The sequence below is a fragment of the Neoalteromonas facilis genome (assembly GCF_002807665.1).
GTDB lineage: Bacteria > Pseudomonadota > Gammaproteobacteria > Enterobacterales > Alteromonadaceae > Alteromonas_E > Alteromonas_E facilis.
In genome coordinates, this window is sequence record NZ_PEAY01000002.1 from 1 (window position 1) to 57,671 (window position 57,671).

A 57,671-nucleotide genomic window follows, 5' to 3' on the forward strand; every position below is an offset into this window, starting at 1 on the left:
GTTAAAACCAGTTTATGTCTGGCGACAATAGCGACGTGGCACCACCTGAATCCATTCCGAACTCAGAAGTGAAACACGTTAGCGGCGATGGTAGTGTGGGGTTTCCCCATGTGAGAGTAGCACATCGCCAGACTCCCAATCTAAGAAACCCAGCTCACGCTGGGTTTTTTGCTTTTGGCAGGTGATTTTTTGCTATCCAATCTAGTTGCCTTTAGGTTTTCGCTTTTTCCAAGGCTCTATCCCTCCTTCAATAGGGCCATCAATCTCATTATCTAATTTGCTAGATAGAGTCCCCCCATATATTCGTTCTAAATCTGCTTCTTTTAGCTCATAGAGTTCAGCGTCTACATTTTTTACTACTCGATTTGTATTTCCCATTGCTTTTCCATTTGGTTAAAAAGTGTGCAATTATGTATATCTGAGTATTTACTCTTAGCATATAAAATTCTGGACGGAAGTTATTAAACATGGGACGTTTATTCATTTTTCTTTTCTTTTTTTCTAATGCTGTCTCATCAGCAATGCTGAATAAGAATCCTATCCAAGCGATAGATGGGGGAAAAAATAATGCTTTCGGTATTGTGTACGACATTTTTATAGACGGCAGTGTGATTTATATAGGGGCCGACAACGGACTATTTCTAAAGCAAGGAGATTCTCTAAAAAAGGTAGATTGGCTCAATAAAGTTACAACAGCGCCTATAACTTCAATAAACCTTGTAGGTGGAGCACTATGGATAGGTACTTACGGTGATGGGGTTTTTATCTTAGATTTACACAGCGAAACTGTATTAGATGGTATCTATTACGGCGATGATTTGGATAACTTTGTTCTAAGAATCGAAAAAATAAATGATGAGCATGTTTTACTAATAACCGAGATAGGGATAAAGCTCGTATCGTTTGATGATCTTAATTCCGTAGGGATCATAAATGAAGAGCTTGCTATTGGTTTGGTTGTGGAAAGTGAAGAAAGTTTTATTTTTTCTACGAAGCAGGGCGTATTTAGGTACACACTTAAGACTCAAAATATTGAAAAGCTCTTTGGTTATGTTGAAGGTAGCACGGTCAATGAAACTCAAATAAATTTAACTGATAAATTGCTGTATGTAATAACTGCTGATGTAATTTACAAATATGATTTGAAATCGAAAAGTCTGTCCACCGTTTTAAATAGCCTAGATATTAGTTTTGGAACGAACGACATATTACATATCAATGACACCGAGCTTTTAATAGCTGGTGATTCTCTTCAATATGTAAGTGATAAAGAGAGTTCTAATAGCCTGCTCAGTCCGATATTAGAATCCAATTATGTAAACGTAGTTTATGATATTGAAAGAACAGTATCGGGTAACATATTGATTGGTGGGCCCAGGTTTGGTGTCGCTGTTCTACCAAGGAGCTATCAAGATTTAAAGTTTCTAAGTAATAAAGGGTTACTACAAACAGGGAGGTTTCAAGGGTTTTGGACTAATGGCCAAACATCAATAGTTGGTTTTAACAGTAAGATTTATAAATTAAATAGTGATACCGGTGAATTAATTGAATTACTGAGCGATTCGAAATGGGAAATGGTGCTTTCATTTGGTAATCATCTAATCGCTAGTGACATCACTGATGGAGCATGGGTGTTGGGCTTGGACGAAATCAATACCAGAGTTAATTTACTGAATAAATTAGATATTCCTGGCAAGTTAGTTGACCTTGAGATTTTAGGTGATAGTGGATTTATTTTAAACGAGAATGGAGAGATCTATAGTCTATCCCAAGATCTTGAATTAAATAAAATACCTATAGACTTTTCTCCAGATATTTTATTTAGTGTGGGTGACGCATTAATCGCCCAAGATTATTTCAACGGAATCTACTACTCCCATAATGGAAGCAACTGGTTCCAAATCGAACATACCGAATTTCAAAACAATGTCCAACTTGAATGCGCAAGTAAATCTCTTAGCGGTACCATTTTGTTTTGTTCAAGTGGAAATGGAGTTTTAAAGCTAGAATCAGAAAATCTTACTTTGTCTCGTTCGGTAATAAATAGTCACTTAAAAAGTCAAAATGTTCGTGGAATAAATATTGATGAGATTGGGCATACTTGGGTATCAACTAGTGATGGCTTATATCGTGTGGACGAATCCAAAGGGTGGGTGCAAAAGGTTGGTATTCAATATGGCATAGTTGATGTAGATTTTGAGTATGAAGGAATCATTTCGATTGATAATGGAAAAAAGCTCTTAGTTATCGGTGACTATTTGTCTTATACCTTAGAGCCACAATTCTTTGGCAAATCTTTAAACCGTGATTTACAGAGAAAAAGTATATTAGATATTTATGAAATTAGAAGTTTTTCAGGTACTGGGCAAGATGCTGGATATGTAGACTACGATCTAAGGCAAGAACGCTCACTCTATACAGAAATTAAAAACGACGTTTATTTAACAGAAATACACTTCGCTGCTCGGGATCCAATAGACCACGATTATCTGTATTTTGAATATAGATTGTTGGGGCTGTCCAACGAATGGAAAGCAGCAACAAAGGGAAATGCATATGTTAGTTACTCATCACTACCATTCGGTGAATATGAGTTTCAGGTACGGGCGATTGATAAGCAGTCAATTGCTGAACAGCCCATTGCGAGCAGGAAGATAATCGTATTACCACCTATTTGGTTTACGTTAGAAGCCTTTTTCTTATACTTTATTCTCGTAATCCTATTAATTTTCTTAGTCAAACTACTGACAAGAAAAAGCAAGGCGAGTCACATTGCTTTTGCAAAATCTTATACTGAAGGGCAAACATCAAAGCTAGCTAAAAAAGTTTCAGCCTTATCCTCCGCTCTTCAAAAAGAAAAGATGATGTTTAGAAGCCTCTCTAGAGAAATTCGAAACCCATTAACTCAAGTATCATGTTGGTTGGATTCAGCAAATGACCACCGTAGGAGGGAAGATTTGAATGAAAGTATAACTTCCTCTTTAAGCACAATTTCGCGAGTTAATACTTTGTTAGATCAAATGCATGAGTTAGAAGCATTGGTGGGTGATAAGCAGGATAGCGGGGTTACACTGGATGTTATTGATAGCTTGTCTGCCCTTATAGAGTGCTACGAAGAGTTTGCACGACAGAAAAAGGTAAGATTGACTTTAAAAGGAAAAAAGAAGATATACATTCGGGTGAATAAGAACTCGTTTGAAAGAATATTTTCAAATTTGCTAGCAAATGCAATCAAGTACTCTGATTCAAATGATGAAATCCTCATTCGCCCCAAAATACAAGGAGAGTATGTAGATATTGAAGTTATTGATAAAGGCTGTGGTATCGCTAAAGACGATGTTGATCGAATTTATGAGCGATTTACTAAGCTAGATAACAATGAAAATGTAGAAGGTAGTGGTTTAGGTTTAGCGGTAGTTAACGAACTCGTGCGGGCAAACGATGGCAGCATTATTGTTGAAAGTGAGTTAGGGGTCGGAACTAAGTTCACGGTCCGATTTGAAATTCAGCAACAGCTAAATGAACCTGTAGTAAAAATTGACCCCAAAAAGATTGTTCCCCTTGATTCAATGTGCGTAGAAGAAAATGGAGACGGGGATATTATTAACAGCAAACATCACACTCTAGCAGATAAAGAAGTAATCTTAGTTGCCGATTCATCTATCCATATTAGAAGTTCAATATCAAAAATGTTTGAGCCTAAATTCAGGTGTATTCGAGCTGGAAATGGTAATGAAGCACTGGAGATCGCTCGATCAATAGTTCCAGATTGTGTGATATTGGACTCTGATTTACCACTTAAGAATGCGATTACCATATGTAAACAGCTTAGGTCAGAAAATAATACCTCTCACATGCCAATAATAATCATATCTGCAAATCCTGATAAGGGGTTGAGGCTGGAAGCGTTGCACGCCAAAGCAAATGACTATTTTATAAAGCCTTTTGACCAAATGGAGTTAAAGCTTAAGGTAGAGCGAATAATTGAAGCTCAAATTTATCAAGTAAATGTAGAAGACACGAAGCAATTGGAAACGCTAGATTTAGAAGATATTGTAATGCCAGTGTTCGAAGATGAAAAGGATCAACGGTTTTATATGAATTTAGTTGTCTTACTGCAGCAACACTATACTGATCCATCATTTAATCGAGAATTCGCAGCATCAGCATTGAGTTGTACTGATCGCCAGTTAAATCGAAAGTTGAACGAATTTCTAGATTTAAGTTTTACTGGATTCGTGAAGCAATACCGCCTTAAAAAGGCGGCAAAAAGATTACTTGTTTCCGACAACATTTCAGATGTTGCATACGATTTAGGTTTTGGATCACCATCGTATTTCGGAATGTGCTTCAAAGAGTACTTTAATATGACTCCGACCCAGTACATTCAAACCAATAGGAAGCCGAAGCCCATTGAACACCTATCAAAAGAAAGCATGTGCGCGGGAAAATAAATTGGGAATCCAAAAGCTTTCTGCGGAGACGTGTAGCCTAGCATCTACCTTTTTTAAGATTGATTAATACTTAACCTTATTGACTTTTAGGCATCAAAACAAAGCTTTAGTGTATTCATTAATCTATACCACTAGACTCGTTTATAACTTTTAGTAAACTATTTACTCAATATTCTGGATTTGCTCACGCATTTGCTCTATCAACACTTTAAGTTCAACCGCTGATTGGGTGATCTCTGCGTTTATTGATTTACTGCCTAGGGTATTCGATTCGCGGTTAAATTCCTGCATCATAAAATCAAGGCGTCGGCCTACAGCGCCGCCTTTTTCTAAGATTTTTTTAGTTTCACCCACATGAGAATGCAAACGGTCAAGCTCTTCGGCTACATCTATGCGCTGGGCTAACATCACCATTTCTTGCTCAACTCGGGTTGGGTCTAGCTCTACTTTGGCTTCTTCAAAACGGGTTTTAATGCGATCGCGTTGCCAGTCGATAATATTTGGCATTTGCGTAGCGACTTTGTCTACTTCCAAAGTAATGGCATCTAAACGCTGTTCAATCATTGAACGGAGGTTTTGCCCCTCGGTCGCGCGTGAATCTTTAAATTCATTTAATGTTTGATCAAAGCCTTTGAGCACTTCTGCTTGAATGGTATCCATGTCGGCTTCTTCTGCCGCTACTACGCCCGGCCAACGTAAAATATCAACAGGGTTTACACCGGTAGATTGTCCGTGTGATTGCACCCAGTCAGCCGCATGTAAGAGTTGTTTTGCCAGCTCTTCGTTTAAGCTTAACTGACCAACGGCGCCTTCATTAGCGGTGTAACGTAAATTACATTCTACTTTGCCGCGTTGTAGCGCTTTACGAAAACGTTCGCGTAGCACAGGCTCTAATGCTCTGAGTTGTTCAGGGAGTCTAAAGTAGGTTTCTAAAAAACGTTGATTCACAGAACGAATTTCCCATACCGCAGTACCCCAGTCGCCTTTGACTTCGTGGCGGGCAAATCCTGTCATGCTGTAAATCATTATAAACTCCCATCTTGTATACACTTTAGTTTGAAAGGGCATTCTACCCTAAATGCGCTGCAGTGCAGAATGAGATTTTACCTGAATTCGGTTAAACCTTTTTCCCCAGCCGCGCAGTACGCTATACTTCGCCCGTTAATTTTTATCTACCCAGTTTAGGAGAGCCGCATGCGCCCAAGCGGAAGAACCGCCAGCCAGATCCGCCCTGTTACTATTACCCGTAACTTCACCTGTCACGCAGAGGGCTCAGTGTTAATTGAGTTCGGTAACACAAAAGTTATCTGTAATGCCTCAGTTGTTGAAGGGGTGCCTCGGTTTATGAAGGGCCAGGGAAAAGGTTGGATCACCGCGGAATACAGCATGTTACCGCGTGCAACGCATACACGCTCAGATCGTGAAGCCGCACGTGGCAAGCAAGGCGGTAGAACGCTTGAAATTCAGCGTTTGATTGCGCGCTCATTACGCGCCGCGGTTGATTTATCTATCTTGGGTGAAAACACCATTACGGTAGACTGCGACGTTATTCAGGCCGACGGTGGCACTCGTACAGCCTCTATTACAGGCGCTTGTGTGGCCTTAGTTGATGCATTAACCCATATGCGTAGCAAAGGTATTATCAAAGCGAATCCGCTTAAGCACATGATTGCTGCGTTGTCTGTTGGTATCTATAACGGCAGTGCTGTGGCTGACTTGGAATATGTTGAAGACTCTGCCGCAGAAACGGACATGAACATTGTTATGACAGACACCGGTAAATTGATTGAGGTGCAAGGCACCGCTGAAGGCGAACCGTTTAGCTTTGAAGAGTTAGATGAATTGCTAACCATTGCCAAGGCAGGTTTAAAAGAGTTGTTCGATTCACAAAAATTAGCACTTAGCTGAGGGTGGCCATGCGCGATTATCAACGAGAGTTTATTGAATTCGCGATTGCTCGCGGTGTACTAAAGTTTGGTGAATTTACCTTAAAGTCAGGGCGAACCAGTCCGTACTTTTTTAATGCGGGCTTGTTTAATACCGGTGGTGACTTAGCTAAGCTTGGGCGTTTTTATGCCAGTGCTTTGGTAAACGCCAATGTGTCGTTTGATTTGCTGTTTGGCCCTGCCTATAAAGGGATTCCTATTGCAACCACAACGGCTGTTGCACTGGCCAATGATCATCAGCGTGACGTACCTTATTGCTTTAACCGTAAAGAAGCCAAAACTCACGGTGAGGGCGGTAATTTGGTCGGCAGTGCACTGACTGGCGATGTTATGTTGGTTGATGATGTGATCACAGCAGGTACAGCGATCCGTGAGTCTATGCAACTGATTGAAGCGCATAATGCTAATCTGGCCGGCGTCTTAATTGCGCTGGATAGACAAGAGCGCGGCCAAGGCGAGTTATCGGCTATTCAGGAAGTCGAACGTGATTTTAATACCCAAGTTATTGCCATCGTGACATTAAGTGATGTGGTTGAGTATTTAACTGAGCAAGGTGAGCAAGACGCCGTCGCTAAAATCAATCAATACCGCGAGCAGTATGGCATCTGAATTTGATGTGCAGTTTAACGAAGCTGATGTAGCGCTTGATGCTATGGGGCTTCGTTGTCCTGAGCCGGTGATGATGATCAGGCTGCAAATACGCAAAATGACAGACGGTCAGACCTTGAGCGTGTTAGCGGATGATCCTGCGACGGTGCGCGATATCCCCAGCTTTTGCCGTTTCATGGATCACACACTTATTGCCAGTGAGATAGAAAAAACCCCTTTTCGATATATCATCCAAAAGGGGCTTTGAATTACTTCGGTTTCGCTTGGCCTTACGGTTTAACGAACTTTAAGGTAAAGCGGTCGGTATTGCCGCTCACGCTACGCGCGCCCACTTCATATTCCAGTTCATCGTCTTCACGGTAATGAAGGTCGGTAAAGTCGACAAACTTAAAGCCTGCATCTTGGATTTCTTTAATGGCTTGTACCGGATCAAAGCGGCGCCCATTAGAACGATTTTTAGGCTCCATATGGCGAGCAGTGTGATCGACAACAGCGTATACACCGCCAGACTTCAATGCATCAAACGCGGCCTTGTTCATAGCGGCACGTCCTTCGTCACTGAAGTTGTGATAATTACGGAAGGTCAACACCATATCGGCATCTGTAACTCCAAGCGAGTCTAACGAAAGTGAATAGAAGTCAGCCCCCTCTTCACGCCACACTTTGGCATCTTCCGCTACGATGTTCATTTTTTCAAAGCCCGGCTGATCGGCCAAGCGGTTTTTAATGGTGCCAGTGCCAATTGCCGCATTGTATTCGCCTTTCTCAGCGACTACTGGGACCAATAACTTGGTATACCAACCGCCACCGGGTAACAGTTCAACGATTTTCATGTCTTCTTTCAGGCCAAAAAACGCCAAGGTTTCTACTGGGCGACGATTACGATCTCGCTCTTTTTCTGCATCGCTTCGAATTTCAGACTGCATAGCCGCTTTGACTTTGTCTTCCACGCTATGATGGTCAGCCATGGCTGCTGTACTGCTGAGACCTAATACTAGTGCCGAGGCAAGTAGGCTGGCGGTAAATTTCTTCATGTCGTTGTCCTTATTATTGTGAAGCTTAATGGTTATCAATCAGGATAAACTTTAAACGCATCAGATGAAAAAACGTATCTTTATGCGATAGAGATCAGTTTTTTCCGATAGATGCAGATAGTACTAGACATATGACACGCGATTTGGTTTCAACACATTACCCCAATATGAAGCAAAGCGTTCTATTTAGAAGGATAGGGATAAAAGAGGGGTTACCACAGCCTTAAATCGCTTCCATGGTTGAAAAGATGGATACGATGCGTGCCGCCCGTTTTACGTTTTCCAAGTCTTCATCTGTCCATTCAACCTGTCGACCGACGCTCTCGCAACAAATGATGCCAAAGGGCACGAATTCATGGCTAAAAATATAATCTAGCAAGGAATAGATGTCTTTCTCAAAAAAGTAGCTTTCATTAAAACAAGCGGTATCCGGGTGATTGCGTGCATCAGATGCTGAGATAGATTCGCGTTTCAAAATGGCGGCAAAGTAGGGCGGAAAGTCTTCTCTTGTAAGAACTAGACCTTTCGGCTCTGAAAAGTCTTTATCATCCAATAGGGCGAGACAAGAGATAGCGGATTTATCTTGGTTAAATTGCCACAAGCTGATCCTGTTGGCATTCGGCACAATATCACTGATAGCACAGCACGTGAGTCGAAGCTGCTCTGTGCGAGATTTTGGCTTCGATAACGACATACTTAATTGTGTGAGTGGGTCAATATCCATTTATCAACATTAGTCAGCGTGCTCGCGTTGAATATAGCACAAGAAAGCAATTATTGGTTGGATAGCACATTGATAGGGCGTTGTTTGCGCACACCATTGCGTCTATTTTAGGTTTCAGATTTTATATGTCAGGCATTGCTTAGCGTGAAAGCCACCAAATAATTACAAGTGAAACCGTCAGCATGATAGTGGCTTTATAACGATGCCGCTTTATCACGCGCTCTGCGTGATCCCCGGCCAATTTTACAACCAGTGCCAAACCAAAATAGCGTAGACTGCGAGAAAGTCCTGTTGCTAATAAGTACAACGCGAGTGAAAATTGGGTGGCACCGGCCGCTATCATGGCGATTTGAAAGGGGATTGGAATGATACCCAGCGACAACACAAACCAAAAACCGTCTTGGTCCATGCGTTCTTTAACGACTTGCCATTGCTCAGGAGAGGAAAACAAGCTGATCAGCCAGTCGCCCAGTAAATCAAACAGAAAATAACCCAGCGCATAGCCAAACAATGCGCCCATAATACAACCCACAGTCGCCATAAACGCTATCCACCAGATCTGGTCGCGACGGGCTTGCATTAAGGGAACTAAAATAGCTTCTAGTGGGACAGGTACTATGGTGGATTCAAGGAACGAGGCAATAGTCACACCCTTAAGCATATGCTTGGATGTGACCATTCGCCGCACGCGGCGCTTTATACGTTTACGCATTTATTGCTTGTAAACGTTCCCATCTTTCATCACAAACTCAATGGCTTGTAGACGTGTAATGTCACTGAGTGGGTCGCCGGATACCGCAACGATGTCTGCCTTCTTACCCACGCTGAGTGTGCCTAACTCATCACTCACTTTCAGTAAATCTGCGGCATTGCGCGTTGCGCTGATGATCGCATCCATGGGTGACATACCCGCTTCGACCATTAACGCGAATTCACGAGCGTTATCACCGTGAGGTGATACACCGGAGTCAGTCCCAAAGGCAATCTTCACACCTGCTTTGTGTGCGCGCTTGAAGGTTTCTTGAATAAGCGGGCCGATAGCCGCTGCCTTGGGGCGAACGATATCAGGGAAGTAACCATCAATTTTAGCTTTTTCGGCTACGAACACGCCTGCCAAAATGGTGGGTACGTAGTAGGTGCTATGCTTTTTCATCAGTTTGATGGTGTCTTTGTCCATATAGGTGCCGTGTTCAATGGAATCAACGCCAGCTTTGATTGCGCGTTTCATACCTTCGGTACCATGGGCATGTACGGCGACGGTCATGTCGTAATCTTTTGCCGTTGCAACTATCGCCTCTAATTCATCATTCATAAACTGAGGATTTTGGCCACTCTTGGCGAGGCTTAGTACGCCGCCAGTAGCGGTGATTTTAATCATATCAGCACCGTCTTTATAGCGCTGACGAACGGCTTTTCGAGCATCGGCAATACCGTTGATTACACCCTCTTTAGGGCCAGGATTTCCGGCTAAACGTGCACTGTGTCCATTGGTTGGGTCGGCATGGCCGCCTGTCGTTGCAATGGATTTAGCCGCGGTAAAAATACGCGGGCCCGTATGCATGCCTTGGTTGATGGCATTACGAAGTGCGACGGTTTCATTGTAACCATCGCCCAAATTTCTCACTGTGGTAAAACCCGCCATCAGTGTCTTTTCTGCATAGTGAGCAGCTGTCAATGCAGCATCTGCTTCATTCGCCGTGAAGCGCTTCAAGTAGGTTGCTGGACCACCATGCTGTTGGGATAAATGCACGTGCATATCCATAAAACCTGGCATTACCGTACTGTCACGTAAATCAACAACAGTGACACCAGCGGCGTCAGGTTCGATGTATCCAGATTCAATCGCCACAATTGTATTGCCATCAACTACAATGGTTTGTTCAGACAGAACTTTATCGTTCTCTGCGGTGATTAACTTGCCCGCATGAATTAAGGTTTTTGCTTCTGTGCCGAAAATAAACAATATACTCAAGGCAAATATTATTTTTCGCATTATCCGGTTCCTCTATTTTGAGATGAGCCACATTAGTGTAAGTTGTTGTTTTACGCAACATTGACACTTTTTTGAAAAGTAACATCAATTGGCTAGACTTAATATGCATTTAGGTTGGTAGGTAAAAATATGCGGCGAAACCAAACAATACGAGATAACGAAGTTACATTCCCTGAAAGCGAAGAACTGGTATCTACGACTGATCGTCGCGGCATCATTACCTATGCGAATGATGTCTTTTGCCGTGTTGCTGGCTACGAGCCGGATGAGCTGGTTGGCAAGAACCACAACATTGTGCGTCATCCGGACATGCCCAAGGCTGCATTTAAAGACATGTGGGATCACTTGGAAAAGGGTCATGCGTGGCGAGGGATTGTCAAAAACCTGTGTAAAGACGGCAGTTACTATTGGGTGGATGCATTTGTAACGCCTATTTTTCATGACGGTAAACTACAGGGTTATCAATCAGTACGCGTAAAACCAACGTCTGAACGTGTTTCGCGCGCTACGCGTTTATATCGTGACATCAATCAAGGCAAACTATCGAGCATTAAAGAAATTACCTTTGCTGTGCGTTTATATGCGTTTTTAGCTGTATTCGTTGCGCTGGCTTTGGTGCTTGGGATCATGTTCAGCTGGACGGCTGCGATTGTGCTTATCGCTATGCAAACGGTCGGTTTTTACTTGTTCAAAAGTGAGCTGGTGGACTTTCCACAACGTGCGGCAGAATTGCGTGCTGACTATGACAGTGTCAGCCGGTTTGTGCTGCACGGCCGTGGTGCGTTGAGCGTGTTTGATTTTCACATTGGGCTGCAAAAAGGTATGCAGCGCACTGTGCTTGGTCGCACTATGGATGCGGCGGTGCATTTAGACGAAATTGCGCAGCAGTCTAAACACGATGTTGAGCAAACAACGCAAAGCATTGCGAGGCAGAAACAGGAAGTCCATGGTATATCAGTTGCAATGCAACAAATGACGCACTCAAGCCGTGAAGTGTTAGCCAGTGTGGGGCAAACCAGTGAAAACATTGCCAAGACCAATGAGCAATGCGCACACGCGAAAACCCTTATTTTGTCTGGCCGTGACAGTGTCAGTGAGCTATCGACTTTCGTTAAGCAAGCCGCCAGTACCGCGGATGACCTCAAATCTGCCGCAGACAAAGTTTCGGCGACCATGGGTGAAATTGAAGCCATTGCCGAACAGACGAATTTGCTCGCGCTAAATGCTGCCATTGAGGCTGCTCGCGCCGGTGAAAGTGGTCGCGGTTTTGCGGTTGTTGCCGATGAGGTAAGAGCGTTATCCACGCGCACCCAACAATCAGCAGGTAATATCGTCGATAGCCTATCTTTGATGCGCAGTACGCTGGATCAATGGGTTAGCGCTATGCAAAGCTCCAGTGAAAGCGCAGAAGGTAGCGTAGAGCAAGCTAACCGCTCAGCCGATATCATCGGTGAGATATACACCATGATTGATGATATCAGCAAGCATTCACAGAGCATTGCAATGGCGGTTAGAGACCAAGAGCAAGCATGCAGTAGCATTGAATCAAATGTGAATGAAATCGAAGCTGCAGCCTCACACAATGACCAGCTTGCACAATCGATGTCGAATTCGATGAGTAGTTTGGCCAATAGCATTAGTCAAATAGCGGGGTTGAGCGATACCTTTAAACGTTAAGGTTACACTTGGCCAATAGAAAACTCGTAATCGCCACTCATTAATAACGCCTCGGTAGAGCCATCATCTTGCTCTTCGAGGCGTGCTATTTCTGCCCACTGATAAAAAATATTCTGATGTATCCGAGCCCACAGGTTGCGCCGCACGTTTACATAGGGAATATGAGTTTGACTCGCTTCGTCATAGCGTAATTCAACAGGGTGCTGCTCGCCCACGACAACAACGTCGTCGGTTTGAGTTTTCACCACTAGCTTTTCGTCTTGCTGTTCCCACTCAGTGATAACAAAGGGTACGTCTTCCACCGTGATGCGAACCTTTTCGACTGGCGTGACCAAAAAGTACTCATCGTCTTCACGCTTTATGATTGTGGAAAACAGGCGAACCAGCGCTTTGCGGCCAATAGGGGATTTCATGTAAAACCATTGGCCATTGCGCGCAATGTTAATATCAATGTCACCACAGAACGCTGGGTTCCAGCGCTCTACGGGAGGTAACGATTGTTCGGCTGCGTTGTCGCCTAACGACTTTTGAAGCTGGTTAAGATCCATTTTCCAATTGGCTCTTTAGATCGCGTAGTTTGGCTTTTACGCGGCGCATGTTGTCCGGCCCTAAGCGCAGCAGTTGCTTTTGCGGCAAGCTAAGCGATTCAATACGTTCATCTTTGTATTTGTACATCACGCTGTCACGATACACTTCCACGGGCGTTGGAATTTCGGGCGTGTCGAGAAGCACGTCAATGGCTTCTGCAAACACTTCTTCAAAAGATTCTCCTGGCTCTGCAATCTCAGCAAACGTTTCTTTGATGTCGTCTTCATAGCGTTTGTAGAGCGAGACGAGCTTTTCGTTATCAAGTGTCTCAAGTGCGTCTACGTATGGGGTATAACGCTTGTAGCTGGCGGCATCAATCCACTCACGATCCGCTTGGCGGTATACCTTGAAAGCTTGCTCTGGCGGCTCCAACAGCTGGTGGTTACGGGCAATATCTTCGTTGGCAAGATTGTTAACGGTTACTACAAAACGCTGTAATAAGCTGTCATCTACGATAAAATGGCCAATTACCGGTGTGTCGGCAATTTCTAACAACGCGCTAGTGATGGCCGCATCAGATGTATCAATGATGATGTCTGGCTCTATCTCTTGGGTGGGTAATGGCTCTGGCGACTCACTAGGCTCAATCACAACTTCTTGAATGTCAGGCGTCGTCAGCGGCGTATCATCCACCATCGGCTCAGGTTCTTGCTGAGGCTGCTCCACAACGGGCGGTGGCGTTATGGCTACCGGCTGCTGAGACACCTCAGACTCACTGGCAGGCCAAAGTAACACAACTGCTATAACGGCCAATAAACCGCCAGCAATGATGATATGCGGCTTGAGTGATTTCGCTTGACTCTCTTCAGTCGTCATTCAACTTACCTACCTTAATTAAGTCGCTGTATTTAGTTTAGAAATAGTATCCATGCATACTATTTCAAGAGTTCGTAAATAAACTTTAGTTCAGTTTAATGTATCGGTGATGACACACATATCGGTGTGAATACTTTATTTTACTGTGTGCATTGGTTTAGGATATCCGATGTCTTTGCACACACAGAGTTTTTATGACCGTTATCTTATATGCTATTCCTGGCTTCTTTCTGTTGATGGCGATTGAGCTCGCTGTCGATCATTACCGCCAGACAGGTTACTACCGCTTAAATGATGCGATAGCCAGCTTGAGTATTGGCATGCTCAGTCGTGTTGCAACGATTATCAAAACGCTTATTCCGTTGAGCCTTTATGCATTATTTGCCGCTGACTTTGCCTTGTTTCAGTGGGCAGATTCATGGGTTTATTGGCTAATGGCCTTTGTTATTTATGATTTCTTTTACTATTGGAATCACCGGCTCGGGCATGAAATGAGTGTGCTTTGGGCTGCTCATGTGGTTCATCATTCCAGCGAAGAATACAATCTCACGACGGCATTGCGCCAAACCAGCGGTTCGATTTTGAATTGGTTGTTTTTCATTCCTATGGCGTTTTTAGGTGTGCCGATAGAAATGATGGCAACCGTTGCGGCGCTTAATCTGGTTTATCAGTTCTGGGTTCACACTCGTCACGTCGGTGAACTGGGTGAGCTAGACAGGATCTTAGTCACGCCTTCCAATCATCGTGTGCATCATGCGCAGAATGACCGTTACATTGATAAAAACTACGGTGGTGTATTTATCATTTGGGACCGCATGTTTGGTACCTTCCAACCGGAGTTGAAAGAAGATCCACCGATATACGGCATTCGTTCACAATTGAACAGTTGGAACCCGTTGTTTGCTAATTGGCATCATTATCGACAGTTGATCCATGACAGCGTCCAAACCAAACGCTGGAAAGATAAATTTCGCGTATGGTTTGGCAGAACCGGTTGGCGACCCGATGATGTGTTAGCTAAATTGCCACCGAAAGCCCGCTTCAACCCAGACACCTTCCAGAAGTTTGAAATTGTGCTGAGCAATCATGCGAAAGTCTATGCTTTGATCCAGTTGCTATTGAGCTTGGTCCTTACCGTGGCTATCTTGTTAACCATCAACACGTTTAACATGACTGAGCAATTGGTTGCCTGCACCGTATTGGTATTGGTGCTTGTTGCGCAAGGGGCATTACTGGAAGGCAAATCCTGGTTTGTGTTTGCAGAAAGCCTAAAGTGGTTGGCGTTAGGCGCAATGGTCGTATTTATGCCGGTTGCCTTGTGGCTAAGCTGGACAATGATTGGTCTGGCAATTATTAGTGCCGCCTGGGCCTTGCTGCATCGTTCCGATCCGGTTTTATCAAACTAGCGTATTAATAGCTTCACTGAAAGAGGTGTTAGCTATATGAAATTTCCGTTCAGCGCGTTATCTCCTGATCAAGCCATTGATTTGTTGGAAGTGCACTCTTTTGAAATGAATGTGTACTTAGTGCAACTGACCATTGGGTCCCATACCGGTATGGTTTATGACGATAATGATCGCCCCCAACGTTTCCATAGTGCACAACAAATCAGAGAAATCTTTGCCGAGTTTGAAGTGCTGAAGGCGGTCATGGTACACGACACACCTTATGATGAAATGATTGGCAATCCGCCTAAGGCCAGTGAAAGAATGGCACTGCCTTTTTCAATGTCTCAACCTTATTAGTGAGCACTTACTGCGCAGTGACGTATTGACTGGCAATCGCCCGAACGTTAACTCTAGCTTTTAAGTTACAGGCAAGTAGGAAGACACCACCCAATTTTCGATGTAAGAATACAGAATCTGCGGGTGGCACATGCCAAAATGCTTCGTTTCCACTCAAACTCATGCCCTTGTCGTGCAAACGTTTACCTAAGTCAGTGGTGCCAAAGTCATATTCACCGTCATGAGTTAGTGGTTCACAGGCATCGAAACACATGCTGACTATAAAATCTTGTAACTCATTTGCCAGGCTTTTGCTCATCAGGCCAATTGACAATGTGGCCTGTCGAACGCGCTCGGGTTGATTGAAGTAGACGCCTGACATTAACTCACGATACAGCTCAATAAACTCTGCTGAGTAGGCACGCGTCGCACCAAAATCCAGCAATACAATTTGCTTGCTCTCTGGGTCGTAGCGGTAATTCGCAAAATTAGGATCGGTTTGGATCAGGTTAAACGAAAAGGTCTCTTTGAAGAACAATTCAAACAGGGCACTCGCGAGCGCATCACGCGTATCTTGATCAGCCTGTTGCAGAGACTCTATTGGCTCGCTCTTCATAAAGCTCATGGCCAATATGTTATCGCCACTAAACTCAGGATAAACCGCGGGTATGGCAAAGCGCGGGTCGTCATTCACGATGTCTCGATAGGCTGCCAACATGTCGGCTTCGAAAGTGTAGTCGGCTTCGCTGTGCAGTTGCCTCTTCGCTTCCGCAAGTAAAGGTGAAAAGTCGACCCCTTTAGGTAATAGGCCAGTCATAGACAACAAGGTAGCAACGTTGTCTACATCACTGTCGATGCTCTGCTTTACGCCAGGATATTGCACCTTTAACGCCAGCATATCGCCATTTGGCAGGATGGCCTTATGTACTTGGCCAATAGAGGCTGCCGCAATCGGGGCGTAGCTAAAGTATAAAAACTGGTCGGCCCATTTCGGCCCCATCGCGTTACTCATCACCTTGGCTAACTGTTCTTTGGGCATTGGGTCTGCGTCACTTCTAAGCCGCGCGAGAATATCGGCTAAAGGCTCTGGAATGATATCACCGGCATCCATTGAAATGAGCTGCCCCACCTTCATCGCGGCGCCGCGCATGCTAGCCAGCTGGTCTGCAATTCTGCCTACATTTTGTGGTGTGAGTAGCAAATCCTTAATCGCAGGGCGTTCTCCTTTTAGCAGTTGCCCAGCACCTTGCGTAAGCATATTGCCGGCCACGCGTGTGGCAAGCGAACCGAGCATCCCAAAGCGAGTTAAGCGCCCGCTAGGTACCGACCGCTCCTTTTTGCTCATTTAGAGGATACTCGCCAATATATTGAGTAATACACCGCACCCACTGCCTACCGCGAATCCCATCCAGCCGCTCTTGTTGAGGTAACGCGCGAGGGCTGCGCCGAATATACCCACCCAAAGCATGGCACTGTATACCGATGTCATGGAACCATGGGCGACGATGCCAGGCATGAATTGCGAGCCAATAACCGTGATGGCCATACCCGCCGCTAAAATGACCCAAAGAATATTTTTCGTATTGGCAAATGATTGAGTGACAACGTCAGCCTTTGTCTCAGAGGTGTTTTCACTGGACTCGGCAGCGGCTTCTTCTGCTTTTGCCTTTTTAAGGGCTTTCTCTTTTGCTCGTTGTTCGCGCATAGTATTCTGCTTTTAAAATCAATTGCCCCCATGATTGCGATTTCTTAATCTTAGGTCAACTTCGCCAGCTATCAACATACAAGACTTTAGTCGCATCAATGACCCAATATTATTGTCTGTCCCGCGATATACCCGATTTAGTCAATGCAGCACTGCGCTAGGTTTTAACAATAGTAACAAAGCTTGTGTTACCGGTTTGATATAAGCGATAGCAAAATAACTTAACGCAAACAGTGGCTTTGCTCTTGTGTATTCATTGAATTCTCGTATTCTCAGGGTTTTCAACGATGGGGGAGTCGCAGCGTGAGCGCGTTTCAATGGCAAAGGGCAGTGATCAAGGTCGGTAGTGCTTTGGTAGCACCAGATGGTGAGCATTGCAGTGCTCAATATTTGCTGCCGCTAGCGCGATTTGTCAGTGCCAGTCGAGACGCAGGCAAACAAGTCATCATTGTTTCATCCGGCAGCGTGGCTGCAGGACGTAAATCAGTACCGGTCACTCACTCCCCCAGTATCGCCGAGAAGCAGGCGATGGCTGCTATCGGACAAACGCAAATGATGGCGAATTGGGCGCGTTTCTTTGATGTACCCTGTGCGCAAATATTGCTGACAGCAGACGACTTAAGTGACCGCGCTCGTTTTGTGAATGTGCAAAATACACTGCGAGAGCTATTGAAGCATGATGCGCTGCCAATCGTGAATGAAAACGACTCGGTTGCAACCAATGAGATTAAAGTTGGCGATAATGATAATTTGGCAGCTTACACCGCGTTAGTCGCGCAAGCCGATACCCTGATCATGTGTTCTGATATCGATGGATTATTTACCGCAGATCCGCGAAAAGATGCAGCAGCCAAGCTCATTCCTCGGGTGACGTCGATAGATGACGATATTCGCCAATTAGCGGGTGGTGCGGGTACTCGATTAGGTACCGGCGGTATGAAAACCAAAATAGAAGCGGCAGAGAAGTGCACACAAGCCGGCATTCAAACATTGATCGTCAATGGCCGTGTTGGCAGCGTATTTGATGCCTTATTGAATGGCGAGTGTCCGGGTACTCTATTTGAACCTGTGCAATCTGCTACTCGAGCGCGTACCCAATGGTTAAAACATTCATTGAAGGTAAAAGGTAAAGTGTTGATTGATGAAGGGGCAAGCAATGCCCTTACGCAACGTAACGCATCATTGTTACCCAGCGGCATCAAGCGGGTGGAGGGACACTTTAGCAATGGAGACCTGATTGAAATTGTGGCTGGCGATGGCACACACACCCTAGCTAAAGGGCTGACGTTGTATTCCAGCCATGATCTTAATTTGATCAAAGGGCTGCAAAGCCGACAAATTGAATCAGTTCTGGGCTACACCTATGGCAATGCTGCCGTACACAAAGACGATCTGGTTTTAATCGAAAAAACTGCAGACTAGGAGATAGCATGACGACCGCCACTGAATTCTCAATTGAAGCTGCAGCCAAAGACGCTAAACGTGCGGCACCAGAAGTTTCAGAGCTGTCACACAAGCAAAAGCAGGCCGTGCTGCTTTCAGTCGCTCAGCAGTTGCGCGCACAAACAACAGAAATCGTAACAGCCAATGCAGTGGATATGCACAACGCCAAAACGAATGGTTTGAGTGAGGCGATGTGTGACCGTTTGATGCTAGATGAGGCGCGCATTCAAGCATTGGCTGAAGCCGTTGAGACTATCGCGGCTCAGCCGGACCCTGTCGGGCGGATGAGCGCCAGCCAAACCATGCCGAGCGGTATTCAGGTAGCTAAGATGCGTATCCCATTGGGCGTGATTGCGATGATTTATGAATCTCGCCCCAACGTGACTATTGATGCCGCGGCTTTGTGTTTTAAAGCGGGCAACAGCGTGATATTGCGTGGTGGCAAAGAAGCGTTGCAATCCAACTTGGCGCTTGCAAAGTGCTTTCACTCAGCTCTTGAGTCACACCAACTCAACACCGCGGCGGTAACGGTTATACCTGATCCTGATCGCGCCATTATGAACACATTGCTGACCCTAAACGAAGATATCGATTTGGTCATTCCACGTGGCGGTGAAGGGCTTATACGCTTTGTTTCTGAGCATAGTCGCATTCCGGTTATCCAGCATTTTAATGGTGTTTGCCACTTATTCGTAGATGAGGCGGCTGATCTAGAGAAAGCGTTGCGTATTCTGGAAAACGGCAAGACTCAGCGTGTGGGTGTGTGCAACGCACTTGAAACCTTGCTGGTCGACCGTGCAATTGCAGATGAGTTTCTGCCACAAGTCGCAAAAATGCTCCAGGCACATGGCGTTAAGGTTCACGCTTGTGAGGCCTCGATAGGGTATTTCAGTGATGCGTTGGCGGCGACAGAAGATGATTGGTTTGCTGAATATTTAGCGTTAGAAATCGCCGTGCGGGTGGTTGATGGAATGGATGCTGCCATTCAACACATACGCCGCTATGGCTCAGGGCACACAGAAGTGATTGTGACCGAGCACTTTACTCGTGCACAACAGTTTGTGCGTAAGATTGATTCGGCAGTGGTGATGGTCAATGCTTCATCACGTTTTTCCGATGGCGGTGAGCTTGGGTTAGGTGCTGAGATTGGTATATCGACCAGCAAGTTGCATGCATACGGGCCAATGGGCGCAGATAGCCTAACCACTGAAAAATTTGTCGTAATAGGTGACGGCAGTGTGCGTGAGTAGAGTGTTCCATGGTAAATAAACCTATGCGGGGAGTGATTCTCGATATGGACTCACTGGATCCTGCCTCTTTGGATATTTCGGCATTAGCTGACATGACGAATATTGACTGGCACGTGCACGCGGCAACAGCGCCAGAACATACCGCACAACGAATAGTAGATGCCCATATTGTGTTGACCAACAAAGTTGTTCTCGACGCCCAGCATATTGCCAATGCGAGTGCGTTGGAATACATCGGTGTGTTGGCGACGGGTATGAATAACGTAGATCATGACGCTTGCCGTCAGCGGGGTATCACCCTGACCAATGTCAGTGGTTATGGTACTCCCAGTGTGGCTCAACACACCTTGTTGTTGATGTTGATGCTGGCAACCTCTGTACGCGATTATCAGCGTGATGTGAGTTTAGGTGCATGGTCTCGTTCACCGCAGTTTTGTTTGATGGATTACCCTATCAGCGAACTCGCCGGTAAAACCCTACTGCTTGTTGGGTATGGCACCTTAGGTAAAGCTGTTGCAAAACTGGCGCATGCATTTGATATGAATGTCATGCTAGCAAGGCGACCTGGCGTTCATGCGAGTGAGTACAATGAGAGCCGTGTCCCCTTAGATGAGGGGCTGGCGCAGGCTGATTTTGTCAGTTTGCACTGCGCTTTGTCAGCAGAGACGGAGAAGCTAATTGATAAAACTCGACTTGCACTGATGAGACCCTCAGCCTTCCTTATCAATACCGCTCGCGGTGGCTTAATAGATGAACCGGCTCTTGTCGAAGCGCTAAAGCGAGGCGCGTTAGCTGGGGCTGCGGTGGATGTGCTCAGCCAAGAACCGCCCGATAGCACACATATAATGTTGCAAGAAGCGCTACCAAACCTTATTGTGACGCCGCATATCGCTTGGGCCGCGCGCGAATCTCGACAACGCCTCTTTGACCAAGCAATGCAACATGTACAACATTTCATTTCTCAACGGATGGCGTAGTGAATCTTTTCTTATTTGTCGCGTGTGTGTTTATTTGGGGCTCCACTTGGATTGCCATAACGTTTCAAGTGGGTCATGTTGATCCGGTAGTGGCTGTGGCCTGGCGATTTAGTATTGCGGTGTTTGTATTGGGAGCATGGATACTGATCCGCCGGCGTAGCTTCAAAATGCCGGCATCGAGCCACTTAAAAGCCGGAATGGTCGGCTTATTCTTATATACCTTGGATTACAGTTTCTTGTATGCGGCGCAACAATATATGGTTAGTGCGTTATTGGCTGTACTGAGTTCGAGCGTTATTTATTTCACGGTTTTATTTCGTCGGGTATTACTGCGCAAGCCAGTGCGAATGGAAGTGTTGATTGGTGCAAGTTTAGGCTTGGTTGGTATCGCTATGATCTTCGCGCCAGAATTCCAGTCGATGACATTAGAACAAGGCCTAGGTTTGGGCTTGTTTTTCGCTTTGGTGAGTTTTATTTGTGCCGCGATTGGCAACATTATTTCAGAGAGCATTCTTGATGAAGGCACGCCGGTGCTGCAAATGAACTTCTATGCCATGGGGTACGGCTTAATTTTCATCTACGGTTTTGGTTTAGTGACGTCAGTGTCGTATAGCCTGCCAGGGGACACCGATTTTTATTTGGCATTACTGTATTTAGCCGTGTTTGGGTCAGTGTTAGCGTTTGGCGCTTACATGAAGTTATTGCAGCGCGTTGGATCAGACAAAGCGACCTACGTAGTGTTGGTATATCCCATCGTGGCGTTGGGTTTGTCTACTTTATTTGAAGGTTATCAATGGACCTTTATCGCAGCGGGTGGCGTTGTATTCGTATTGATTGGTAACGCCATCGCGATGGGCAAAATGAACAAGCTTTTGCGCATAGAGCCCAGCGCGAACTAAATCATATTAAAAAAGCGCAGGCAATACGTGTAACACAATGTCGACGCTAAAGTGCGCGACCATCGCAATGGCTAATCCATAACGCCAATAGCACCATCCGTATAGGCTGCCGACAACGACGTTACCCAAAATGGTAGCCCACACGGCAAAGCTTGTAGCTGCGTCGTTTGCAATTACTTGCGGTATATGGGCTAGGTCAAAGCCAAATGCGACTAGCAAAATAACCGTCCAGGCAACAGGTGCGGTCACTCGGTTAGTTTTAAACAGTTTGACGGCAATCCAAAGCAGTAAGGTCATTATCCCAAAACGAAACAACACTTCTTCGCCAACGGCTGCCCCAAGAGAAACTAAAAAGCCACCAAGTGGGCCACGGAAACCGTATTCTGGCATGGTATCTGGCAATTGATCGACCACCGCCCAACGCAAAGCCAGTAGCGATACACCGATAACAACACTGTACAACACGCTACGATAAACAGCGGCGCGTAACGCTGCTTTGGAAGTGACAGTCGGATTTACAATACTCAGTTGCAATGGCTTTCCTAAGCGAAAACCGATGAACAATGACGGTATGGTGAGTATCGATAAAAACACAACACTTTGAACAAGCATCAGACCCAATGATACCGATTGTTCAGTAACCAATAACGGGGCTAGTTGTGTTGCCAGTGTGGCGATAAATAATGCGATTGCTACCGGTATGGAAGATGTTGTGTGGTTATTATTGGCGCTTTGAATACTGTCCATTGAATGCTTAATTTAGCGATATGACTGCTGACATACTAAACCAGTGTTAGTTTGGCGGCGAGATGCATTATGTAAGTAGATGTTTAGTGTGCTGATAGGACGCGCAAGTTATTAAGGTCGGCTTGATTTTGCGATTTTTGCGAGTAGGCTTTAGATGATAGCAATCATTAGCTAAGGTTGTGTAAATGCGATATCGCGCGTGGGTTTTACTTGTGCTTTTCACTGCTTTTGCGCAGGCTGAAACCAGTGTGCCTGAGCATGTACGCGTGACGGTAAACGCCCCCGGTTCATTTCCCTATCTCTATCTTGACCCTCAATCTAACACTTACACGGGGATTGTTGTGGACATCCTAAAACACTTGGAGCAATCCGAAGGGATCAAAGTGGAATACTTGGATGCGAACCAATTACGCAGTGAAAAAATGCTACGCGAGGGATTAGCGGATCTGTATTTGGTGAACCCGAGTTGGTTGTTGCAGCCAGAATCAGTCATCGTCAGTGAACCGCTCATTACACCTACCTATATGCAACAAAACCGTTCAAGCAGGGCTTTTCATTAGATGATATTTCAGGCTCAGTGATTTGTACTCGTAAGAATTTTGTTTATGTAGGCCTGAGTAAATATTTTGAAGAGGAACATCTTTTTCGCTTGGACTCTGACAATGACAAGACAATGACGGGGTTATTGGCTGCCGGGCGATGCGATTACTTAGTGAAAAATAACTACAACACACCTCATGTTTTCGCATATCGGAATATCTGCGATAAAACGATTTATCAGTCACCCATTGCCACCAATGTGCTGCCGTTAACCGTCGTGATGCGCCCGGCGTTAAAATCGTTTAAACCCATTTTGGATGGATATATAAAAGCGATGAAAGATTCCGGAGAGTTACAGAATTTATTGCACCGCTACAGCCCTGAGCCTACATTCCCAATGGCGCCGCGGTGCAAATAGTTAGGTCATTAACTGGCGTCTTGAAGCGAGCTCAGTACCTGCATAAGGTAGTCTGTGGTTGCCGGCGCAAAATCAAATCCCTCACCCGTTTTAGACCGCAACACATTAGACACAATGCCAACGACTTGCCCATTACTGTCAAGTACCGGGCTGCCGCTTAAACCTCGCAGAGTCGCTAGATCTAAGCTGTCCATTTGAACACGAAGGTTATTGCCCTCCGTTTCAACATAGTGACCAGCGTAGGTGTCTTGTTCACATGTATTTTGAGTGGCGTATGTACAGCCAATCGCGATCAAACGCTCGTTTTTGCTCAGGGTCGACTCACGAAGTGTCAGCGGTTTTAAGAACGTATTAGCCTGCGTCTGGTCTAGCTCAAACACTAACCAATCACGTTGTAAAACTGACATATCAATAGGCTCATTCGGGTCAGCATTAAGCAGTTTGCCCAATACGATGGGATCTGAGCTTCCTTGATGTTGCGCTAGTGACCATTGCTGTACAGCTTGTTCAATACTCACATGTTCCATCTGCGGCGTTTTCGCTTCTAACAGCGCATGTTTTACGGTGACTGCGTATAAGGTGTCGTTGTGTGAAATAACAAACCCATTGCCGACAAATGCTTTGTCGTGAGCCTTGTCATAGAAGCTCAGTTGGTTTTTGCCCGAATGTTTCGGTAAGGTTGCAATCCACTCTAATGTCTTCTCACCTACACGCGCGTCATAACGGTCTCCAGCGTTGCCAGGATTAAAACGGCCTGAACTTCTGGCACTGGCGTATTGCTGAGCGTCGCCGTAACGCATAAATGCATGTTCAGCGCCTTTTATGATACTTGAATCGCTGAAGGAATTTCCGTTTGCGTCGGCAATAGCGCTTGCCCAGTCGGCGGTAATGGCTTGAATATCGAGCGAGCCATGTAGCATCAGAACAGGTGCATCAATACGCTTCCACATCGATTGAAAATCATACCCATTCATATTGCGAAAAAAGCTGTAGTGGCGGTCAAAAATTTGCTCACCATTGATGGGTAATAGATCGCTGTTGAGTGCTGGTTGATTTTCAGGATCGTCGAGAACCTCTTGCCAAGGCGTAGAGGTATTTAACCACGCATTTAGAAACGGTTTTACAATGCCTGTGTTACGCTTTGCTTGTGCGGTCGACACGTTAAAATGCTTAACCGATTGTTGTGAATATATGTCTAGCATATAGTCATACCAAGGCTTATACACACCGCCGTAGCCAACAACCCCGGCAACGCTCTCTTGGTCAGCCATGACCGCACTGTGTAATACACCCAAAGAATGGCCCCATAGATAGATTCGGTTAGGATCCACTTGCTCACGTTGTTTCAGAGAGCGCAGCGCATGCACAAAGGCTTGAGATTCCTCGGTAAAATCAATCGCACTGCAAGGACGAGGTGACAGGCTGTCACCAACCCCCGGTTTTTCTACCCGAAATACAATATAACCGGCTTCTACAAGTTGATTGACCAGCTGAGACAATGAGCTGTTAGGGGTCATGCCTAAATCAATCGAACCACAGGTGTACCCTTGGATATAAAACACCGTAGGGAGCACTTCGTTGGCCCGACGATCTTTAGGAGTATGGACAATTGCGCGGAGACGGTTATCTGCAAACTCGACTGTTTCGTAACTCACATCGGCAATCTCACTCACTTCGTAGGGGCGAGGTTGCATCACGCCTTCTAGTTGCAGTGTCTGGTCTTCACGCGTAATGCTGACGGTTATGGGATCGTCTGCATGCATGCCTTGGATCAGGTCAACCAAATCCGAAAATTGTGCTACAGACTGCTTGTTCACATGGGTAATCTGATCACCAACCTGTAATCCCAGAGATTGAGCTGTACTATTGGGAGCAACGTGGCCCACAGCAATTCCGTCGCTACTATCAGATTGCGCTGGACCAACCCCTAATAACACCGCGCGAGGTAAGTCGTCAGCATGGATAGGGGTTGCGAAAAGAAGAAGGGCGCCAATGAGCGATAGGCGCTTGAACACTGAAATCATGAAGCGGTCTCCGATTTATCTGAAGTTGGTGTTATGAACTGAGGCACAAAATCCAAAGCCAATGGGTTGTGATTGGTCAATTGAAAAATAATACTGCGCACCGCTTTTTCATTTTGCTGCGTGGCGTATTTAAGTAGTGCTTGTTCAATCAAGTATTTTCCATATACGTAAGTGATAGCCTGTACAGGCCAGCGTTTAACTCGCGCGATTTCTCGCCGCATTATCTTAGGGTTATCAGGCAAATAACGCTGCCACAACGCTTCTGCACGTTCATCGGGCCAATCGTGTGCGTGAATACCTATGTCAATCAAAACGCGCAAGGCACGCAAGGTTCGCCACTCGAGCGCGTATGCATAACTTGCTTGATCAATGAATAGACCAATTTCTGTCCCTAAGGTTTCAACATATGCAGCCCAGCCTTCGCGCATAACCATTGGCATAGGGATCCCGTTAAGAGACGGACACAGTGCGATCTCATTGGCCAGAATATGCTGGAAGTGATGTCCAGGAACGCCTTCGTGCACGAATAACCAATCCATATGCGCTTCAGGCAATTCGTCAGTTTGTAAGTGATATATGAAGGTGTTACTCGCGGGGTCATATATACCGGGCGCTGGGAACTCTTTGGGTAAGTTAGAAGGTGCAATCTTGACGGGTTCAACTCGTGAGTCGAAGTTAAACAGCTGTGTTAAGTGTTCGTTGACGGTATCTTCTCGACGCTGAAAAGCTTGAACGATGGTGCTGTGCTGTTTACTCGAATACGCACGGTTCTCCCCTGTAGGGAGCTGATTTTGTTCCAGTTGCTGGCGCAACATTTCAACACTTTCAAGCTCCGCATGAGCCATGGTTTGTAACTCTGTTAACGATACACTTTGCTGTAACCATGACGCTAACCAGTGCTGATACCATTGATATCCACTGGGCATCTGACTAAAGGTGCCGGGATACTCTGGCTTCTTTGACTGTGTTAAACGACGGCGCTCTGTCATCAGGTTAAGCTGAAAAGCGAGACTTTGTTTGGTAATCGCTTGGCACGCATCAAGTGGCTCTAGCGTGTCTGCTCGTGCTGTCAATTCAGCAAGCGTTTGCATGCTATGTTGGGCTTTAGGATCAAGTGATTGCAGAAATTCTGCGAAGTCTAACTGTACTGGCTGCAGTGGGTATTGATTTAGCTTTTGCGTAATAGCGAGGAGGTCATCGTTAAAGTCATTCGCGGCTGTCGTGGGTGCGTTCGCCCAAGCTGTGCCAGCAATAACAAGCTGACACGTGGCAAGGGCGCGTAAAGTAAAGTGAGCTAGCATGACTTACTCTGACGTATCTTGCTGAGGTGGATTGAACTCACTCATATCAGCGTTGAACGGACGCCTGACGACGTTACCATCGGTTGAGTATTCATACTGTAATGCGGCAGCACCACCTAACATGGGACTATTTACCAACTGACGCTGTTCATCTATTGATTTTAACCAGGTAATTTCGGTTTGTGCTTGATTGTATTCAATCAGCAAATGTCGACTTAGAGAGCCGTCGGCGTTATACATGGCGTGCTCCACCATATTGCCATATTGATTGAAGGCGCGTACGTGCTCATAGATACCCCAGCTAAAGGTGATTTGTTTTCCGTAGCGGTCAAAGCCTCTCATGCCGACTTTGTTGCCGTTGGCATCGTACAGATGTTCGCCAAGGTGCACCATTGGGCGGTTACCTTCAACAGGCTTTCCATCTTTGTCGTATACCTGCCAACGGCTAAAGTTACCGTTATGGTCATAGGTTATCCTGTCGATGCCAGCGCCGGATTCGTTATTGGTAGGTTCACCGGTTAAGCCCAGATTACGCACAAAAACTAATTTACCATCACGATCATATTCAAGCTCAACTTCATAGAATGTAAACACCGGACGTAACGGTTGTTGCTCGTCGTTCAAATTTAGACGCTTTTCATATACCTTGCCATTGGCATGACGCCACTCATAGCGATGAATATTCCACTCGCTTTCAGAGGCATTTCCTTGCTGATCATAGAAACGTAGCGCAACGCGTTGATTGTTATTGTTCAGCTCATATATCGCTGTGTATACATTACCGTGTGCCGCTATTCGATTCCCATCACTGTCGTAATAGGTATGTGTTTCTGTATTGCCTTCATAGGCAATATCAACCCGTGGTGCAAACCAGATAAACGAATCCCACACTTCATTGCCGCGGATCAAGGCGTCTTTTTGTTGATAAGTGATTTGCGTGATGCGTCCTTGTCTATCTTGTTTGAATTGATAGTGAGCAGCATTGGGTGGCGTGCTTTCATCCAGCGGGTAAATACCACGGTATGGCGCGTAAGGAGTTTCCCGAAACATAATGTGACGAAAGTACGAGGTTTCATTGTGTTCCAGTTTATTGCTTGAGGTGTTTGTTTGTTCGGTGGCGACGCTTTTTAATGGCAACACTAGGGCTAAACTGAGTATTGCGATGGCTCGCGCGCGCTGGCTGAATGGAAACATAAAATCTTCTCTCTAATTCATATAGACCAGACTAAATTACGTAAAACGCCGAAAACACATGTTAATCTCGCTTGAGATTTACAACGTTAACGTTACGATCACCTATGCTTGTAACCCACGTTAACCATTGGATGCTGCCATGTATCAAACCTTATTAGGGCTGGTTTATTTTATTGCCTGTAGTCATGCCTTGATGCTGTGCGCGTCATTGTGGCAGCGTTCTGCTGCAACCTCTCCGGGTCGAATACTGGCGCTTATAGCGGCAGTGATTGGTTATAAATTGTATGAAGGCGGCGCCTTATACACGGGTCTATATGTTTACCTGTCGCATAGTATGGATTTGTTACCAGGAGAGGTACTTTGGATCGGCCCTTTACTATGGTTTTACGCTAACACCTTAGCGGGCAACCCAATGCGTAATCGTAGCGTGATGGCCTTGCACTTTATTCCGGCAATCGCGTTATGGTTATACAATACACCATCGGTATTGGTCGGCTCTGATGCCAAAATCGCAATGTGGAAAACGATCTCTGAGCAAGCGGGACCAAGCACTTTGCCACTGGTTTTCGTGGCACTATTTTTGAGCATTAAAATACACCTCTCGATTTACCTGTTTCTCGCCTGGCGTAAAGTCAACTTATTCGTAACTGCGGCTTCGAACCTGCGTTCAGATAATAGCCAATATGTGGTGCAAAGTTTTAAATGGCTTGTTGTCGCCTTTTTAGGGCTTGAAGTTATTTGGGTCAGCTTGTTTGTTGCGCAACAGTTTTGGGGCGTCGGTACATTGTCGATGGTGAGCGATGTGTGGTTATTGTTTGTCGCTACCATGGTGATCAGCATCGGTTATATTGGCTTACAACGCCCTGATCTCGTGTTTAGTCAGGAAGAGCAAAAGATAGCGCAACACTATCAAGTACAGGCACCCAACACACAAGCTGCAACGGACAATGTGAAATACTTCCACTCAGCTTTGCCTGACACCGCAGCTGAAATGATGGCGAAAGAAGTTGAACAGTTAATTAATCAAAAGCAGTTATATTTGAACGACAGCCTCAGCTTAACCGACTTAGCCAAAGCGTCTGGCATCAAAGCGCACACATTGTCGCAAGTCATCAATCAAACCATGAAAACCAACTTTTATAAGTTAATTAATACTTTCAGGGTGCAACATGCCATCGAATTGATTGACGATGACAAGCTGAACTGGACTTTAGAGCGCATTGCATTTGAATCAGGCTTCAGTAACCGCGTTACCTTTAGCAAAGCGTTTAAGGAGATAATGGGTTCCACCCCATCGGCCTATAAGAAACAGCAAGCAGCAGTGGGGTAATCGCCATGTGTTAACCGATAGTACCGTTCACTATGGGTTCAAACGCAGTTAACGAGTCCATTAGAGCAGCACTACCAAGTCCGTGAGCGGGGAAGAGTTGTTCAAAGGTTGATTGCTCCCCGTGCAGTGCGAGGTAATTGAGTATTACCGTTTCCACCAACAGGTTCACATTGTTAGCCGCTGGTGTAGCAGCAGTTTCCACTGAACCATCACTGCGCATAAAACCAATTTGCTGGTGCTTGGCTTGTTGTTCTGGCGTTGCCCCGATCAATTGCGGCGTACCATTGGGGTTATAAACTAAAAAGAATGAACCTGCGGTAGAGGAATTATCGCCAGTCCATACGCCTTTACCTCGCCCAAATTCAGAGTCGTCAATCATGCCATTACTGAATACCGAACCGTCACTGTAAACATACATCATTAACGGCACCCCCATGCGTGCTGCATATTCGATACAGGCCCCCATGCAGCGTCCGGCACGAATGTCTCGGATTTCACCCGTCGCACGATTCCCTACATGGTAGTCATAGCCGCCCATTGTAATGCTGCCTGCACCCGCGAAGCCATTGATAACCAATTTCATGATAGAAGCTGTCTTTTGAAACTCGCGGTCATTATCAAATTCTTCGCGCGAAAATATCCCTTGTTCACCCACTATGACCGGATCAAGTGATGGATCCAATGTGCTGGGATCGCCAAAGCGGTCGGTAATATCGGCACTTTTAACATAACCACAGCGGACTAAATCTTTGAGTACATCGTCGGTGGTTATTTGCGTATCGACTTGACCCAACTTCATGTCACTGATGCGTTGAATGGATTCCATTACGGCTACTGAGTCTTGCTGACTCAATAACCCGACCAGATCGCCGGTATCGACAAGTCCTGTAACATCAGAAGGCCTATCGACTTTGGTTGGGCGAGCATTCGGATCGATCATTGAAAAAGGGGCCATGGAGTTGGCACCTGAGTCGCTGGTACGAGATCCAATTAAGCTCAATAGCGAACCGTCAGCGCCTCCTCGATAAATACCATACATAGGGTTATGTGGATTGTTACCGGTATCATTTTCTGAACGCGCAGGAATGACAGCACCGTTAACATTCACGCGATTGGTGATACTGATTTTATCCAGCATACCGCGCAAAAATGCACTGTCAGAATGAAACGCTAAGCCTAGTTCTTGGTTAATGAAATCGCTGATCCCCGTTGTTGGATTCGCAATACTGGGTAGCATATCACCTGGAAGACCTTGCCGGCTGTAGCCTTGTGTACTGAGGAAGTCTAACTGTCCGCCTTGTCCTCCAATCAATACATTAGAGCCCGCGATATTAGCACCTCCGGCAAGATCAAATACGATGAAAGGTATTTTACCGGCTCCTTGGGTGGCAATACCGCAAGAGGCTTTTAGTGTTTCCAAATCGGGCGACAACTCAGCGTATGCCTTGCGCGGTGCAGCAAACATACTGAATAAGGAACTACCTGCTACTGTGGCGATACCGGCGGCAAAGCCTTGCGAAATAAAATCACGACGCGTCATCGGGCGAGCATGGTCGTTAAGCATCAAGGGCGCGTCGTGATCAAGCGGTGCGCAATCCATTTTTACTTTTTGGCGAGTTCGGCGCGCAAAACTGTAACAAGTAGACGTTGTTGATTTATATGTTTTGTTCATCATTGTTCCCCGTGTCTACTGCAGCGTTACGGCTGCACTACCCAGCACAGCGGCGCAGGTGGCTTTTGCTACGTTTCTGGTGGTGTCGGCTGTACAGCTATTGTTCTGTGTACAATGAGTGAGTCGATCAATTAGCGCATTTAACTCGCCCAAAACATCCTCGGTTGCCGGTTGAGTGTTAATACCTGTGCCGACCATACGCGTTGTCAGTGGTGTGAGTAACGCGTCTCGACCGGCAGCATCAAATGCATTTTGTGGTGGTGCTGAAAAATCAAACCCGTTAAAAAACGCTTGTGAATAGCCACTGTCTTCCACCAACACATCACAATACTTGATGGCGAGTTGCGTTATTGCCATTTGATTCGAGGCAACAAAACTGCTTATGTCTGTCACAGCTGGAAGTTGCTGGCGCAATTGCGTGAATGTGTCCGGAATACCGTGAGCAGCTGCGGCTACACCTGTTAGGTTTGCCATGCTGGCATTGATTTCGGCAAAATGACGAAAGCCGATATCGGATTGAGGCGCCAGGTCGACGGGCTCTGGCGGGGGAGGCACAGCGGCTGGAATGCGCACATATTGTTGACTGCCTAAGCGGTCAAATGTGAGGAAAAACTCATCTTGTTCAGGACCTTTTTCTAGCGCAATGATAGTGCCTTGTCGGGACAGTGATTGACCTTCTACTGTATCCAGTGCATTGCCGTCTATTTGAGTACGTAACGGCGAAAAGACTTGCCCGCCTTGAGCTTCCCGGCCGTTGACGCCTATGCGCATACCCTCAATGGGTATTGCACTCGGCACTTCTTGGTTGCCCAAGTTGACGACAAAAGGTTGGGCAAATAAGTAGCTAAAGCTATCAAACTGGCTGGCTTCAAGCACTATGTAGGTGTCAGGCACTTCGATGACATCTGCAATGGAGAACATCACAAAGAATTTCTGACCAACGCCAACATCAAAGTTTTGCTGTATTTGCGCAGGTTCCAGTGCGCGATTGTGCACGACCACCATGCGTATCGTGCCAGCCCATGGCACATCGCTTGATGCTTCATTGCCGAGTACAAAAGCGAATGAGTCGTCCCATTCATTGAGGTTGCCGGCTTCAACATTGTCAATGTCATCAGTGGACACACCGTTAACATACAGCTGTCTACCATCGACCGCATCGTAGCTTAACACGACGTGTTGTAACGCGGCTTGTAAGTCTTCATCAGCATCCGCTGTGGATAGCGCGGGTTCACCGTTGGCATCGGTATTACTGGTGCGAACTAGCGCATCATAGTTGTACAGGGTTTGGCCTAAAGTGAAATTGCGGCGGTCGCGTCCGCCGGAGTAGCTAACTATTCGAGCAGGACCTTCCTGCGTCACGTTTGCTGGGGCAACCCATGCTTCAATCGAAAATTCGCCTGTCGCCGTGATCAGATCATGCAGTTTCTTACTGTTGGTCGTGGCGCCTTGTGCTTTGCCGTCAAGGAGTTGTATGCCCCAACCGCCAACCCAGTTAAAGGCTCCACTTAGGGTTAGGTCCAACGCAGGTTCAACGCCACTTGTATCGAACGCGATGTTGCCACTGCCGGTTTTAAACTCCCATTTTCCAATCATATGTGTGTCAAAGCGACCGCCGCCACTGGCTAATGTACCTTCGTATAAGGTTGTCGCACCAGACACTACGAGAGCTGGATCCACTGCTGTAACGTCGATACTGTCAGCAAATAGTTGAATAGCATCGCTTAATTCAAGCGCGTTTAACTGGCAATCTGACCAGCAATTGTGAAACTCATCACGTAAACGGGCGACAAGACGAGACTGAGCTGGACTGTCAAGGTTGATCCTTTCTTTTGATGCCAAGTAGGCCTCATCAACGTCTGAAGATGCGAAGTAAGGTGAAATAGGAATGGCCGAGCTACTGGTGTGACACGCCGCACAATATTCTGTCACGATTGGGTAAACCGTAGTGGCGAAGCCACTGCTATCGTCAGGGAAGTTCTTGTTCGCACCTGGCATTCTATATTCTGGAGGCTGCAGCTGGATCGTCGTTGCTTGTTGATCTTGGGCTGTCCAGTTCGTTAACCAGGTTGTCATAATATCGGTGCAGGCACTCACGCTGCCCAACCAACAATTGTGCCCACCGGCAACCTTTTCAATCAGTGCTGATTGGCTAGGCTGATTGAAATCTACATAGGCGTTGATGTCGGCATATGCCAAGTTGATATCGTCGTTGCGGGCAAACGCTGGAGACTGCTGACCTTGAACATGGCAAGCACCACAACGGTCTGGCGTTGCAAGGTTATCCCACACATTGAGCTTGAAGTTCACCACATCATCAGTAGCGGGTGCAGGTCCGTTGTAATTAACCACGGGATCGTCTACCGGTGGTGGCAGTGGCGTCGGTTGCACTTGCGTGTCACTTCCACCACAACTAATAAGCGCAAAAGTACAGGTCATTAGGAGGATTATGTGCTTCATCGCTTATTCTCCCATGCAGTATTCGGCGGTCTGCGCAAATACGTGTTTCAGGTTGTAGCCGTTGTCTTGAAAGGCTGCGGTAATCGCGTCTATTGCTTGCCTATCGTTACTGTCTTGCGGCTCCCGTAAACACACATTGGCGAATACTTTTTTAACCTGACAAGTCGCAAATGCTTGGCTATTAGCCAGCTCTTCACCCATGCTTTTTAAGCCGTAGCCGCTACCCGTCAATTGACTCGACCAGCCGAGATTTTGATTGATGCCTTCTCGCCAGTAGTTATCCCAACGGTCGTCTTCCGTGACAAAACCAAACGGGAAGTTGTTCGCGTTGATCCAATACTTGGCTTGTACGCGAAGACCTGTTTGGGCATCGGTTTGACCTGCACGGTTGTAGCTAAGTTGTCCGTTTTCACCGTCAGGATCGGCATCAATATCATAATCATATTCGTAGTACGCATAGGCTTGTGCCAGTGGGTCCATACCCGAGTGGCAGCCCACGCAGCTGTTAATGAAGATCCTCGAATCGCCACCAGGACTGCGACTGAGATCTTGTCGAATGCGATCGGGCGGTAACGTAGTATCTTTTAAACCTTCAAGGTCAGTGCAGAGATGGTTGATAAGGGTAAAACGCAGCATTGCGCGGTTGGTTCCATCTTTGAAAAACGCTTTTGCTGCTTGTCGCGTGGTTGTTACGCCTGCCGTTGCTTCTGTGGGTAACCCTAAGTGCGCAGATTGAGTGGTCGCGATTAATGCGCTTGATAAATCGACACCTTGCGCTTCCAAGGCGAGGTAATGAGCATTACTGCTAGGCGAATATGCTGGGATGCCAGCTGAGGTCTCGCCGATATACAGTACATCACTAGTTAAAATCTGACGGAAATCTATTTCGTCTCTGACCATGCCTATTACCGTCGCGGTGTAATCATTTAATGGCGCAAAGACATCGAATTCTTCATTTGTCCACGGTGTGACAAATTGCTTGAGCGTGACGTTGTAGAATGCCGGGTGCTGCATGGCAATATTGGCTGCAGCTTCGACGTTGCCGGCTTCTATTAGAGAGCGCATTTGAACAAGCGTTTGCTCGTCAGCGGGTACACCGGCTATGCGATCATGTATTCGCTTACTTTGCTCCAAAGGACCTGCGTTGGCGGTAAATGCGACTACCGCAGAGGCAAAGAGTAAGCCCCGTCCCACGCGCGCTAGACGATATCCAATATGATTAGAGTACAACATTCAATCTCCTTGAACGCACCGTAAAATAAGCGACACGGCGCACTTCAATGCTGATAGTAGATAGACATCAATGGTTAATAAATCGTCAAATCAGCGTTTAAGTCTAAATTCTCATACCCTAAAGGGTACCGTCTATGATGAAGTCATTTTCTGTGCCTGTTTTGAAAAGAGCATAAAAATTAGAAAGTTACATTGGTTTTGGCTGCAATAGATAGGTTGCTAGCACAAACCACCAACGGTTTTTGTTTCCAATTGAAGACGCTTATTCGCCATACCTAATCAGAAAACACATGCAGGGATTGGCATAAATCCAGAGAAAGCCTTATTTAGCAGGGCTTGTATTGATCACACTGACAAACAATAGGTATGGAAACTGCGTACCAAAATACCGACACTTGTTGCCTGAAGGTGAAATATCACATTTCCCTACAATGTTTTTAAATATATTTATCAGTAGGTTAGTGTTGTTTCAATATTCCCCTGAGGATTGGGAAAGGTATGGATTTTAATTACATTGGTCAAAAAACACACTTGTTAAGGTTGTGGCTTCATGGGAGTTTGCGCCCATCTGGCATAATGAAATACGTGTGTTAAATGGATTATAAGACTGCCAACAGTGCCGCAATGTAGCCCGTTTGAGACACTTTTACGCATTGTATGATCCGTTATGCTAGTGATACCACAGGTATCGTTGTTACGTACTGTCATACATGAGAGAAGGCGATGAATTTCACGATTATCAGCACATATAGCAGCCGAGTGACACTGTCATTAGGACTTGGCTTTATGCTGTTGGGGTGTGGTGAAAATGTATTGCCTGAGAACACACAACAAACCCCTGATCCTGTCGTGGTTGATGTACCCATTGCGTTTATTAAGCGTGATATGAATGTCATCACGGATGACAATGTTTCGGGATTGAGAAATCCGCAACAACCACAACTATTTTTGCCCGGATCGGCACTGTTTTTGAAAGCCAGAGCATCTGTTTCCGCGCCGGAAGTGAATATCACCGATCGCATTTTTACTCAGCAAGATGCAGATGCTGGTGAAGTCCCAGCATATGATGTAAAGGATCTTTCGGCGTCCTATGATGGTGAGCGCTTACTCTTTTCCTTGCGCTTGCCTGACATTGAACAAGAAGCAGAAGAAACCTGGAACATTTGGGAATACGACATCACCAATGACAGCCTCCGTCGTGTGATTGATTCAGACACGCTAGCGAATGCCGGTGATGATACTGGCCCTGTGTATTTGCCCGATGGCCGGATTGTGTTTAGTTCAACCCGTCAGCGGGCGAATCAGGCGATATTGCTCGACGAAGGTAAACCTCAATACGCAGGATTAGAAGAGAGCCTATCAGTGGCGGCGTCTGTTTTACATGTAATGGATGCAGATGGTTCGAATGTAAGCCAAATCTCATTTAATCAAAGCCATGATATTGATCCCGTTGTCGCCCCGAATGGCAAGATTGTATTTACCCGTTGGGATCAGGTGTCCGGTAGTAAAGGCATGCATCTGTATCAAATCAATTCAGATGGCTCAGATTTGTCTATCGTGTATGGCCGTCATAGTCACCAATATAACGAAACTGACGTCGACTTTTTACAAACTCAAATCACGCCGGATGAGCGCGTGCTGTCAGCACTATCACCTAGAAACACCGAACGTTTAGGTCAAGATTTCACGGTTATCGATATTCAAGGTTACACCGATGATGAGGTGCCGACCTATGATAATCCCGGTGCGGCAGGGCAAGCTCAATCAGTCGCCTTGTTTGATAATGTTGATATAGCCGGCGATTTTTCAGAAGGCGGCTTGTTTAATGCGTTGTACCCTTTATGGGATGGCACTGGGCGTTACTTATTCACGTGGAATCAATGTCGTGTTCTGCTGCCATTGGCTGAAGGTCAGCCTGAAGATGCTACACGCCAGATCGTGCCTTGTGTAAACGTAGACTTAACTGACCCTAATGTAGAGCCAGCACCACCGTTATTTGGCTTATGGTTATACGACCCCGCGGAAAATACACAACTGCCGCTTGCGATCCCCGAAGAAGGCATTGCTTATGTTGAGGTAGTGGCGATGGAATCCAGACCCTATCCAGCAGATCCCGAATCGACAGTGGTGTTGCCCGAGTTGATAGACGAAAACATGGGAGCTATTCACATCCGCAGTATCTATGATTTTGCCGGTGAAGATAATTCGCCCATGGGCATAACAACCGTGGCGAACCCAACGTTAGTGAGTGCAGACGAGCGCGCGGAACGCTTTTTGCGGATCACCAAAGGGGTGTCAATTCCTGATGATGATACGTTGGATTTTCCTGGTAGTGCTTTTGGTCGTAGCCGAGCACAATTGATGCGAGAGATTTTAGGTTATACCCCAATCCAACCTGACGGTTCGGTTTTAGTGAAAGTGCCAGCCAATGTTCCCTTTGCCCTTAGCATCGTAGATGAGCAGGGAAGGCGTTTATCTCCGCGTCATAATAATTGGCTCCAAGTTAAACCGGGCGAAGTTAAAACCTGTAACGGTTGCCATAGCGCGCAAAGTACTGCGGCACATGGGCGTCTTGATGCTGAGGCACCTTCTATAAATATGGGTGCACCTCTCTCGGGATCTGCTTTTCCAGGGGCAAATCCGGCCCTTTTCACCGACCTTGGTGAAACCATGGCTGAGACATTTTCTCGTGTTCTGGCGTTACCGGCTTTATCGCCGGATTTGCTGTTTGAGGATGTTTGGAGTGACCCTGCGACAACCGTTCTCAGTCCTTTGATTGAAACCGCTTATGCTCAACTGCAAACACCGCTACCGATTTCTCAAGCTTGTGCACAAGTGTGGACGGCGCTATGTCGTGTTGAAATTAATTACCCACAACATATTCAGCCGCTGTTTGAATTGGAACGTCTTGTGACGGATAGCCAAGGTAATGTGCTGCAAGACACTACCTGTGTTAGTTGTCATTCTGCGCAAGATGATGAAGGCAATGCGCGGGTTCCGGCTGCGCAATTGGATTTGACGTCTACAACGTCAGTGGATGCGCCCAGTATCTTAACCAGTTATCGGGAATTACTCTTTAACGACAATGAACAAGAGGTCGTTGATGGTGTATTGGTTGATATTTTAGAGCCTGTGTTTGATGAAAATGGTGATCCTGTTTTTCTGGTTGATGAAGACGGTGAGTTGATCCTTGATGCTGAAGGAAATCCTATTCAGCTAACGCGAACGATACGGGTATCGCCCTCAATGAGCACTCAAGGTGCACGCAACAGTGGGCGTTTTTGGGGGCCGTTTGACGCGCAAAACGCGAGTCACAAAGACTGGTTGAGTCCAGTTGAATTGAAATTGATTGCTGAATGGCTTGATGTGGGTGGGCAATACTACAATAATCCTTTTGCTATCCCGCAAAACTGACAGGGTTGTTATGTATTCTCAACGGCAACGATCGCCCATAGCCATACTCCTAATGCTGCCATTGCTGCTGATATGGAGTCATCAATCAATTGCAGAAGCACTGACGGTAGTGGTGCAAGAACCATTCGTCGATATGCGTTCAGGCCCAGCCAGTGCTTACCCTGTGTTCCATGTGGCAGAACATGGAGAGCAAATTAGCGTATTGAAGTCACGTACGCAGTGGTACAAGGTGCGCACAACGAAAGGTATTGAAGGTTGGATTTCAGCCGACGACTTAAACCTGACCGCGCATCTCAATGGGGAGCCGGTGAGAGTGTCAAATGGGAGTTTTGCCGATTACCAGTTGCGTGAATGGGAGCTAGGGTTTGGCGTAGGCTTGCTGGACGATGTGACGGCAATGTCGGCATCTGTAGGATGGGTGATGACCGAAAACTTCACCGCTGAAGTGAGTTATGCCCAAGCGCTAGGTGATTTTGCAGAAAATAAGTATTGGTCGATTCGGTTGATGCATTACACCTTTCCAGAGTGGCGAATATCGCCTTATTTGGCGCTGGGAACGGGGCAACTTAGTACAACGCCTCGCAGCAACTTAGTAGCATCAGGCGACGAGTCAAGACGCAGTGACATCATGGAAGTGGGGGCTGGAGTACGTTACTACCTGACCCGCAACATGGTGGTGAGACTGGAATATAAAAGTTTGTTGGCATTAACCCAACGCGATGAACAAGAGGAGTTAACGGAATGGAAACTTGGCGTAAGCGTATTTTTCTAACCGCTTTGCAACGAGCGTTAGCAGGCCTTAGCGTATGCTCCATGCTGCTCGGTGCCGTTCCCGCGATGGCACAACAAAGCGCCAGTGCCACACCGCCTCCGATTATTGATCCTGCGCTTAAACGTCGCACCGTGACAGAAGCCAATATCGACAGTGAAGATTTTGAAGTGACGGCGATGGTAGGTGTGCAAAGCATCGAAGACTTCGGCAACGACGTGACCTATGGCGTGCGCTTGGGCTATCACATTTCCGAGCATTGGTTTACGGAAGCGTCTTACAGTATGGCGCAAGCCGGCACGACAAGCTTTGAAGATTTATCCGGCGGGGCAAATTTTTTGACCGATGATGAGCGCGATTTCACCACTTACGACCTTGCTGTTGGATACAAGATGAACGGCGAAGTGTTTTTGGCTGATGGTGTAGCGTTTAACACCAATTTTTATCTACTGGTTGGCGGTGGCGGTACCGAATTTGGCGGTGACGAACGCTTCACACTGACGTTAGGCGCTGGATACCGTGTATTGCTAACCGACTATTTATCACTGCGTTTAGATGTGCGCGACCATATTTTCAAGAGCGACCTTATCGGTGAAGAAAAGTCTACCCACAATATGGCCTACACACTCGGCGTGAGTATGTTTTTCTAGGAGTTAATTATGCAGTATAAGTCCAAACATTCTGGTGATTTCACCAAACTAGCCATCTTCATCATACTGGCGATATTTTTAACCGATATCGCCACTCAAGCACGCGCTGAAAGCACGGCAGTCGCAGCGCCCGACTTTACCTTGCCAAGCCGCGATGGCGATAACCGTCGTTTGCTGGAAGAAAGAGGCAATATTGTGATGGTGAACTTCTGGGCCAGTTGGTGTGGCCCTTGTCGAGAAGAGCTTCCGGCAATGGAGGCGTTGCAGCAAAAATATCAAGATTTAGGATTTACCGTATTGGCGGTAAATGTTGATGACAAGCCAGAGAAAGCCAATATTTTACTCGATGACATCGAAGTGACTTTCCCGGTCTTATTTGATTCAAATGGTAATGTCAGCGAAACCTATAATGTGAGCGCTATGCCTACCACGGTATTTGTTGATCGCAATGGTTTATCAAGGCTTACGCACAAAGGCTATAAATCAGGCGATGAGCGCAAGTATGAGAAAGCCATCAAACTGCTATTGCGGGAGTAGTGATATGCGCAATCGGGTAAAGCTAAGTCTTGCTGCCGCAATAACACTGCTAATGAGTGGCTGTGCCAGTACAGATGAATACGCGTTTCTTCAGATCGAGCCTTGGGTAAAACCCTATGAGCGCTCAAATTTAGCCGATCCGATCATGAGCATGAACCGCAACCCTATTGCGCGTAGCTATGCCAAACATGTGTTGGAGTCTCGCGAGGGTGCCAGAGGAGCGGATGGTACAGCAGGGGGCGGCTGCGGATGCAACTAATACGACGTGGTTTAATCGGTTTGGCTCTATTGCTGCCTAGCATGGGGTTTGCAGCAGTATTGCCGCAAGACCGTTCCGATATCATGTACCACTCGTATTCTGGTGATGGTGTGTCGATTGATGGCCCATCGATACTGCTGCGCAAACAGGTTGGCGACAAAGTATCGTTATCGGCAAATTATTACGTTGATACGGTCTCAGGTGCCTCTATTGACGTGCGAGCGACCGCGAGTCCGTACTCAGAAGAGCGCAAAGAGGCTACGGTTGGCGGTGATTTTCTGCATAATAAAACCTTGCTTAGCATGAGTTTCACCAATAGCTCTGAAAATGATTTCGAAGCAAATTCTGCCTATATTGGTGTCAGCCAAGATATGTTTGGTGATCTAACTACCGTCTCTTTGAGCTATGCCAAGGGGTGGGATGAGATCGGCATGCGCGGCAACGAGAGCTTTTCTGAACAAGCTGACCGTCACAAGTATGGTTTTGGGGTTACACAGATAGTCAGTAAAAACATGATTGTGGGATTGTCAGCCGAACATATCTCGGATCAAGGTTATTTAAATAATCCTTATCGTTCGGTGCGTTACATTGACACCGACAATGCGCGTGGATTCAGCTTTGCCACCGAAGTGTATCCTGAGACCCGCACCAGTAACGCAATATCGCTAAATGCGAATTACTACTTACCCTACAGAGCCGCACTCTACGCTGATGCACGATGGTATCGCGATACCTGGGGGATCAGTGCGGTTAACGGAAAGATTGGCTACATCCATACCATTGGGCAACCATGGGTAATTGATGTGTTCGTTCGTTACTACAGCCAACAAAGCGCAGATTTTTATCAGGATATTTTTTCTCGCCCAAACGAGTTTAATTTTATGGCGAGAGACAAAGAAATGAGCACTTATACTGGCGTTACGGCAGGTTTGAGTGTGGCCTATGAATGGCAATTCTCAGCCAGTAATGTGTTTAAGAAGTCGAGTCTACATTTTGAATATGATTATATGCAGTTTGATTATGATGACTTTCGTGATGTTACGGTCATGGCACCGATAGGTGAAGAACCATTATTTGGCTTTTCGGCCAATGTCGTTAAAGTCTTCGCATCCGTGTGGTATTGAGAAAATGAATAAGAAACGTTGGAGAATGACAGTGTGGCAGGATTGTAAGCGAATAGGGATCGCCAATGTGTTGATGGTGCTGTTGTTATGCGTGGCAGCCGCATTTTCATTCAATGCACACAGCCAAGAACAAGATGACGATGACATTGGTTTGTTGGCGCCTGTTAGCAATGCTGCTGAAAGTGAATTGGGTAAGGAAATCGAGTCATTGCAACAGGCATTGATTGCGCTTAATCGCGACCTGTTTATCCTCGAAGAAGATTTGCTATTTCCGTCGAGTACGCAAATAGCTGTGTACTTATCAATGGATGTTGGGATGTACTTCGCGTTAGATGCAGTTGAAGTGAAAATCGACAACGAAACACTCAGTCATTACTTATATACACAAAAGCAAGTTGATGCCTTGATGCGCGGTGGTGTGCATCAAATCTTTATCGGTAATATTGCGCAAGGTGAACATCAACTCACCGCGATTTTCCACGGTATTGGGCCTGAAAATCGACCGTATAAGCGCGGCGTAACATTAGACTTTTCAAAATCGGATGAAGCGCAAGTTGTGGAACTTCAAATTGTTGACTCTACCACGGCACAGCAACCCGTATTCAATGCCCGTGCACTTCGATAAAAGGCGCTAGTCATTGTGATCATTCCGCGCGCTTTGAAGTCTGTTCTCGGTTTATCGCTCCTAATCGGTAGCGTGTTCGCGAGCGCGTCTGAGACCGAAAAAGACTTGGCGACGGAAGACAGGATCCAAGCATTATATGTCGGTCAGGTGTTGTATCACTATTTTCAGCAGCAACCGCTCGATACATTGCATGCAGTAGCGATAACTCGGCACAAAGGTGTACCGCAAGACCAACTAGAAAGAATGCAATTGGTTGAGGGGGGCGCCAGCTTGCAACTCGGTATGACGCATACCGCGACAGACTTATTGCAGGACTTGTTGGCGCAAACTCAAGCTCCAGAGTTACAGGCGCAAGCCTGGTTTTGGTTGGCGCATACGGCGTTCCAACAAGGCCAATATGATGTGAGTCAAACCGCTGCAGAGACGCTGTTTCAGCCAGCGTTAATGGAATTTGTCGAACCCGCTCAAATCGATACCTTGGCGTATCAAGCGGCGTACTATCAGATCCAGCATCAATCCGAAAATTGGCAAAGTATTTTGGCTAGCGTCGAACAGAGCAGCGATTGGTACCCCTATTTGATTGCGAATGTGGGTATCCAGCTATTTAACCAATCGCAGTTTGAGCCAGCAGCCGAGCAGTTTATTGCTGCCATTGAGGCGGTACAGGCCCCCACTGACAGTGATTGGGATTGGTCGTTAGATTGGTTAAACCCGGCAAATGCAAGCTGGTGGCCGTGGGCAGAAACGGTCGAAATAGTTGATACACCTTTTCAAGAACGAAATGCCCTGTTGGATCGCTTGTATTATTTGTTGGGTCAAAGCTTCGTCCAGCAAAACAACTTCAATGCGGCTTTTAACGCGTTTAAGCAAATTCAGTCTGACGGCATTTATGCTGAAGAAGGACTATTGGCTTACGGTTGGTCATTAGCAAAAGAAGAACGCTGGCCGGAAGCGATGCCAGTATGGCGCTATTTGCAGCAACAGGGCAAAGGACTACCCGCCTTACAAGCGACCCACGCATTGGCGTACGGCTACGAACAACTTACCGATTACCGCCAAGCCTATGACATGTTGGCGCAATCATTGTCGCAATTGACACAAGCCCGCGAAAGCTTAGAAACATTGCGCTCTACCAGTCAATCAGAACGATTTTTCTCACACTTATCTCAGTCAGATGATGAGCTTATGCAAGCGCTCTGGCCAAGAGAACATCAAGATATCCTGATTGATGTGCTCAGTGGTGATAATCAGCCAAATACCGCTAAACAACTGGCTACGTTGTTGCAGCTCGATGACATGCAGCGCTTGATCCAGCAACAGCGCCAGCGGGTGGAACAGCTCCATCAGCTCCTCAATGAACGAGAAAATACCTATAAATTAAGAGCGCAATCGTTACCACTAGAGGATGCCAAGCATAAGCTCCAGCAAGCAAAAGACACGTTAACGCGGTTAGGTAGTGTGGTTGAGCGAGCGCCCAATGAACCGGCGCTACTTGCCTCTGCGCAGCAGCAAGAGTGGCTGGAGCGTTTAGCGGCATCTGAACAACGGTTGGCTCATATTCGTTCGTTGGATGGTGTTGATGAGCAAGGAGTAGAGGCGTTAGCAACGCGTGTTGAACGTCTGCAAGGGCTATTAGCGTGGCAGCTTGAAGAGCAAAAAATGTCAGTGCTGCAGTCTCACAAGCAATCTTTCGATAAGGCGCAAACGTTATACCAACAAGCATCCGAGCGATATCAGGCACTGTATGCGCGGGCAGGAAACGAAACGGAGCTGCTGGATAATATTCGAATAGAACGACAGCAATTGAGTGAACTAAACGCGCAATACACTCAAAAAAGTGAACAAACACGGTTACTTCAGACACAGTTGATCAGTGCACTGAGTCGTTATGTTGATAGTCGTATCACTGAACGTGACGCTATTTTGTTGGAGCAGGTTACAGCAACCCGTTTGGCTATGCTGAGAATGCAGGATTTGCATTTCACTCGCAGTGCCAATGAACTAAGAGGGTTGAACTGATGCGGTTTCACTCTCGTTATCACAAAGGCGTATGCGTTGGTTTACTGTTGCTGTTAAGTGGATGCAGTTTCTATCAGTCAGAAGTGCAGCTAGCCCCGGCGAATAAAGTGGTCAGTGATGACAACTCGCGCCGAAACGCATTAGTAAACTTATCGTTAGATCCGGTCACGACTGAATCATCAACTCTGGATAGCGTGCCTTTACATCAGCTTCGTGATCAATATCAGGCACTCATGCCGTTAGTAGAGGAGTTGACGCAAAAACCGAATACTGAACTGGCGTGGCATGGTGTGCTAGGACAGGATATTCGCAATCGCTTAGCGGATATTGAAATGTTGCTTGCGGAGGAAGCACAAGCGGAAGGGGTAGAGGTTGAGTCGGGTGATTATTATCGATTGCCTATTCTAGCCTATGAAACCTTGCTGGCCGAAGAAGATCCTGTGCTTGCGCCATTGAATCCGCTGGCCAAGGAAAACATTCTTTATCAACTTGCGCGGGCATACAGCCTTCAGGGCAATGATGCGCAAGCCGTGGTGTATGCAGAGCGTTTGCTGGATCTCTTTCCTTATACCAATTACGCCAGCGAATTATATTTTCGCATTGGTGAGTTTCACTACAACGACAATCAATATGCAAAAGCGATTGAGGCATACCATAAGGTTGTAAACGCGAATTACGTGTCTTTGGTCGCTAAACAGCGCGATCCTTTCTATGCAATGGCAGCCTATATGAAAGGTTGGAGTCACTTTAAATTAGAAGCGTATTCAAGCGCGATAGATGCGTTTATGTTGATGCTGGAAGTCAGCCTTGCGCCAGAAAATTACGCCCAAGCTCATAAACCACTAGATGCGTTAAATTTAAGTGAGCAACGCCTTGTCGAAGATGCGCTGTCGATGACGGGGGTAATGTTTTTAGCTCAAGGCGGCACCATTGCGATCAACAGCTATTTCACGTTGTTTGGTGAGAAACCATTTACGTATTTGGTTTACGATTCATTAGCACAACAATTGCTGGATGACAGTCGATACCGTGAAAGTGCGGCCATGTACCTGGCGTTTGCGCGGCTTTACCCGCGTCATGAACAGGCTATCCCCTCGTTCATCAAACATATCGATGTGTTTATTTTGGGCGACTTCCCCACAGATGTATTACCGGCGAAACAACGTTTTGTTGAAACCTATGGTATCCATGGCCCCAATTGGCAAGGCTTTACAGCGCAACAGGCCGAGCAGGCTATGCCTTACTTAGATGAATTTATTACAACTCTGGCTCAACATGAGCATGCTATGGCGCAGCAGGCTGCCGCTGCTATTAACGAGATGGAACAGGCAAATGAGACGCAGCGCACATTGCTAGCGCGCCAGCAGAAGGCGGCGTATACACGCTCGCAACGTTGGTATCGGGAATATATCGCGACTTTTAGCCCCAGCGATAAAGCACGTGATATGCAATTCTTCCTTGCTGAAAGCTTGTACGAGAGTGGGGATTTACTCGCTGCAATTGAAGAGTATGAGCGATTTGCCTATGACTATTCTGATCACGCTGAAGCTGCAAATGCTGCCTATACGGCGTTACTTGCACGCGGAACTCTGGCGAAAGCTGGGCCTGAAAGTGAAAACGCATCAGGTACGACCCTATCGCCATATCAGTACAGTCAGGTTCGCTTTTTACAAACCTTTCCGGCAGACGACCGCGCTAACGACATTGCGGTTATCTTAATGCAATCTTTGTATGACGATGGCCAGTACGTTGATGCAGTTGATTGGGCACAATGGTTATTAGCCCGCACTACGTCAGCTTCAATGCAACAAACGGCGCAGATAGTATTGGCACAGAGTCAGTTTGAGTTACGCGATTTTGCCGCAGCAGAAGGCAGCTATCAGCTGCTGTTAGCGCAACTGTCACCGGCGGATCCATTACATGCTGAAATGACAGACAAACTGGCCGCCACTTACTTTCAACAGGCGCGCCAACTGGTGGCACAGATACCCACAGATGCGTCAACCTCTGTTGCATTAACACCAGCACAAGCGAATGCGCTACGGGCCAGTGTGGATAAGCTTTTGCGGGTGGTCGATCAAACACCATCATCGTCAATTGCTATCAACGCACATTTTGATGCCATCAGTTATTTGATGCGACTGTCTGATTGGTCGTCTGCTATTGCGCAAATACTTGCATTCCAGCAGCGTTATGCGACGCACGCTCTTAATCAAGAGATGCCAGAGCGTTTGATTATTGCCTATGAAAACACCCAGCAATGGTTAAAGGCCTCGGCTCTGTTAGTGGATGTTTGGCAACAAAACAGTGATAACGACAAAGGTAGAGAGGCGCTGTTTTTAGCCGCCGAATATGCCGATAAAGCCAATGCGCGGGATATTGCGTTACCGCACTTTAGAACCTATGCGCATACTTATCCAACGCCGTTATCTCAAGCCAATGAAGCACGCTTCATCCTGAGTAATTACTACCTTGATGCTAACGAAGACAGTAAACGCCGTTTTTGGTTGAATAAAATGATCCGAGCGGATGCAGAAGCAGGCGAAGAGCGTAGCGATCGTTCCCGCTATTTAGCGGCGATGTCTCAATCCGTTTTTGCGGAAGACAGTTTCGCAGCTTTTGAACGGATCAAGCTAACGCTGCCATTAGACAGAAGCATCAAACGCAAACGTGATGCTATGCAAAAGGTAATTCAGCAATACCAACGGGTGATGGAATACAAGATTGCGCAGTTTACAACGCAGGCAGGGTATCGCCTTGCACAGGCAAATGAGTTGCTCGCACAGTCGTTGTATGACTCTGAAAGACCAGCAGAGTTAGATGCCTTAGCGCTGGAACAGTACGACTTTTTACTCGAAGAACAGGCGTTTCCGTTCGAAGAACAAGCGATTAATATTCACTCGCAGAATGCCCAACGTAGTTGGCAGGGCAACTATGATGAATGGGTAGCGAAGAGTTTTGCTGCATTAGCCACCTTATTGCCAGCTCAATATAACAAGCCGGAACAGTTAAAGGAGGTGGATTATGCGAATTTTTAAATCGCGTCTCCTTTATCTTGGCTGTGTAGGTTTAGTTATGCTCAGTGGTTGTGCCACGGTGGAACGCTGGGTGCCGCAATTCGGGTCTGAAACGGCAGAATCAACAGAGCCTGCAACACCGGCGACAGCGGTAGCAGAGACTTCATTGCAGGATCGATTCAAGCAGTCTGTCATTGTGCCAACAGACAGCCAAAAAGTGATGTTGCAGGCCCTGCAAGCCGCGATCCTCAACAAGCAAAGAAGCGCCATTCAGTCACAGATAGCCGCACTATTACGTCAAATAGAGCGGTCTCAACCCACGTCATCGTTGCTCAGTTATGAAATTGGCAATGGTTTTGCTGCGCTGGGTGAACAAGACAAAGCGATGATGTATTGGCAACAGAGCGTCGGACAAAATAATGCGAATTACTATGCTCATTTGCGCCTAGCATCTGCGCATAAAGATGCGGGTGAGTTTGATGTTGCGCGCAGTCATTACAATGCAGCCATTGGTGCATGGGCAGGTTTAGCCGAAGGGTATCGCAATCGCGGGATCTTTTTTGACTTGTACGTTGGAGACAAAGCGGCCGCATTAAACGACTACATTCGCTATCAAGAAATATTGCAAGCACAGGGAGCTTCAACGCAGGACGTTGATCGATGGATAAAGGAGATGAGAAATGCAATGGATGAAAATTAATCGACCCCGTAGGCCGTTCAGACGTCGTCGCGTTGTGGCGGCGTACTTAATCATTACGGCGTCAAACTTAATGATTTCTGATGTGCAAGCGCAGCAGGTGGCAGGGCAGGATAGCCGCGTGATTAAGTTAGAGTCGACTATACGTGGCGACCAGCAGCAACCAAGGGTTTTGTCGATTGTGCCGTGGGATTCGCCCGCGCAAAAACGAGTCACACGGGTTGCGCTAACCGGCGCGGGAGAGAGCCAGTTGGCCCCGTTGGAACGCAATGCATTTCTGCAAAGAATTGAATTGCATAAACGTATGTTGACGCAACTGTCAGCACAAGACGCACAGAAAAATAACTGAGGATAGGCGTTGATACGCAACCTATCCGCTTTTTTACGTAAACTCGATAGTCAGATATCGAAGCTTTAAAAGACTAACAAAGAGTAGTCTGCATAGATGGAGATCCTTATGGACAGTATGCAAATCGTGGTTCGCTTTTTTCAGGAAGGTGGCCCATTTATGTTTCCCATTGCGATTGTATTGGCACTTGGATTGGCGGTCGCGATTGAGCGGTATGTGTTTTTAACCATGGCGCGCAGAACCAACAAAAATGCATTCGCACAAATTGAACCTTTATTGGTGGCCAATCGCTTCGATCAGATTTTAGCCTTGGGCAAGAGCAGTAGCGCACCGATTGCACGTGTTATCGCGGCAGGTATCGCGCGTTTAAGCATCAGTCCGCGCCGTGAGGATATCGAATATGCAATGGAGGAGGGGCTAATGGAGTCTATCCCGCGTTTAGAGAAGCGCACCGGCTACTTAGGCACGCTGGCGAATATCTCTACACTGCTTGGGCTACTGGGTACGATTATAGGCTTGATCGCCGCGTTTTCCGCGGTTGCTAATGCAGACCCTGCGGAGAAGGCGAGCTTGTTGTCGCAAAGTATATCTGTTGCCATGAATACCACGGCGTTTGGTTTGATCGCGGCTATTCCACTGTTGGCTTGTCACTCATTGTTGCAAACTAAGACAACTGAAATCATCGATAGTATGGAAATGGCTGGCGTTAAGTGTTTAAACACTTTGATCGCGAGCCACAACATAAAGCCGCAAACTCGCGCAACTGATAGGCAAGAGTAACGATTGTGTTAGGCCGCCAAAGGCAATACAAACGAGTGCGCCAAGACGCCGAACTAGACATCACTTCATTTATGAATTTGATGATTGTTCTGGTGCCAGTGTTGTTAATGATGATGGTGTTTTCTCGCATTACCGTGGTTGAATTGGCTCTGCCTGGGCTGAGTAGCGGTGCCACGCAAGAAGACGTTGAGCATCAGCAGCTTGAAGTCTTGGTGACGCGAGAAGGGATGGCCGTGTATTTCCCGCAAGGTTATCTCGTGCGTGAGATCCCGTTGGTCACCAATGAAGAAAGCAATGCGCTTGAACACGATTACGCCTTGCTACAGACAACACTCAAGCAAGTTAAACAAACATTGTTAGCCAAAGAGTTAGAAAAAGATGATTTGGTTCTACTCCTTGAAGATGATGTGTCTTATCAGACGATTGTCAGTTTAATCGACACAGTACGCTCATACCCCGATGTTGTTGCAGCATCAGTTGTGCCAGCGGAGCTGTTTCCTAATGTGTCATTCGCCGATGCGCCTCAGCACTCCGTTTTTGGAGGTAAGCAATGAAGCAGTCGGTTCGCGCAAAGCGCATGGCTCGTCATCACAAGCGACTGTCAGCACAAGGCAAGCTAAGCCTTGTTTCATTGATGGATATTTTTACCATCTTGGTTTTCTTTTTAATGCTGAATGCGTCAGATGTACAGGTACTGCAAAATGATCGTTCGCTCACATTACCCAAATCCAGCGCCGACACCGCCGCTGAAGAGCAGTTATTGCTGACGGTGAGTCAACAACGCTTGATGCTCGATGGGGTATTTTTAATGACTTTAGAGCAAGTCGTGAATACACAAGACGACACTTTAAGTGCGCTAAGTAAAGAGCTCGAACTGCGCAAAAAGATCCGTCAACAAGCAAAAGCAGAACAGAGTGAAGAAGATACCGACGCGCGTCACGCAATTACCATCATGGGTGATGAAGCGATTGAATATCAGGCACTGAAAAAAATCATGCATACCTGTGCTCAGGCTGGTTATAGCGACATTTCACTCGCTGTAGAATATGTAGAAGCGGAATCTGGGGCTGCGCTAGAGGTGACACAATGATAGCGGTTACCCCGTATTATTTTTCCACGCTGCCTTGGTCGAGTGGCGAACAAGAGAATCAGCGCTTCAAACGAATTTTACTCGGTGCTGTAGCGGTAACCTTGCTGTTCGCAATGCTTGTCGCGTGGATAGAATTACCCGAGCAAACGCGTGAAGAGAAAGCCAAAGTACCACCGCAATTAGCGAAATTGATTGTTGCAGAGCCACCGCAGCCGGTGGTGATGCCTGAGCCAGAACCAGTAATACCGGAAACGATCATAGAAGAGAAACCGGAAGTTGAGCCAGAACCCGAGCCGATTGAAGTTGAACCCGAGCCGGAACCTGAACCTGTGGTAGTTGAGAAAGTGCCAGAGCCTGTCGTAGTAGAGCCTACTCAAGAAGAAAAGGTGCAGATTGCCAAGGAAACAGCCGCCAAAGCGGGTGTTATGAATTTTACCGATGATTTGGCCAGTCTCAGAGATTCTCTCGATTTAGGTAATATGGCTGACACTCAACTGACAGAAGGTGCGGGGCAGCAAAGCGAGACGGGGCGTAAGTTGATTGGGCGAGAGTTGGCTACTGACAGTGGACAATTGGATACCGCTTCATTGTCAACAACAGCAGGTGCTAGAGGCTCATTGGCAGGGCGCAAAACAACGGAGTTCGATGCACCAACAGAAGGCTCTGCTGCGTTAGCTACGCAACGCGTTCAGCAACAAGCCGATATCATTGGTGATCGTAGCGTTGAATCGATCCGAAAAACTCTCGCACAAAATGATGGTGGATTGTATTCATTGTATCGACGTGCCCTGCGTAGCGAGCCTGAATTGCAAGGCAAGTTAACAGTTCGCTTAACCATTCAACCCTCAGGCGCACTGTCAGCGGTTGATTTGGTCGGAACAGATTTGGCTTCTCAAGAGCTTATTCAGCGTTTAATCGCCCGCATTCGCATGATCAGTTTTGGTGCTCAAGACGTTACGACGACGGAAATCGAATATACCTATAATTTTTTACCGTTCTAGTCGCATTGCACCCGCATAGGCTGACCCTCTTGTCAGCCTACATTTCTTAATTTGGCATTCACCCTAAAACCTACCCAGCTGATAATGGCCGACACCAAGGTCCCCCAAACCCAATCGATAAGGGTTATTTGAATTGGCCAGCCTTTTAAAATCGCGTAGTTGGTCAAGTTATATGCGCCGTATGCAGCAAGACCCAAGCAAGCACCGTTGATAAAGGCATGTTTACTACTTTGGTTAACAAGTGGCGCAATGACAATTTTCACTACCACGAACGAGTACATCAGATAAAACGCTATCCAAGGCCAGCGAGGAAGGGTGTCACGCATTAGATAGCCGATAGCTTCTTGATAGCTACTTTGTGACACTAGCCCGAGCCATATAAAGTCGAGTAATAAATAACTACACAAAACCGCTAGGTAAGTAAAAAAGAGCACTTTCATCTGAAGTACCACATGAATTGAGGCGACATGACTGACTAATTTGCAATAAGTACTACCGTGACGCAACAAAACTACTTGTATCATCCGATCAACTGTATATACTGACAGTTAACTGTATAGAAAAACAGGCTGGTCATGCGTCCACTAACTCAACGACAAGAAGAAGTACTTTCACTCATTAAGAACACAATGTCTGAAACGGGAATGCCGCCAACACGTGCTGAAATAGCCCGTGAATTGGGCTTTAAGTCTGCCAATGCGGCAGAAGAACACTTAAAGGCGTTAGCGCGTAAAGGCGTGATTGATATTTTGCCTGGCACTTCACGCGGGATTAAATTAAACATTCCATTGGACGACATGGCGGAAGAGGAAGCCGGACTGCCGCTTATTGGTCGTGTTGCTGCTGGTGAACCTATACTGGCCCAAGAGCACGTTGAAGCACACTACAAAGTCGATCCTGCACTGTTCCATCCTCAAGCCGATTTTCTGTTACGTGTTAACGGCATGAGTATGAAAGATATCGGTATCTTAGACGGTGACTTACTCGCAGTTCACAGAACCGCTGACGTGCACAATGGCCAAGTTGTGGTGGCGCGTGTTGATGAAGATGTGACGGTGAAGCGTTTAGAAAAGCGCGGCAGAGAGGTGCTGTTGCATGCTGAAAACGACGAGTTTAAACCTATCAAGGTTGATCTTGCATCGCAGCCTTTCTCAATTGAAGGCATCGCGGTGGGTGTGATCAGAAACGCTGACTGGATGTAACAAGCTTTATGCCTTCCACTGAATAGTGTGAAGGCATCAGCTACAAACGATTTTAATTATTTACTCCTCAATTGAGCTTCGCCATGATAGTGGTAATGAGCACATCGCAGGATGACTGAATGATTACCGAATGGCTGGCAGGACTCGAGCTAATATCAGCAATAGTATTAGTCAGCGCCAGTTTTCTGGGCTCTTTATTGACCGCCGCTGTTGGAGTGGGTGGTGGCGCCTTCTTAATCACCATAATGGCCGATATCGTGCCGCCTCTTGCGCTAATTCCTGTGCATGGCATCGTTCAGTTAGGCTCTAACACCAGCCGTGCTGTTTTAACACGGAAGCACACCCAGTGGTCGAGTGTTGGGTGGTTCTTGTTAGGTGGCTTAGTCGCGACGGTTCTTTCTATTTGGTTGCTAACCAATATCCAGCTTTCATTTATCCCATTGATCATTGCCATTTTTATCTTGTGGATCTGCTGGGGACCAATGCCTGAAGTCGGTTTGGCAAATACCCGATTAGGGTTAAGTGTCGGTGGTTTGCTTACTACAGCCGCCAGTATGCTGGTCGGTGCATCAGGCCCATTAGTCTCAGCCTGGTTGGGACGAAAAAGTGGCGACAGATGGGCCTACACGGCAAACTTTTCGACCTGTATGGCGCTTCAACACAGTTTGAAGATTGTGGTTTTTGGTATCGCCGGCTTTGCCTTCGCAGAGTGGTTATTGCTACTCGCATTCATGATTATAGCGGGGTATGTTGGAACCAATGTGGGTTTAAAATTGTTGGGCAAAATACCGGAAAGGCAATTCAAAACGCTGTTCCGTTGGATCTTAACATTACTCTCAATCCGCCTAATTTTGCTTTGGTGGTTAAGCTAGATTTGTTGAAAAGGAGATGAAAATGGAAGGAAGTCATTATCTCATCGTTGCTGGTTGTTTAAGTATCGTTGCAGCACTGCTTCACATAGCGATAATTTTTGGCGGCCCTGAATGGTATCGATTTTTTGGTGCTGGGGAGGCCATGGCCCAATCCGCTGCGTCAGGCAGCATTCGCCCCGTAATTATTACATTCGGTATCGCTACTTTATTAACACTTTGGGGATTTTATGCCCTCTCTGCTGCAGGCGTTCTCGCGCCTTTTCCTTTTTTGAAAGTTGCTATTGTCCTAATAACGGGCGTTTACTTACTGCGAGGCATCGTGGGGTTAGTCCTGCCCTTTATATCTAAACACCCAGCCATAGCGCAAAACTCAATAACATTTTGGCTCGTAAGCTCAACCATTTGCTGTGTTTTCGGAATAGTCCATCTAATCGGTTTGATCAATAGGTGGGAGCACCTCTAAAGCCATGCGTTATATTGGTGTTTAGTGTTTGCCGGAGTCTGATTAGACGAATGCCTGAATAAGAAGAAACTTAAATCAAAAAGCCAGCCCCTCCAAAAATGTGCTCTGTGTAGAGTATATAGGATTCAATGAGCTCGCACCGGTTACTTGATAGAGGAACGGCAAGAGATAAGATCGGTGTTACCCTATCAAATGCCGATGTTCGTCCTGCTCCTTTAAAATTTAGCTCAATGTTCAGCCTCAACTGTTTTAGCGCTTCAAGTGTAGGTGTCTCGAGTAAATAATAGATGTGAGCGTTAGCCTTTTTAGAGTGCTCTAATTCTTTAATCAACGGTTCAATGGATTGATACACAGGTGTTTGCAAGTGTCTTAAGCGATAATATGTATTTGGGCCTGTTCTGGTTTTCAAATAAATTTCAGGTATTAAGGTCGATTGAAACTCAATATTACAACGACTAAATAAAGATTTAATGATCTCCTCTGCTTCTGTGGGTGATTCCTTCGCATTTATAAGAACTATTGGGAATGCCTTCTGAATAGCAGTGTGAAACGAAGATAGTTGAGTATAAGCAACTACTAGAAAGATACCTAAAGCAATGAAAAGCGTTTTCTTTAGCATAACCTTCAACATAAAAGGGACGGTATACCTAGCATATAAGTTTTTATCAGGTGATGCTGCGTAAAGACATTTAAATACTCTTCTTTGCAGTTTGTTGGCTTACAAAACTGACTCCAAAAGACAACTTTCTGCCCGTCATCCTTGAGTAATCGAGGATAACGGGCAGACAAACAACTGACATTCGGAAATTCTCGCTGGTTGCAGCCTCTTACCGTTAAGGCACCATCAGAAAATCCAACTTTCGAAAGGCTTGTTCGTACCAATAGTAGTCTTTTGATGCATAAGAACTTAGTGCCGAGAATAAACTATCAGTCATTCCTATTTTAAGTTGTGATGTCTACTATACAAAACGGACTGCCTACTGAGCCATATCACAAGTGGACATTTTAGTTTTTAAAGGTCGTAAAATTACCTCACTAAACACGGTGGCCCAAAATAACGTTAGCAAGTTTATTGCCCAAACATAGTGAAGAGAAAAACCTTCTGCGTCGTAATTACTGTGGATACCGACACTTCCAATGATCATTCCTAAGAATGCAGACGCATAACAGAATTTAATCTGAGCATTTAAGATAGTTGCAATAAAATGCGCCTTTGCGCCTCCGACCATCTCATCGGTAAATAAATATCTAAGACAGGTAACAGACTTTGCTGCACCATTGGTTCCGAAGGCAATTATGGTTGCAAAGTAGGTAAATAAGAAAACAAATGCGATTGACGGTATGTTGACGTAAAAGTAAAAGTCATTGGGATGACCGAACCCTATCGCAGTTGTTACGGTTGCTACTAGTAGTATAAATATAAATAGACTCTTCATGATTTGTTTCCTCGACCAATTAACTTCAATTTCATTTGAAGTAGATTGCAGTTCATTCGGGGATAGTTCAAAAACCGACGCAATGGACAACACAGTTTCGGCTGATGCTTTGCCATCCGATTCAACACGCTGAATTGTGCGTACGGATAACCCTGACATCTTGGCAAGTAGTTCTTGAGACCATCCTTTACTCTGTCGTAGTGCTTTCAATTTTTTAGTCGAAATGAACATGCATTAACTCCAAATGTTAGCCACGTGATGCGGCAGGTACAGTGTCGAAAACTTGTTAAGTGTAAGCCAGAAATTTGCTACGACAAAAACCTGACACAACCTGACAATAGTGGGAAAGCGGCTCAGTTTAATTGCAATTTAATACACGCATATGGAAAAAAGCTAAACCTAAAACGCAGGTGTTGAAGTTGGAAATGGTAAGATAAATGTTTACTACAGACGATCGATTTAGCTTATTCTCAAGGTGCTGAATGCCGGCTATCTTAAATAAGCAGTTTAGAAGCATAAATAAATGTCTCTGGTTTTTTTAAACTATTAAGTAAGTTTAGGTAACTATGCTGACACGAGAGTCTACTCTAATATAACTAACCTCTATGTTAGCTATGTCGGCTGATTGAATCGCCACTCATTTCCTCTATACCTCTTAATTAGGCCTCTTGGGACAATAACTCGTTCAAAGCTGTCGCCGCTATTCTGTCACTTAAATGTCCAGCAAGACGCACCAAGACGACTATATCTTTCACAATGATCTGTCTGAAAATTGCAATAAAGATTGGTTACCGCAAATCACCATTTTGCTTGAATGCGAAGCAGGGTGTTTGTGTTAATGCGTGTTACATAACTAACCGGGTCAAACAGCGTGTTGACCCAAATTAGTGGAAAGGCAGCGCCATAGAGTTGCTCGATTAAGCGTCATTCCATCCGCCTAGTGCTAAAAACTCAGTCGTTGCATTATCAGGCAGTTCTATGTCGTTTTCGCTCGCATATTCGATTAGGTATTCGCCTGTTTCATATAACTTCTGCAAATGTGGCACTAAACCTGAGCCAATGCTGTAAAGGCGACTTCCTCCCGAGGCTGAGGTATTGAAAACCTCTACAGCAGCATTTAACCAGCCGGCCACTTTGTTAGTTGAATTGCTCGCTGCTTGAGTACTTCGTTGCAGTGAGTCTGACGCTTTTTCGGTGTACGTGGCGACAGCATCTTCAATTTTAGCGGTGGTATAGGAACCTGTTAGATAAGTGGTTATACCCAACAAAAAGAGCTTTCTCTGTTCCGGTGTAATCGAATCGATCTGATTGGAGTAACTCATAATTTCAGTACTAGCAGAGGCAGAGTACTCACGGTGTTTCTCAATTTCTTTCTCACTCATACTGGTGCCACTTGTGAGTATTTCGCGCTCTAATAACAAGGTGTCTGTGACATCTTTTAGTTCAAGAGCTTCGGCCATGCAAAGCTGCGCTCTATTTACCAATACTGCTGCTAAAGAGTAGGTATCCATAGCCTGCTTTCCTGCTTGCTCAGCACTGCTGCCCGCATTGAGTTGCTCATTTCTCGCGTAGGTATTGGTAAAACTAGTGATGTTTTCTAATGTAAAGGAATCACACATAGTTTGCGTCACTAATGGCTCATTTGCCCACAGGGGCTTCTCATCATCATTGCTACTTAGCATATTGCCAAAATTACCCAGCAAACCACTATCATCGTCGCCACCAGTGGAAGCACAACCTGACAACCATAACAATGAAAAAACCAATAGATAACCAGCCGAGGATTTAGGTGTTGTAAACATGTGAAATTCCTTATGCGATTGCTTCTTGATTAAATATTCTTGCTACTGAGAATAGCAACCAGTTCTTGGGCAGCCTCCTCGGCCGCCAGTTTTAATGCGTTATTTTTCGCCATGGTTATGGTGTCGCCTTCAGCCGAGTATTGAACGGGCCCAACTTTGGCCATCGCCGCACCTCGTCGCTTGATAGACAGCACTTGGCCCGTCACCGATACGCCAATTCGATATTTCCCGGTTTGAGGGTCCTGTTGCTGTTCGTCAATATCCAATGTACCTATCGCTAAGTAATCAATAGGATCTTGCAAATTACGTAATCCTTTTAACGCGTTACTTTTGGTCGATGGCGACAGATCATTACCGGCCTCATAGTCACTTATAAAATCGTTAACGCTGAGCAGGAAATTAGTTTCTTCTTCCAGCAGAGCGGCATCAATCACGAGGTAATCAGCAAGGCTAAATACATTGCCCATGGCAACGTCAATTTCGTTTGCTGTTGACGCTCGATACAAAAGCACATCACTGTAATCAGTCTCTTGGCTGTCGATTTCGATAGTTTGTGTCTGAGACTTTGAACGCTGGGCTGTATTATCTGAACTGTCTTGTCCGATTCCCTGTTCTTTAGACTTGGTTTGAGAGGTTGATTTGCTCTCTCTTTCTTGGCGCCCCGCCACTTCTCTGGCAACGAACACAAATGTCAGGTAGGGAGGTTCGGCATTTGGGTCTCGTTCTACACTACTTAATAGCATCGCCATTAACTTTGGCTCGTTAATACTCGCGCGCAACGACACTTCATAGATTTTACTGTCTTTA

The 57,671-nt window shown here is 46.1% G+C and carries 54 protein-coding genes and 1 rRNA gene (1 of these 55 running past the window's edge); 33 read left to right on the forward strand and 22 right to left on the reverse strand.

Features of this window, described 5'->3' with window-relative positions; all coding sequences use genetic code 11:
• Window positions 1–17: 17 nt before the first annotated feature.
• Window positions 18–133, forward strand: a 5S ribosomal RNA gene (rrf, locus tag CSH93_RS06125).
• A 68-nt stretch (window positions 134–201) separates the two neighbouring features.
• Here the strand turns inward: rrf and CSH93_RS17910 are convergent.
• Window positions 202–378, reverse strand: coding sequence for a hypothetical protein (locus tag CSH93_RS17910; protein WP_164078308.1), 177 nt, complete (start codon window positions 376–378; stop codon window positions 202–204).
• 89 nt (window positions 379–467) lie between these two features.
• On the opposite strand from CSH93_RS17910, the gene CSH93_RS06130 reads away from it, so the two are divergent.
• On the forward strand, window positions 468–4,454 hold the full coding sequence (locus CSH93_RS06130) for a hybrid sensor histidine kinase/response regulator transcription factor (RefSeq protein ID WP_100642366.1): 3,987 nt from the start codon (window positions 468–470) through the stop codon (window positions 4,452–4,454).
• A gap of 162 nt (window positions 4,455–4,616) precedes the next feature.
• On the opposite strand, the gene CSH93_RS06135 is transcribed toward CSH93_RS06130, so the two are convergent.
• The gene (locus tag CSH93_RS06135) at window positions 4,617–5,480 is read right to left on the reverse strand and encodes a YicC/YloC family endoribonuclease (protein ID WP_100642367.1); all 864 of its coding nucleotides are present in this window, start codon (window positions 5,478–5,480) and stop codon (window positions 4,617–4,619) included.
• A gap of 168 nt (window positions 5,481–5,648) precedes the next feature.
• Here CSH93_RS06135 and rph point away from each other — a divergent pair, with 168 nt between their 5' ends.
• Genes rph through tusA form a run of 3 tightly spaced genes read left to right on the forward strand, consistent with a single transcriptional unit; the run spans window position 5,649 to window position 7,256 of the window.
• A complete protein-coding gene (gene rph / locus CSH93_RS06140; protein ID WP_100642368.1) occupies window positions 5,649–6,362 on the forward strand; it encodes a ribonuclease PH in 714 nt (237 codons plus the stop codon).
• Window positions 6,363–6,370: 8 nt separating this feature from the next.
• Window positions 6,371–7,009, forward strand: coding sequence for an orotate phosphoribosyltransferase (gene pyrE, locus CSH93_RS06145; protein ID WP_100642369.1), 639 nt, complete (start codon window positions 6,371–6,373; stop codon window positions 7,007–7,009).
• Entirely contained in the window at window positions 6,999–7,256 is a 258-nt protein-coding gene (tusA, locus tag CSH93_RS06150; RefSeq protein WP_100642370.1) for a sulfurtransferase TusA, read from the forward strand. The genes pyrE and tusA overlap by 11 nt, the downstream gene beginning before the upstream one ends.
• A 22-nt stretch (window positions 7,257–7,278) precedes the next feature.
• Here the strand turns inward: tusA and CSH93_RS06155 are convergent, their stop codons facing one another.
• From CSH93_RS06155 to CSH93_RS06170, 4 genes are all read right to left on the reverse strand, one after another.
• Entirely contained in the window at window positions 7,279–8,043 is a 765-nt protein-coding gene (locus tag CSH93_RS06155; protein WP_100642371.1) for a class I SAM-dependent methyltransferase, read from the reverse strand.
• Window positions 8,044–8,266: 223 nt separating this feature from the next.
• Window positions 8,267–8,767, reverse strand: a complete 501-nt coding sequence (locus CSH93_RS06160) for a GAF domain-containing protein (RefSeq protein ID WP_100642372.1) — start codon at window positions 8,765–8,767, stop codon at window positions 8,267–8,269.
• Window positions 8,768–8,906: 139 nt separating this feature from the next.
• Complete coding sequence (locus CSH93_RS06165; protein ID WP_100642373.1) at window positions 8,907–9,479, reverse strand: YqaA family protein; 573 nt, start codon at window positions 9,477–9,479, stop codon at window positions 8,907–8,909.
• A complete protein-coding gene (locus tag CSH93_RS06170; protein WP_100642374.1) occupies window positions 9,480–10,760 on the reverse strand; it encodes a metal-dependent hydrolase family protein in 1,281 nt (426 codons plus the stop codon). It lies immediately after the preceding gene.
• Between the two features lie 129 nt (window positions 10,761–10,889).
• Between CSH93_RS06170 and CSH93_RS06175 the strand changes: the two genes are divergently transcribed.
• Window positions 10,890–12,437, forward strand: a complete 1,548-nt coding sequence (locus tag CSH93_RS06175; protein ID WP_100642375.1) for a methyl-accepting chemotaxis protein — start codon at window positions 10,890–10,892, stop codon at window positions 12,435–12,437.
• Window positions 12,438–12,439: 2 nt separating this feature from the next.
• On the opposite strand, the gene CSH93_RS06180 is transcribed toward CSH93_RS06175, so the two are convergent.
• Both CSH93_RS06180 and CSH93_RS06185 read right to left on the reverse strand, forming a co-directional pair.
• The gene (locus CSH93_RS06180; protein ID WP_100642376.1) at window positions 12,440–12,985 is read right to left on the reverse strand and encodes a DUF1285 domain-containing protein; all 546 of its coding nucleotides are present in this window, start codon (window positions 12,983–12,985) and stop codon (window positions 12,440–12,442) included.
• Window positions 12,975–13,841: a DUF3014 domain-containing protein gene (locus CSH93_RS06185; protein WP_100642377.1), complete on the reverse strand. Its 867-nt coding sequence runs from the start codon at window positions 13,839–13,841 to the stop codon at window positions 12,975–12,977. The genes CSH93_RS06180 and CSH93_RS06185 overlap by 11 nt, the downstream gene beginning before the upstream one ends.
• A gap of 194 nt (window positions 13,842–14,035) precedes the next feature.
• Between CSH93_RS06185 and CSH93_RS06190 the strand changes: the two genes are divergently transcribed.
• On the forward strand, window positions 14,036–15,247 hold the full coding sequence (locus tag CSH93_RS06190; RefSeq protein ID WP_100642378.1) for a sterol desaturase family protein: 1,212 nt from the start codon (window positions 14,036–14,038) through the stop codon (window positions 15,245–15,247).
• 36 nt (window positions 15,248–15,283) lie between these two features.
• Entirely contained in the window at window positions 15,284–15,586 is a 303-nt protein-coding gene (locus CSH93_RS06195; protein WP_100642379.1) for a DUF6482 family protein, read from the forward strand.
• Window positions 15,587–15,593: 7 nt separating this feature from the next.
• On the opposite strand, the gene CSH93_RS06200 is transcribed toward CSH93_RS06195, so the two are convergent.
• Together CSH93_RS06200 and CSH93_RS18085 are read right to left on the reverse strand one after the other, a co-directional pair.
• Window positions 15,594–16,910: an ABC1 kinase family protein gene (locus CSH93_RS06200; RefSeq protein WP_100642380.1), complete on the reverse strand. Its 1,317-nt coding sequence runs from the start codon at window positions 16,908–16,910 to the stop codon at window positions 15,594–15,596.
• On the reverse strand, window positions 16,911–17,270 hold the full coding sequence (locus tag CSH93_RS18085; RefSeq protein ID WP_240615511.1) for a hypothetical protein: 360 nt from the start codon (window positions 17,268–17,270) through the stop codon (window positions 16,911–16,913).
• 303 nt (window positions 17,271–17,573) lie between these two features.
• On the opposite strand from CSH93_RS18085, the gene proB reads away from it, so the two are divergent.
• The 4 genes from proB to CSH93_RS06225 are packed head-to-tail and all read left to right on the forward strand — an operon-like array spanning window position 17,574 to window position 21,839.
• The gene (proB, locus tag CSH93_RS06210) at window positions 17,574–18,692 is read left to right on the forward strand and encodes a glutamate 5-kinase (protein ID WP_100642381.1); all 1,119 of its coding nucleotides are present in this window, start codon (window positions 17,574–17,576) and stop codon (window positions 18,690–18,692) included.
• 8 nt (window positions 18,693–18,700) lie between these two features.
• Window positions 18,701–19,963: a glutamate-5-semialdehyde dehydrogenase gene (locus CSH93_RS06215; protein WP_100642382.1), complete on the forward strand. Its 1,263-nt coding sequence runs from the start codon at window positions 18,701–18,703 to the stop codon at window positions 19,961–19,963.
• A gap of 8 nt (window positions 19,964–19,971) precedes the next feature.
• Window positions 19,972–20,940, forward strand: coding sequence for a D-2-hydroxyacid dehydrogenase (locus CSH93_RS06220; protein WP_240615512.1), 969 nt, complete (start codon window positions 19,972–19,974; stop codon window positions 20,938–20,940).
• Entirely contained in the window at window positions 20,940–21,839 is a 900-nt protein-coding gene (locus CSH93_RS06225; protein ID WP_100642383.1) for a DMT family transporter, read from the forward strand. Before CSH93_RS06220 ends, CSH93_RS06225 begins: the two co-directional genes overlap by 1 nt.
• A gap of 6 nt (window positions 21,840–21,845) precedes the next feature.
• On the opposite strand, the gene CSH93_RS06230 is transcribed toward CSH93_RS06225, so the two are convergent.
• Window positions 21,846–22,586: a CPBP family intramembrane glutamic endopeptidase gene (locus CSH93_RS06230; protein ID WP_100642384.1), complete on the reverse strand. Its 741-nt coding sequence runs from the start codon at window positions 22,584–22,586 to the stop codon at window positions 21,846–21,848.
• A gap of 185 nt (window positions 22,587–22,771) precedes the next feature.
• On the opposite strand from CSH93_RS06230, the gene CSH93_RS06235 reads away from it, so the two are divergent.
• Window positions 22,772–23,146 (forward strand): type 2 periplasmic-binding domain-containing protein, encoded by a 375-nt coding sequence (locus CSH93_RS06235; protein ID WP_100642385.1) that lies wholly within the window; start codon window positions 22,772–22,774, stop codon window positions 23,144–23,146.
• A gap of 89 nt (window positions 23,147–23,235) precedes the next feature.
• Entirely contained in the window at window positions 23,236–23,544 is a 309-nt protein-coding gene (locus CSH93_RS06240) for a type 2 periplasmic-binding domain-containing protein (RefSeq protein WP_124748944.1), read from the forward strand.
• Window positions 23,545–23,552: 8 nt separating this feature from the next.
• Here CSH93_RS06240 and CSH93_RS06245 read toward each other — a convergent pair whose 3' ends face one another.
• From CSH93_RS06245 to CSH93_RS06255, 3 genes are read right to left on the reverse strand one after another with little or no spacing between them, the layout of a single operon-like run.
• Complete coding sequence (locus tag CSH93_RS06245; protein ID WP_100642387.1) at window positions 23,553–25,568, reverse strand: trypsin-like peptidase domain-containing protein; 2,016 nt, start codon at window positions 25,566–25,568, stop codon at window positions 23,553–23,555.
• Window positions 25,565–26,869, reverse strand: a complete 1,305-nt coding sequence (locus tag CSH93_RS06250) for a DUF885 family protein (RefSeq protein WP_100642388.1) — start codon at window positions 26,867–26,869, stop codon at window positions 25,565–25,567. Before CSH93_RS06250 ends, CSH93_RS06245 begins: the two co-directional genes overlap by 4 nt.
• A gap of 3 nt (window positions 26,870–26,872) precedes the next feature.
• A complete protein-coding gene (locus CSH93_RS06255) occupies window positions 26,873–28,063 on the reverse strand; it encodes a hypothetical protein (RefSeq protein ID WP_100642389.1) in 1,191 nt (396 codons plus the stop codon).
• Window positions 28,064–28,202: 139 nt separating this feature from the next.
• Between CSH93_RS06255 and CSH93_RS06260 the strand changes: the two genes are divergently transcribed.
• Window positions 28,203–29,393, forward strand: a complete 1,191-nt coding sequence (locus CSH93_RS06260; protein ID WP_100642390.1) for a helix-turn-helix domain-containing protein — start codon at window positions 28,203–28,205, stop codon at window positions 29,391–29,393.
• Window positions 29,394–29,403: 10 nt separating this feature from the next.
• On the opposite strand, the gene CSH93_RS06265 is transcribed toward CSH93_RS06260, so the two are convergent.
• From CSH93_RS06265 to CSH93_RS06275, 3 genes are all read right to left on the reverse strand, one after another.
• Window positions 29,404–30,993: a general secretion pathway protein GspF gene (locus CSH93_RS06265; protein WP_100642793.1), complete on the reverse strand. Its 1,590-nt coding sequence runs from the start codon at window positions 30,991–30,993 to the stop codon at window positions 29,404–29,406.
• 87 nt (window positions 30,994–31,080) lie between these two features.
• Window positions 31,081–33,525, reverse strand: a complete 2,445-nt coding sequence (locus tag CSH93_RS06270) for a LamG domain-containing protein (RefSeq protein ID WP_100642391.1) — start codon at window positions 33,523–33,525, stop codon at window positions 31,081–31,083.
• A 3-nt stretch (window positions 33,526–33,528) separates the two neighbouring features.
• Window positions 33,529–34,758 carry a hypothetical protein gene (locus CSH93_RS06275; RefSeq protein WP_100642392.1) on the reverse strand — a complete coding sequence of 410 codons (1,230 nt, stop codon included), beginning with the start codon at window positions 34,756–34,758 and terminating at the stop codon, window positions 33,529–33,531.
• Window positions 34,759–35,481: 723 nt separating this feature from the next.
• Here CSH93_RS06275 and CSH93_RS06280 point away from each other — a divergent pair.
• From CSH93_RS06280 to CSH93_RS06350, 15 genes are all read left to right on the forward strand, one after another.
• Window positions 35,482–38,172 carry an HzsA-related protein gene (locus CSH93_RS06280; RefSeq protein WP_240615513.1) on the forward strand — a complete coding sequence of 897 codons (2,691 nt, stop codon included), beginning with the start codon at window positions 35,482–35,484 and terminating at the stop codon, window positions 38,170–38,172.
• Between the two features lie 10 nt (window positions 38,173–38,182).
• Window positions 38,183–38,944, forward strand: a complete 762-nt coding sequence (locus tag CSH93_RS06285; RefSeq protein ID WP_100642393.1) for an SH3 domain-containing protein — start codon at window positions 38,183–38,185, stop codon at window positions 38,942–38,944.
• Window positions 38,914–39,591 carry an outer membrane beta-barrel domain-containing protein gene (locus tag CSH93_RS06290; protein WP_100642394.1) on the forward strand — a complete coding sequence of 226 codons (678 nt, stop codon included), beginning with the start codon at window positions 38,914–38,916 and terminating at the stop codon, window positions 39,589–39,591. The genes CSH93_RS06285 and CSH93_RS06290 overlap by 31 nt, the downstream gene beginning before the upstream one ends.
• 9 nt (window positions 39,592–39,600) lie before the next feature.
• Entirely contained in the window at window positions 39,601–40,128 is a 528-nt protein-coding gene (locus tag CSH93_RS06295; protein WP_100642395.1) for a TlpA disulfide reductase family protein, read from the forward strand.
• A 4-nt stretch (window positions 40,129–40,132) separates the two neighbouring features.
• On the forward strand, window positions 40,133–40,387 hold the full coding sequence (locus CSH93_RS06300; protein WP_100642396.1) for a DUF4266 domain-containing protein: 255 nt from the start codon (window positions 40,133–40,135) through the stop codon (window positions 40,385–40,387).
• Window positions 40,378–41,511, forward strand: coding sequence for a DUF3570 domain-containing protein (locus tag CSH93_RS06305; protein ID WP_100642397.1), 1,134 nt, complete (start codon window positions 40,378–40,380; stop codon window positions 41,509–41,511). The genes CSH93_RS06300 and CSH93_RS06305 overlap by 10 nt, the downstream gene beginning before the upstream one ends.
• Before the next feature lie 4 nt (window positions 41,512–41,515).
• On the forward strand, window positions 41,516–42,136 hold the full coding sequence (locus tag CSH93_RS06310) for a hypothetical protein (protein WP_124748945.1): 621 nt from the start codon (window positions 41,516–41,518) through the stop codon (window positions 42,134–42,136).
• Between the two features lie 15 nt (window positions 42,137–42,151).
• A complete protein-coding gene (locus CSH93_RS06315) occupies window positions 42,152–44,155 on the forward strand; it encodes a GumC domain-containing protein (RefSeq protein ID WP_100642399.1) in 2,004 nt (667 codons plus the stop codon).
• A complete protein-coding gene (locus CSH93_RS06320) occupies window positions 44,155–47,193 on the forward strand; it encodes a tetratricopeptide repeat protein (RefSeq protein ID WP_100642400.1) in 3,039 nt (1,012 codons plus the stop codon). The genes CSH93_RS06315 and CSH93_RS06320 overlap by 1 nt, the downstream gene beginning before the upstream one ends.
• A complete protein-coding gene (locus CSH93_RS06325) occupies window positions 47,180–47,872 on the forward strand; it encodes a hypothetical protein (RefSeq protein ID WP_100642401.1) in 693 nt (230 codons plus the stop codon). The genes CSH93_RS06320 and CSH93_RS06325 overlap by 14 nt, the downstream gene beginning before the upstream one ends.
• On the forward strand, window positions 47,853–48,218 hold the full coding sequence (locus CSH93_RS06330) for a hypothetical protein (protein ID WP_100642402.1): 366 nt from the start codon (window positions 47,853–47,855) through the stop codon (window positions 48,216–48,218). Before CSH93_RS06325 ends, CSH93_RS06330 begins: the two co-directional genes overlap by 20 nt.
• 108 nt (window positions 48,219–48,326) lie before the next feature.
• Window positions 48,327–48,998, forward strand: coding sequence for a MotA/TolQ/ExbB proton channel family protein (locus CSH93_RS06335; RefSeq protein WP_100642403.1), 672 nt, complete (start codon window positions 48,327–48,329; stop codon window positions 48,996–48,998).
• Window positions 48,999–49,003: 5 nt separating this feature from the next.
• The gene (locus CSH93_RS06340) at window positions 49,004–49,552 is read left to right on the forward strand and encodes a biopolymer transporter ExbD (protein ID WP_100642404.1); all 549 of its coding nucleotides are present in this window, start codon (window positions 49,004–49,006) and stop codon (window positions 49,550–49,552) included.
• Window positions 49,549–50,088, forward strand: a complete 540-nt coding sequence (locus tag CSH93_RS06345) for an ExbD/TolR family protein (protein WP_100642405.1) — start codon at window positions 49,549–49,551, stop codon at window positions 50,086–50,088. The genes CSH93_RS06340 and CSH93_RS06345 overlap by 4 nt, the downstream gene beginning before the upstream one ends.
• Window positions 50,085–51,089, forward strand: a complete 1,005-nt coding sequence (locus tag CSH93_RS06350; RefSeq protein WP_100642406.1) for an AgmX/PglI C-terminal domain-containing protein — start codon at window positions 50,085–50,087, stop codon at window positions 51,087–51,089. The genes CSH93_RS06345 and CSH93_RS06350 overlap by 4 nt, the downstream gene beginning before the upstream one ends.
• Window positions 51,090–51,121: 32 nt before the next feature.
• Here CSH93_RS06350 and CSH93_RS06355 read toward each other — a convergent pair whose 3' ends face one another.
• Window positions 51,122–51,529, reverse strand: a complete 408-nt coding sequence (locus CSH93_RS06355) for a DUF2177 family protein (RefSeq protein ID WP_100642407.1) — start codon at window positions 51,527–51,529, stop codon at window positions 51,122–51,124.
• A 135-nt stretch (window positions 51,530–51,664) separates the two neighbouring features.
• On the opposite strand from CSH93_RS06355, the gene lexA reads away from it, so the two are divergent.
• The 3 genes from lexA (at window position 51,665) to CSH93_RS06370 (ending at window position 53,626) form a co-directional block, all read left to right on the forward strand.
• Entirely contained in the window at window positions 51,665–52,291 is a 627-nt protein-coding gene (gene lexA, locus CSH93_RS06360; RefSeq protein ID WP_100642408.1) for a transcriptional repressor LexA, read from the forward strand.
• Between the two features lie 119 nt (window positions 52,292–52,410).
• Entirely contained in the window at window positions 52,411–53,163 is a 753-nt protein-coding gene (locus tag CSH93_RS06365; protein ID WP_100642409.1) for a sulfite exporter TauE/SafE family protein, read from the forward strand.
• Window positions 53,164–53,185: 22 nt separating this feature from the next.
• On the forward strand, window positions 53,186–53,626 hold the full coding sequence (locus CSH93_RS06370) for a hypothetical protein (protein WP_100642410.1): 441 nt from the start codon (window positions 53,186–53,188) through the stop codon (window positions 53,624–53,626).
• Between the two features lie 70 nt (window positions 53,627–53,696).
• Here CSH93_RS06370 and CSH93_RS06375 read toward each other — a convergent pair whose 3' ends face one another.
• From CSH93_RS06375 to CSH93_RS06390, 4 genes are all read right to left on the reverse strand, one after another.
• Window positions 53,697–54,257, reverse strand: a complete 561-nt coding sequence (locus CSH93_RS06375) for a hypothetical protein (RefSeq protein WP_100642411.1) — start codon at window positions 54,255–54,257, stop codon at window positions 53,697–53,699.
• A 346-nt stretch (window positions 54,258–54,603) separates the two neighbouring features.
• Window positions 54,604–55,293: a helix-turn-helix domain-containing protein gene (locus CSH93_RS06380; RefSeq protein WP_100642412.1), complete on the reverse strand. Its 690-nt coding sequence runs from the start codon at window positions 55,291–55,293 to the stop codon at window positions 54,604–54,606.
• A 686-nt stretch (window positions 55,294–55,979) separates the two neighbouring features.
• Window positions 55,980–56,864 (reverse strand): hypothetical protein, encoded by an 885-nt coding sequence (locus tag CSH93_RS06385; protein ID WP_100642413.1) that lies wholly within the window; start codon window positions 56,862–56,864, stop codon window positions 55,980–55,982.
• A gap of 29 nt (window positions 56,865–56,893) precedes the next feature.
• Window positions 56,894–57,671, reverse strand: the 3' portion of a protein-coding gene (locus tag CSH93_RS06390) for a hypothetical protein (RefSeq protein WP_100642414.1). Its footprint extends 296 nt past the window's final position; the window shows 778 of its 1,074 coding nt (coding positions 297–1,074); its start codon lies off the right edge, out of view — the gene reads right to left on this strand; the stop codon is at window positions 56,894–56,896.

Coding starts and splice junctions, on each gene's coding strand:
- CSH93_RS06290 (WP_100642394.1), top strand. CDS start 38,914: ATGGAAACTTGGCGTAAGCGTATTTTTCTAACCGCTTTGCAACGAGCG.
- CSH93_RS06230 (WP_100642384.1), bottom strand. CDS start 22,586: ATGGACAGTATTCAAAGCGCCAATAATAACCACACAACATCTTCCATA.
- rph (WP_100642368.1), top strand. CDS start 5,649: ATGCGCCCAAGCGGAAGAACCGCCAGCCAGATCCGCCCTGTTACTATT.
- CSH93_RS06325 (WP_100642401.1), top strand. CDS start 47,180: ATGCGAATTTTTAAATCGCGTCTCCTTTATCTTGGCTGTGTAGGTTTA.
- CSH93_RS06130 (WP_100642366.1), top strand. CDS start 468: ATGGGACGTTTATTCATTTTTCTTTTCTTTTTTTCTAATGCTGTCTCA.
- CSH93_RS06185 (WP_100642377.1), bottom strand. CDS start 13,841: ATGACGACTGAAGAGAGTCAAGCGAAATCACTCAAGCCGCATATCATC.
- CSH93_RS06335 (WP_100642403.1), top strand. CDS start 48,327: ATGGACAGTATGCAAATCGTGGTTCGCTTTTTTCAGGAAGGTGGCCCA.
- pyrE (WP_100642369.1), top strand. CDS start 6,371: ATGCGCGATTATCAACGAGAGTTTATTGAATTCGCGATTGCTCGCGGT.
- CSH93_RS06385 (WP_100642413.1), bottom strand. CDS start 56,864: ATGTTTACAACACCTAAATCCTCGGCTGGTTATCTATTGGTTTTTTCA.
- CSH93_RS06170 (WP_100642374.1), bottom strand. CDS start 10,760: ATGCGAAAAATAATATTTGCCTTGAGTATATTGTTTATTTTCGGCACA.
- CSH93_RS06270 (WP_100642391.1), bottom strand. CDS start 33,525: ATGAAGCACATAATCCTCCTAATGACCTGTACTTTTGCGCTTATTAGT.
- CSH93_RS06255 (WP_100642389.1), bottom strand. CDS start 28,063: ATGTTTCCATTCAGCCAGCGCGCGCGAGCCATCGCAATACTCAGTTTA.
- CSH93_RS06220 (WP_240615512.1), top strand. CDS start 19,972: ATGGTAAATAAACCTATGCGGGGAGTGATTCTCGATATGGACTCACTG.
- CSH93_RS06180 (WP_100642376.1), bottom strand. CDS start 12,985: ATGGATCTTAACCAGCTTCAAAAGTCGTTAGGCGACAACGCAGCCGAA.
- CSH93_RS06355 (WP_100642407.1), bottom strand. CDS start 51,529: ATGAAAGTGCTCTTTTTTACTTACCTAGCGGTTTTGTGTAGTTATTTA.
- CSH93_RS06275 (WP_100642392.1), bottom strand. CDS start 34,758: ATGTTGTACTCTAATCATATTGGATATCGTCTAGCGCGCGTGGGACGG.
- CSH93_RS06330 (WP_100642402.1), top strand. CDS start 47,853: ATGCAATGGATGAAAATTAATCGACCCCGTAGGCCGTTCAGACGTCGT.
- CSH93_RS06280 (WP_240615513.1), top strand. CDS start 35,482: ATGAATTTCACGATTATCAGCACATATAGCAGCCGAGTGACACTGTCA.
- CSH93_RS06380 (WP_100642412.1), bottom strand. CDS start 55,293: ATGTTCATTTCGACTAAAAAATTGAAAGCACTACGACAGAGTAAAGGA.
- lexA (WP_100642408.1), top strand. CDS start 51,665: ATGCGTCCACTAACTCAACGACAAGAAGAAGTACTTTCACTCATTAAG.
- tusA (WP_100642370.1), top strand. CDS start 6,999: ATGGCATCTGAATTTGATGTGCAGTTTAACGAAGCTGATGTAGCGCTT.
- CSH93_RS06155 (WP_100642371.1), bottom strand. CDS start 8,043: ATGAAGAAATTTACCGCCAGCCTACTTGCCTCGGCACTAGTATTAGGT.
- CSH93_RS06320 (WP_100642400.1), top strand. CDS start 44,155: ATGCGGTTTCACTCTCGTTATCACAAAGGCGTATGCGTTGGTTTACTG.
- CSH93_RS18085 (WP_240615511.1), bottom strand. CDS start 17,270: ATGCGCGAACAACGAGCAAAAGAGAAAGCCCTTAAAAAGGCAAAAGCA.
- CSH93_RS06295 (WP_100642395.1), top strand. CDS start 39,601: ATGCAGTATAAGTCCAAACATTCTGGTGATTTCACCAAACTAGCCATC.
- CSH93_RS06310 (WP_124748945.1), top strand. CDS start 41,516: ATGAATAAGAAACGTTGGAGAATGACAGTGTGGCAGGATTGTAAGCGA.
- CSH93_RS06160 (WP_100642372.1), bottom strand. CDS start 8,767: ATGGATATTGACCCACTCACACAATTAAGTATGTCGTTATCGAAGCCA.
- CSH93_RS06300 (WP_100642396.1), top strand. CDS start 40,133: ATGCGCAATCGGGTAAAGCTAAGTCTTGCTGCCGCAATAACACTGCTA.
- CSH93_RS06305 (WP_100642397.1), top strand. CDS start 40,378: ATGCAACTAATACGACGTGGTTTAATCGGTTTGGCTCTATTGCTGCCT.
- CSH93_RS06215 (WP_100642382.1), top strand. CDS start 18,701: ATGACGACCGCCACTGAATTCTCAATTGAAGCTGCAGCCAAAGACGCT.
- CSH93_RS06365 (WP_100642409.1), top strand. CDS start 52,411: ATGATTACCGAATGGCTGGCAGGACTCGAGCTAATATCAGCAATAGTA.
- CSH93_RS06135 (WP_100642367.1), bottom strand. CDS start 5,480: ATGATTTACAGCATGACAGGATTTGCCCGCCACGAAGTCAAAGGCGAC.
- CSH93_RS06190 (WP_100642378.1), top strand. CDS start 14,036: ATGACCGTTATCTTATATGCTATTCCTGGCTTCTTTCTGTTGATGGCG.
- CSH93_RS06195 (WP_100642379.1), top strand. CDS start 15,284: ATGAAATTTCCGTTCAGCGCGTTATCTCCTGATCAAGCCATTGATTTG.
- CSH93_RS06165 (WP_100642373.1), bottom strand. CDS start 9,479: ATGCGTAAACGTATAAAGCGCCGCGTGCGGCGAATGGTCACATCCAAG.
- CSH93_RS06250 (WP_100642388.1), bottom strand. CDS start 26,869: ATGCTAGCTCACTTTACTTTACGCGCCCTTGCCACGTGTCAGCTTGTT.
- CSH93_RS06370 (WP_100642410.1), top strand. CDS start 53,186: ATGGAAGGAAGTCATTATCTCATCGTTGCTGGTTGTTTAAGTATCGTT.
- CSH93_RS06260 (WP_100642390.1), top strand. CDS start 28,203: ATGTATCAAACCTTATTAGGGCTGGTTTATTTTATTGCCTGTAGTCAT.
- CSH93_RS06200 (WP_100642380.1), bottom strand. CDS start 16,910: ATGAGCAAAAAGGAGCGGTCGGTACCTAGCGGGCGCTTAACTCGCTTT.
- CSH93_RS06265 (WP_100642793.1), bottom strand. CDS start 30,993: ATGGATTGCGCACCGCTTGATCACGACGCGCCCTTGATGCTTAACGAC.
- CSH93_RS06235 (WP_100642385.1), top strand. CDS start 22,772: ATGCGATATCGCGCGTGGGTTTTACTTGTGCTTTTCACTGCTTTTGCG.
- CSH93_RS06245 (WP_100642387.1), bottom strand. CDS start 25,568: ATGATTTCAGTGTTCAAGCGCCTATCGCTCATTGGCGCCCTTCTTCTT.
- CSH93_RS06345 (WP_100642405.1), top strand. CDS start 49,549: ATGAAGCAGTCGGTTCGCGCAAAGCGCATGGCTCGTCATCACAAGCGA.
- CSH93_RS06285 (WP_100642393.1), top strand. CDS start 38,183: ATGTATTCTCAACGGCAACGATCGCCCATAGCCATACTCCTAATGCTG.
- CSH93_RS06175 (WP_100642375.1), top strand. CDS start 10,890: ATGCGGCGAAACCAAACAATACGAGATAACGAAGTTACATTCCCTGAA.
- CSH93_RS17910 (WP_164078308.1), bottom strand. CDS start 378: ATGGGAAATACAAATCGAGTAGTAAAAAATGTAGACGCTGAACTCTAT.
- CSH93_RS06350 (WP_100642406.1), top strand. CDS start 50,085: ATGATAGCGGTTACCCCGTATTATTTTTCCACGCTGCCTTGGTCGAGT.
- CSH93_RS06375 (WP_100642411.1), bottom strand. CDS start 54,257: ATGTTGAAGGTTATGCTAAAGAAAACGCTTTTCATTGCTTTAGGTATC.